Source organism: Bradyrhizobium sp. LA6.8, assembly GCF_040547935.1.
GTDB lineage: Bacteria > Pseudomonadota > Alphaproteobacteria > Rhizobiales > Xanthobacteraceae > Bradyrhizobium > Bradyrhizobium barranii.
Genome location: NZ_JBEPQQ010000009.1, coordinates 279,499 through 336,467, shown reverse-complemented (window position 1 = coordinate 336,467; position 56,969 = coordinate 279,499). Strand labels below are relative to the sequence as shown.

General features: G+C 63.3%; 52 protein-coding genes (2 of these 52 only partly in view). 27 read left to right on the top strand and 25 right to left on the bottom strand.

The window, feature by feature from the left end; genetic code table 11:
- The 3 genes in view from tagF to ABIA90_RS35715 are tightly spaced (at most 6 nt apart) and all read left to right on the top strand, a layout consistent with a single transcriptional unit that may run on beyond the window.
- A protein-coding gene (gene tagF / locus ABIA90_RS35725) for a type VI secretion system-associated protein TagF (RefSeq protein WP_354120290.1) crosses the window boundary here: on the top strand, positions 1-166 show its end. Its footprint begins 536 nt before the window's first position; 166 of the gene's 702 nt are visible here — the last part of the coding sequence; its start codon lies beyond the left edge, outside the window; its stop codon occupies positions 164-166.
- Positions 167-172: 6 nt separating this feature from the next.
- A complete protein-coding gene (locus tag ABIA90_RS35720) occupies positions 173-949 on the top strand; it encodes a PP2C family protein-serine/threonine phosphatase (RefSeq protein ID WP_354120291.1) in 777 nt (258 codons plus the stop codon).
- The gene (locus tag ABIA90_RS35715) at positions 946-2,754 is read left to right on the top strand and encodes a serine/threonine-protein kinase (protein ID WP_354120292.1); all 1,809 of its coding nucleotides are present in this window, start codon (positions 946-948) and stop codon (positions 2,752-2,754) included. The genes ABIA90_RS35720 and ABIA90_RS35715 overlap by 4 nt, the downstream gene beginning before the upstream one ends.
- Positions 2,755-2,763: 9 nt before the next feature.
- On the opposite strand, the gene ABIA90_RS35710 is transcribed toward ABIA90_RS35715, so the two are convergent.
- Positions 2,764-3,747 carry a DUF4424 domain-containing protein gene (locus tag ABIA90_RS35710; protein WP_354120491.1) on the bottom strand — a complete coding sequence of 328 codons (984 nt, stop codon included), beginning with the start codon at positions 3,745-3,747 and terminating at the stop codon, positions 2,764-2,766.
- 98 nt (positions 3,748-3,845) lie between these two features.
- A complete protein-coding gene (locus ABIA90_RS35705; RefSeq protein WP_166343409.1) occupies positions 3,846-4,127 on the bottom strand; it encodes a hypothetical protein in 282 nt (93 codons plus the stop codon).
- 157 nt (positions 4,128-4,284) lie between these two features.
- On the opposite strand from ABIA90_RS35705, the gene ABIA90_RS35700 reads away from it, so the two are divergent.
- The 3 genes from ABIA90_RS35700 to ABIA90_RS35690 are packed head-to-tail and all read left to right on the top strand — an operon-like array spanning position 4,285 to position 8,511.
- The gene (locus tag ABIA90_RS35700; RefSeq protein WP_354120293.1) at positions 4,285-6,009 is read left to right on the top strand and encodes an NHL repeat-containing protein; all 1,725 of its coding nucleotides are present in this window, start codon (positions 4,285-4,287) and stop codon (positions 6,007-6,009) included.
- A gap of 57 nt (positions 6,010-6,066) precedes the next feature.
- Entirely contained in the window at positions 6,067-7,845 is a 1,779-nt protein-coding gene (locus ABIA90_RS35695) for a caspase family protein (protein WP_354120294.1), read from the top strand.
- Positions 7,846-7,863: 18 nt separating this feature from the next.
- Positions 7,864-8,511: a DUF4384 domain-containing protein gene (locus tag ABIA90_RS35690; RefSeq protein ID WP_259256498.1), complete on the top strand. Its 648-nt coding sequence runs from the start codon at positions 7,864-7,866 to the stop codon at positions 8,509-8,511.
- Positions 8,512-8,528: 17 nt separating this feature from the next.
- Here ABIA90_RS35690 and ABIA90_RS35685 read toward each other — a convergent pair whose 3' ends face one another.
- The 3 genes from ABIA90_RS35685 to ABIA90_RS35675 all read right to left on the bottom strand — a co-directional run bounded on the left by ABIA90_RS35685 (position 8,529) and on the right by ABIA90_RS35675 (position 12,686).
- The gene (locus tag ABIA90_RS35685) at positions 8,529-9,515 is read right to left on the bottom strand and encodes an alpha/beta hydrolase family protein (protein WP_259256499.1); all 987 of its coding nucleotides are present in this window, start codon (positions 9,513-9,515) and stop codon (positions 8,529-8,531) included.
- A 140-nt stretch (positions 9,516-9,655) separates the two neighbouring features.
- A complete protein-coding gene (locus ABIA90_RS35680) occupies positions 9,656-11,527 on the bottom strand; it encodes a caspase family protein (RefSeq protein ID WP_354120492.1) in 1,872 nt (623 codons plus the stop codon).
- Between the two features lie 388 nt (positions 11,528-11,915).
- On the bottom strand, positions 11,916-12,686 hold the full coding sequence (locus ABIA90_RS35675; protein WP_259256500.1) for a methyltransferase family protein: 771 nt from the start codon (positions 12,684-12,686) through the stop codon (positions 11,916-11,918).
- A 211-nt stretch (positions 12,687-12,897) separates the two neighbouring features.
- Between ABIA90_RS35675 and ABIA90_RS35670 the strand changes: the two genes are divergently transcribed.
- From ABIA90_RS35670 to ABIA90_RS35655, 4 genes are all read left to right on the top strand, one after another.
- Entirely contained in the window at positions 12,898-14,691 is a 1,794-nt protein-coding gene (locus ABIA90_RS35670) for a caspase family protein (RefSeq protein WP_354120295.1), read from the top strand.
- A 296-nt stretch (positions 14,692-14,987) separates the two neighbouring features.
- A complete protein-coding gene (locus ABIA90_RS35665; protein ID WP_354120296.1) occupies positions 14,988-15,548 on the top strand; it encodes a hypothetical protein in 561 nt (186 codons plus the stop codon).
- A 295-nt stretch (positions 15,549-15,843) separates the two neighbouring features.
- Positions 15,844-16,419 (top strand): hypothetical protein, encoded by a 576-nt coding sequence (locus ABIA90_RS35660; RefSeq protein ID WP_247344846.1) that lies wholly within the window; start codon positions 15,844-15,846, stop codon positions 16,417-16,419.
- Between the two features lie 212 nt (positions 16,420-16,631).
- Positions 16,632-17,414, top strand: coding sequence for a response regulator transcription factor (locus ABIA90_RS35655; protein WP_354120297.1), 783 nt, complete (start codon positions 16,632-16,634; stop codon positions 17,412-17,414).
- Positions 17,415-17,469: 55 nt separating this feature from the next.
- Here ABIA90_RS35655 and ABIA90_RS35650 read toward each other — a convergent pair whose 3' ends face one another.
- Entirely contained in the window at positions 17,470-18,699 is a 1,230-nt protein-coding gene (locus ABIA90_RS35650) for an HlyD family type I secretion periplasmic adaptor subunit (RefSeq protein ID WP_236846053.1), read from the bottom strand.
- Between ABIA90_RS35650 and ABIA90_RS45640 the strand changes: the two genes are divergently transcribed.
- Positions 18,581-18,961 carry a hypothetical protein gene (locus ABIA90_RS45640; protein WP_502916664.1) on the top strand — a complete coding sequence of 127 codons (381 nt, stop codon included), beginning with the start codon at positions 18,581-18,583 and terminating at the stop codon, positions 18,959-18,961. The two genes, ABIA90_RS35650 and ABIA90_RS45640, sit on opposite strands and share 119 nt — an antisense overlap.
- Here ABIA90_RS45640 and ABIA90_RS35645 read toward each other — a convergent pair.
- The 3 genes from ABIA90_RS35645 to ABIA90_RS35635 all read right to left on the bottom strand — a co-directional run bounded on the left by ABIA90_RS35645 (position 18,939) and on the right by ABIA90_RS35635 (position 22,962).
- Positions 18,939-20,675 carry a type I secretion system permease/ATPase gene (locus ABIA90_RS35645; protein ID WP_354120494.1) on the bottom strand — a complete coding sequence of 579 codons (1,737 nt, stop codon included), beginning with the start codon at positions 20,673-20,675 and terminating at the stop codon, positions 18,939-18,941. The two genes, ABIA90_RS45640 and ABIA90_RS35645, sit on opposite strands and share 23 nt — an antisense overlap.
- 141 nt (positions 20,676-20,816) lie before the next feature.
- Positions 20,817-21,275 carry a hypothetical protein gene (locus tag ABIA90_RS35640; RefSeq protein ID WP_028150787.1) on the bottom strand — a complete coding sequence of 153 codons (459 nt, stop codon included), beginning with the start codon at positions 21,273-21,275 and terminating at the stop codon, positions 20,817-20,819.
- Between the two features lie 250 nt (positions 21,276-21,525).
- Positions 21,526-22,962, bottom strand: coding sequence for a hypothetical protein (locus ABIA90_RS35635; RefSeq protein ID WP_354120298.1), 1,437 nt, complete (start codon positions 22,960-22,962; stop codon positions 21,526-21,528).
- A 348-nt stretch (positions 22,963-23,310) separates the two neighbouring features.
- On the opposite strand from ABIA90_RS35635, the gene ABIA90_RS35630 reads away from it, so the two are divergent.
- Positions 23,311-24,189 (top strand): hypothetical protein, encoded by an 879-nt coding sequence (locus tag ABIA90_RS35630; RefSeq protein ID WP_354120299.1) that lies wholly within the window; start codon positions 23,311-23,313, stop codon positions 24,187-24,189.
- An 85-nt stretch (positions 24,190-24,274) separates the two neighbouring features.
- On the opposite strand, the gene ABIA90_RS35625 is transcribed toward ABIA90_RS35630, so the two are convergent.
- From ABIA90_RS35625 to mdcA, 7 genes are read right to left on the bottom strand one after another with little or no spacing between them, the layout of a single operon-like run.
- Complete coding sequence (locus tag ABIA90_RS35625) at positions 24,275-25,195, bottom strand: acyltransferase domain-containing protein (protein WP_084795019.1); 921 nt, start codon at positions 25,193-25,195, stop codon at positions 24,275-24,277.
- Positions 25,195-26,058, bottom strand: a complete 864-nt coding sequence (mdcB, locus tag ABIA90_RS35620; RefSeq protein ID WP_283017303.1) for a triphosphoribosyl-dephospho-CoA synthase MdcB — start codon at positions 26,056-26,058, stop codon at positions 25,195-25,197. The genes ABIA90_RS35625 and mdcB overlap by 1 nt, the downstream gene beginning before the upstream one ends.
- Positions 26,055-26,702: a malonate decarboxylase holo-[acyl-carrier-protein] synthase gene (gene mdcG, locus ABIA90_RS35615; RefSeq protein ID WP_354120300.1), complete on the bottom strand. Its 648-nt coding sequence runs from the start codon at positions 26,700-26,702 to the stop codon at positions 26,055-26,057. Before mdcG ends, mdcB begins: the two co-directional genes overlap by 4 nt.
- A complete protein-coding gene (gene mdcE, locus ABIA90_RS35610) occupies positions 26,695-27,435 on the bottom strand; it encodes a biotin-independent malonate decarboxylase subunit gamma (protein WP_354120301.1) in 741 nt (246 codons plus the stop codon). Before mdcE ends, mdcG begins: the two co-directional genes overlap by 8 nt.
- Positions 27,422-28,336: a biotin-independent malonate decarboxylase subunit beta gene (locus ABIA90_RS35605; protein ID WP_354120302.1), complete on the bottom strand. Its 915-nt coding sequence runs from the start codon at positions 28,334-28,336 to the stop codon at positions 27,422-27,424. Before ABIA90_RS35605 ends, mdcE begins: the two co-directional genes overlap by 14 nt.
- Positions 28,333-28,650, bottom strand: coding sequence for a malonate decarboxylase acyl carrier protein (mdcC, locus tag ABIA90_RS35600; RefSeq protein WP_354120303.1), 318 nt, complete (start codon positions 28,648-28,650; stop codon positions 28,333-28,335). The genes ABIA90_RS35605 and mdcC overlap by 4 nt, the downstream gene beginning before the upstream one ends.
- Before the next feature lie 10 nt (positions 28,651-28,660).
- Positions 28,661-30,307, bottom strand: coding sequence for a malonate decarboxylase subunit alpha (gene mdcA, locus ABIA90_RS35595; protein WP_354120304.1), 1,647 nt, complete (start codon positions 30,305-30,307; stop codon positions 28,661-28,663).
- Between the two features lie 193 nt (positions 30,308-30,500).
- Here mdcA and madL point away from each other — a divergent pair, with 193 nt between their 5' ends.
- The 4 genes from madL to ABIA90_RS35575 all read left to right on the top strand — a co-directional run bounded on the left by madL (position 30,501) and on the right by ABIA90_RS35575 (position 34,002).
- Entirely contained in the window at positions 30,501-30,941 is a 441-nt protein-coding gene (gene madL / locus ABIA90_RS35590; protein WP_028149209.1) for a malonate transporter subunit MadL, read from the top strand.
- Positions 30,938-31,702 carry a malonate transporter subunit MadM gene (gene madM / locus ABIA90_RS35585; RefSeq protein WP_354120305.1) on the top strand — a complete coding sequence of 255 codons (765 nt, stop codon included), beginning with the start codon at positions 30,938-30,940 and terminating at the stop codon, positions 31,700-31,702. The genes madL and madM overlap by 4 nt, the downstream gene beginning before the upstream one ends.
- Positions 31,703-32,389, top strand: coding sequence for a GntR family transcriptional regulator (locus ABIA90_RS35580; RefSeq protein WP_085402438.1), 687 nt, complete (start codon positions 31,703-31,705; stop codon positions 32,387-32,389).
- 464 nt (positions 32,390-32,853) lie between these two features.
- Positions 32,854-34,002, top strand: a complete 1,149-nt coding sequence (locus ABIA90_RS35575) for an ABC transporter substrate-binding protein (protein WP_354120306.1) — start codon at positions 32,854-32,856, stop codon at positions 34,000-34,002.
- A gap of 92 nt (positions 34,003-34,094) precedes the next feature.
- Here ABIA90_RS35575 and ABIA90_RS35570 read toward each other — a convergent pair whose 3' ends face one another.
- From ABIA90_RS35570 to ABIA90_RS35550, 5 genes are read right to left on the bottom strand one after another with little or no spacing between them, the layout of a single operon-like run.
- On the bottom strand, positions 34,095-35,324 hold the full coding sequence (locus ABIA90_RS35570) for a Gfo/Idh/MocA family protein (RefSeq protein ID WP_354120307.1): 1,230 nt from the start codon (positions 35,322-35,324) through the stop codon (positions 34,095-34,097).
- Positions 35,325-35,357: 33 nt separating this feature from the next.
- Complete coding sequence (locus ABIA90_RS35565) at positions 35,358-36,983, bottom strand: ABC transporter ATP-binding protein (RefSeq protein ID WP_354120308.1); 1,626 nt, start codon at positions 36,981-36,983, stop codon at positions 35,358-35,360.
- 36 nt (positions 36,984-37,019) lie between these two features.
- Positions 37,020-38,615, bottom strand: a complete 1,596-nt coding sequence (gene ggt / locus ABIA90_RS35560; protein WP_354120309.1) for a gamma-glutamyltransferase — start codon at positions 38,613-38,615, stop codon at positions 37,020-37,022.
- The gene (nagB, locus tag ABIA90_RS35555) at positions 38,612-39,388 is read right to left on the bottom strand and encodes a glucosamine-6-phosphate deaminase (RefSeq protein WP_354120310.1); all 777 of its coding nucleotides are present in this window, start codon (positions 39,386-39,388) and stop codon (positions 38,612-38,614) included. Before nagB ends, ggt begins: the two co-directional genes overlap by 4 nt.
- A complete protein-coding gene (locus ABIA90_RS35550) occupies positions 39,385-40,593 on the bottom strand; it encodes an ROK family transcriptional regulator (RefSeq protein WP_071911424.1) in 1,209 nt (402 codons plus the stop codon). Before ABIA90_RS35550 ends, nagB begins: the two co-directional genes overlap by 4 nt.
- Before the next feature lie 221 nt (positions 40,594-40,814).
- Here ABIA90_RS35550 and ABIA90_RS35545 point away from each other — a divergent pair, with 221 nt between their 5' ends.
- The 6 genes from ABIA90_RS35545 to ABIA90_RS35520 all read left to right on the top strand — a co-directional run bounded on the left by ABIA90_RS35545 (position 40,815) and on the right by ABIA90_RS35520 (position 47,298).
- Positions 40,815-42,326 carry an ABC transporter substrate-binding protein gene (locus tag ABIA90_RS35545; protein WP_354120311.1) on the top strand — a complete coding sequence of 504 codons (1,512 nt, stop codon included), beginning with the start codon at positions 40,815-40,817 and terminating at the stop codon, positions 42,324-42,326.
- 57 nt (positions 42,327-42,383) lie between these two features.
- Positions 42,384-43,325 carry an ABC transporter permease gene (locus ABIA90_RS35540; protein WP_028149199.1) on the top strand — a complete coding sequence of 314 codons (942 nt, stop codon included), beginning with the start codon at positions 42,384-42,386 and terminating at the stop codon, positions 43,323-43,325.
- Positions 43,322-44,194: an ABC transporter permease gene (locus ABIA90_RS35535; protein ID WP_354120312.1), complete on the top strand. Its 873-nt coding sequence runs from the start codon at positions 43,322-43,324 to the stop codon at positions 44,192-44,194. Before ABIA90_RS35540 ends, ABIA90_RS35535 begins: the two co-directional genes overlap by 4 nt.
- A 251-nt stretch (positions 44,195-44,445) precedes the next feature.
- Positions 44,446-45,534 carry an AI-2E family transporter gene (locus ABIA90_RS35530; RefSeq protein WP_354120313.1) on the top strand — a complete coding sequence of 363 codons (1,089 nt, stop codon included), beginning with the start codon at positions 44,446-44,448 and terminating at the stop codon, positions 45,532-45,534.
- A 170-nt stretch (positions 45,535-45,704) separates the two neighbouring features.
- On the top strand, positions 45,705-46,814 hold the full coding sequence (locus ABIA90_RS35525; RefSeq protein ID WP_166343365.1) for an acetate kinase: 1,110 nt from the start codon (positions 45,705-45,707) through the stop codon (positions 46,812-46,814).
- 40 nt (positions 46,815-46,854) lie between these two features.
- A complete protein-coding gene (locus tag ABIA90_RS35520; RefSeq protein ID WP_063981851.1) occupies positions 46,855-47,298 on the top strand; it encodes a potassium channel family protein in 444 nt (147 codons plus the stop codon).
- Positions 47,299-47,493: 195 nt separating this feature from the next.
- Here ABIA90_RS35520 and ABIA90_RS35515 read toward each other — a convergent pair whose 3' ends face one another.
- A complete protein-coding gene (locus ABIA90_RS35515; protein ID WP_166100662.1) occupies positions 47,494-48,177 on the bottom strand; it encodes a helix-turn-helix domain-containing protein in 684 nt (227 codons plus the stop codon).
- 221 nt (positions 48,178-48,398) lie between these two features.
- Here ABIA90_RS35515 and ABIA90_RS35510 point away from each other — a divergent pair, with 221 nt between their 5' ends.
- Positions 48,399-49,022 (top strand): response regulator transcription factor, encoded by a 624-nt coding sequence (locus ABIA90_RS35510; RefSeq protein ID WP_247303629.1) that lies wholly within the window; start codon positions 48,399-48,401, stop codon positions 49,020-49,022.
- Positions 49,023-49,209: 187 nt separating this feature from the next.
- Positions 49,210-49,578 (top strand): response regulator transcription factor, encoded by a 369-nt coding sequence (locus ABIA90_RS35505; protein ID WP_166343361.1) that lies wholly within the window; start codon positions 49,210-49,212, stop codon positions 49,576-49,578.
- Between the two features lie 14 nt (positions 49,579-49,592).
- Here ABIA90_RS35505 and ABIA90_RS35500 read toward each other — a convergent pair whose 3' ends face one another.
- From ABIA90_RS35500 to ABIA90_RS35490, 3 genes are read right to left on the bottom strand one after another with little or no spacing between them, the layout of a single operon-like run.
- A complete protein-coding gene (locus ABIA90_RS35500; RefSeq protein ID WP_166343359.1) occupies positions 49,593-50,177 on the bottom strand; it encodes an invasion associated locus B family protein in 585 nt (194 codons plus the stop codon).
- Between the two features lie 22 nt (positions 50,178-50,199).
- On the bottom strand, positions 50,200-51,087 hold the full coding sequence (locus ABIA90_RS35495; RefSeq protein ID WP_166343357.1) for an alpha/beta hydrolase family protein: 888 nt from the start codon (positions 51,085-51,087) through the stop codon (positions 50,200-50,202).
- An 11-nt stretch (positions 51,088-51,098) separates the two neighbouring features.
- Positions 51,099-52,787, bottom strand: coding sequence for an aspartate:alanine exchanger family transporter (locus tag ABIA90_RS35490; RefSeq protein WP_354120314.1), 1,689 nt, complete (start codon positions 52,785-52,787; stop codon positions 51,099-51,101).
- 136 nt (positions 52,788-52,923) lie between these two features.
- Between ABIA90_RS35490 and ABIA90_RS35485 the strand changes: the two genes are divergently transcribed.
- The 3 genes from ABIA90_RS35485 to ABIA90_RS35475 all read left to right on the top strand — a co-directional run.
- On the top strand, positions 52,924-53,604 hold the full coding sequence (locus ABIA90_RS35485; protein ID WP_354120315.1) for a YoaK family protein: 681 nt from the start codon (positions 52,924-52,926) through the stop codon (positions 53,602-53,604).
- Entirely contained in the window at positions 53,601-55,304 is a 1,704-nt protein-coding gene (locus ABIA90_RS35480; protein WP_354120316.1) for a SulP family inorganic anion transporter, read from the top strand. Before ABIA90_RS35485 ends, ABIA90_RS35480 begins: the two co-directional genes overlap by 4 nt.
- A 141-nt stretch (positions 55,305-55,445) precedes the next feature.
- Positions 55,446-56,969, top strand: the 5' portion of a protein-coding gene (locus ABIA90_RS35475) for a decarboxylase (protein ID WP_354120317.1). The gene runs 1,230 nt beyond the window's last position; the window shows 1,524 of its 2,754 coding nt (coding positions 1-1,524); it begins with the start codon at positions 55,446-55,448; its stop codon lies off the right edge, out of view.

The window sequence follows — 56,969 nt, the reverse complement described above, 5'->3', positions numbered from 1 at the left end:
TTGCGCCGCCAACCCACAGGTCTACGCCGCGGCTAGCTTCTGGTGGACCGCCGGAGGGGAAGGCTTTCCGCCAATGGCGCTGAGTTGCCGCGGATTACCAGATCCGTTTCACTACATCACGCTGCTGACCGGTGATCTCGGCCACGCGGCATCCGGGAATGGATAACACGCGATGGTGCATATTCCATCCTTGTTCGATGTTGGTAGCGTCACCCATGCTGGACGGGTGCGGGAGCGGAACGAGGATTCATGTTTGGTACGAACCGACGTCGGCCTTTGGGCGGTCGCCGACGGTATGGGTGGTCACGAAGCCGGCGATCTCGCCAGTCGCATTGTCGTGCAGTCGCTTGACGCGATCGGCACGCCAGAATCAGCCGCAGACCTGCTGGCGGAATGCGAGGAGCGGCTGTTCAGCGCAAACCAGCAGATACTGGCGCTAAGTCATGAGCGACAGGGTGCCACCGTCGGGACCACAGCGGCGGTTCTGCTCGTTCGCGATAGCTACTATGCCTGTATATGGGCGGGTGACAGCCGGGTCTACCTGATCAGTCGTGGCGCAATTAGCCAAGTGTCGCATGATCACAGCGAACTGGAGGAACTGATCGCCGAAGGTGCACTGTCGCGCGAAGACGTGAATGATTGGCCGAGCAATGCCATTACTCGTGCCGTCGGTGTCGCCGATGATCCGGAATTTGAGGTGGTGACAGGCCCGGCCGAGCCGGAGGATATCTTCGTGATCTGCAGCGACGGCCTGACCAGGCACGTGCAGGACGACGAGATCCTGCAGCACGCGGCTACGCGACGCGCCCAGGCGGCTTGCGATGATATGCTCGCGCTGGCTCTTGATCGTGGCGGACTTGACAACGTGACGATTGTGATCGTGCGACTGCTGACGTCACGATCTCAGGAGGCGACAAGATCTCCGCTCAATCGGGAGCCGCAACCATGACCCCGAACGATCCGTTCCGATCGTCCTATCACGGCGTGCCGCCCGGCACGCGTCTCAACGGCATTTACGAGATCGAAGCGGTGATCGGCGCGGGCGGCATGGGTGAGGTCTACAAATGCCGTGAGATCCAGACTGGATCGCCTGTTGCGGTGAAAATGCTGCTGCCCGACATGGTTGAAAACGAGGCGGCGCTCGCGCTGTTCCGTCGAGAGGCCGCGGCACTCCACAATCTTCCGCATGACGCGATCGTTCGCTACTTCCTGTTTACCGTGGAGCCGGTGCTGCAGCGACCTTATCTCGCGATGGAATTCGTGAATGGCCGCTCGCTCTCGAACATGCTCGATGATGGGCCGTTGACCTTCGAGGCGCTGATCAGGCTGATGCAGCGCGTCGCATCGGGACTGGAGGCCGCCCATGAGCACGGCATCATCCATCGTGACGTTTCTCCGGACAACATCATCGTTCCGCTCGACGACGTCAGGCGGGCCAAGATCATCGACTTCGGCATCGCGCGGTCGACCCAGATGGGTGACAAGACCATCATCGGCTCGGGCTTCGCCGGCAAGGACAATTACGCATCGCCGGAACAGGTTGGGTTGTACGGCAATGACGTGACTGCGAAATCCGATGTCTACAGCTTCGGTCTTGTGCTGTTCCATGCGCTGACCGGACAGAAGCTCGACATGGGCGGCAGCCAGTTTCAACTGGTGGAGAAGCGCCGGCGTGTGCCCGATCTCGGTGCGGTTGATATGCGAATCCGGCCTTTGCTGGAGCGGATGCTGCAGCCTGATCCGGCATTGCGCCCGACCATGGGGGAGGTCGCCAACTGGACGCCAACCGGTTCGGCCCAGACACCGGCCGCGCCGTTATATGGCTTCGATCCGCTACGGCGGCCGGAAAGCGCGGCGCCGGCGTCGCAGGACAGGATGCCGTCGACCGCGCGGAGCGCGCGCGGCCTCTGGCTGGGGGCGGGCGTGGCGGCATTTTTGCTGCTGGTCGGCGGTGGTGGATATGCCTTCTACAAGCTGGTCTGGTCAGCGCCCGGCACTGCGGTCTTGCCGCCACCTCCGAAACTCGCTGGAACAATGGTGCCGCCGAAGGTCGAGCCCGCTGGACCACAGCCCGGACGCCAAGAGACAGAGAAGTTGTCCACGCAGCCGACGGCAACGCCGTCTCCGGCACTCGATGGGCCGGGGCGAGCTGAGCGCATCCGCAAATACGTGGCCCAATATCCTGGCGGTGACTGCTTCTTTGTCTTGCCGATTGCTGTGAGCCCAAATGCGGCTGTCATCGAAGGGTTCGGTGCCTCGACCGCCCCATTCGACACTTTCGACAAAGCGTTTCGGCGTGAGCAGGGTTTCGAAGCTTCGGTCGGCGTCAGGCAAGTGACCCAGGCGCAATGCCCAGCCGTCAAGTTCTTGAGTCAGGTCGGGAGCGATCAGGCGCGAATGCCACGCATCACCCTGTCAGCGACAGAGCTGAAGGGCGGTGAAACCCTCAATGGGACCATTGAGAACTTTGCCAACCGCGTGGTGGAGCTGCTCATGGTGTCGGATCGCGGCGAAGTCCAGAGCCTCTCTTACCTTCTGAAACCGGGCATCGACTCACTTTCGTTTACGCTCCCGACAGCGCGCGCGAGCGGTCCGCAATTGCTGTTGGTCGTGGCGGTTCCGCAGGTTCTGGACTCATTGCGCCAGCCGCGACCGATGGCTGCCGACACGTTCTTTCTGCAGGCGCTAAGCGAGGCTCAGCGCAACAAGGTGACTGTCATCGCGGCCGCGCGCTACGTGCTGCTCACCAATTGACCGGCACGCTCAGAATGTTCCGATCACCAGGATTTTCAGGTCGGCATCCGGCTTGAAGTCGCTTGCCGTATATTCAAGCATGTTTCCAGTAGCAGACGATGCCTTTAGCCGCCCAGGACAGAAGCTCACCAAACGGTCGCTGCCGCCTGGGTCGATAGTCAGTTTGAACGAGCGGATCGGCCCGGCCCAATTCGCGCCGGTCTTGAGCACATACGATATGCGCCGCTCCTGCAGCTTCGCGCTGTTGGTCTGGTTACTGCCCGCGCGCTTGTCGAGTTCGGCGAGGAACGTGTCCTGGACGCAGTACTCTTTCCGGTAACGGGCGACTTCCTGAGCGAGTGCGCCGCTGCGGCGCAGGCTCGAGCGCAGGATGGTGTCGGGACTGGAGCCGACGCTCGGCCGGTACTGGTGTTCGACCAAGACGGTGCGCATGGACGGAAACACCTGCTGGCGCACAGCCGAGGTCTTGATAACCCAACTTGGCGCGTACTGCTGCCGACCGTTGTCGCTCATTCCGGCAGGCATCAGAAGTCCGTCGTCCACGAGCCGGGCCCGGGTCGCCTCGGGCAGGTCCGTCACCCGGATCTCGCGGCTACCAATCGGCAGCAGCGGCAACTTGAGTTCGCGGAGCAGGGCACTGACATCCCTGTTGCCGACCATGGCGCGCTGATCGACGGTCAGCGGCGCCGGGCTGCCATCGACCTTGGTCTCGAAGTCGACGAAGTTGATCGGATCATTTGACGGCAGTGCGATGTTCTCAGCCTCCGACAGGTCGATGTCGGGCAGCGGGAAGGCAACGGTAAGCGTGACCGGCTTGGCGGTGACGTTGGCGAATTGGTAGCGAACGCTAATCCTGTCGAGCGCGATACGAAGGTTCTCGCTCTCCATGGCCACGTCATTGGTGCGTACGAACTGGAGCCCGCCGATCGACAATTCCGCAGCCGAGTCGTTGGCGCGTGCCGGCCAGCCCGTCGCAGCCAGCAGCGCGACCATCAAGGCCCGTATCCAGAACGATGGTCGGGGGGAGGGTCCGTTCGGCAAGCTCGTCTCGATGCGGCGTCGCAGCATATGCTGGTTCCATCCGATGCGGGTCATTCGATCGGCTGATAAAGATCGCCCCACTCGGACTTCCAGACCCCGTCTGGATCGCACACTACGAGCGCGAGCTTTACGTCGTTTGCCAGCCGGATCGCGCCGCGAAAAGCATCCTGAGCCGGCAACTGCGCGCTGACCTGGTCGGTGGTCAGCCGTCCCCCGCTCGCGGCGGCCGGCAGCACGATCGATCCGGAGATACCGTCATTGTCGCGTTTCAGGACAAGCGTGATCGCGTCGGGCTGGACTTCGCTCACCTGCTCAAATCTATTCCGGGCCATGTTTTGCACCGCAAGCTGAAGACATTCGGACTATCACCGTCCAGTGATAGATTGAACGTGATTGAGATTGCTCACCACTAATTGACGCGCCGCATCAACGGCATCTCGGATTAGTCGATCCGACGCGGCGATCGGTTCGGGGTACATTGAGGCGAACATGCTTCGTCCAAATCATTGGATCTGGGTCTTCATCGTTGGCGCTGGCATTCTTGGAACCAAGGCGTACGCCGACGATACCGTCGTACGCAGCTTTGCCGGCGGTTCGGCTGCTTCCATGGTCGGCATCGTCCCGGCCAGCGAGGACGTGGAACTCGCGGGACCGCAAGCACTCAGCGCCGACGGGCAGGGCAACCTGTTTGTGCTCGATCAGATCAACGGTCGCATCCTCCAATTTGATCCGAAACAGCCGAGCTCAGATCCTGACGTCCTCAACATGCCGAAAGACGTCCAGCCGACGGATCTTGTCGTCCACAACGACGACATCATGGTTTGGGACGGCGGCGTACGGACGCTGAAGGCGGCGCCGGGGCAATCCACGCGCGGCCTCGGTGGTGATGTGATCCAGCTTGAAGAGGTATCGAGCCGCGGCACGGACGACCAGGTCACCGTCTCGGCTTTTGCCCAGATGGGATCACAGGCGCCAGGCAGCGCGACCGACCTGCTCGACCAGAACACCCGCGCGGCCATCATCAAGACAACGCGGCAGCCCGACCGGCAATACGTTGCTACTCGAAGCAAGGGCTCGGTGATCGCCGACATCATTCCGGACAAGGGCAATGCCAGCGTACGGGTCGAAATCCAGACCATGGTCACCAACGAGACGATCGGCCAGCTCGGCCTGCGGGTGCGCAACCAGCTCGGCACGGTAGAGTTTCTCGAAATTGACAACAGTGACCGCTTCTATGTGTTGGCGGAGGACGTTCCGCCATCGGGAAAGAATGCCTCCACGTTCGTCGCACGCTATGCCGCGAACGGGCGTCTCGAAGGAATCTATGAGCTTCCTTTGGAAAACACGCCGCTGACCCGGCGGTTCGTCACGGTTTCGGGCGATGGCGATGTCTATTTCCTGCGGACCAAGCCGGACGGTATTGAAGTGGTCGGCGTGGGCTTCAGGCCTCTGACCAACGCTTCGATTATCGACGTGCGGCCGTCGCGAACGGCAGCCGCGCCAGCACCGCAATCCGGCGTCAAATTCGACGCGTCGGCCGCCGTGAGACCGTCCAATCGCCAGCAGGCGATCGAGACAGCGTTTGCGTTCGAGGGCATCCAGTGGAAGCTGACGCAGGCGAATTACGGCAACGATCCCGACAGCCAATGCAGCGGCTTCAGCCGTGTTCGTCGGCCGTGGTATCTGCAGGGAAAGGTGAACCAGGAGGTCCGCGGCGTACCCTATTGCTGGGGCTGCCACGGTTCGCTCGCGAACTTCCGGCAGCGGATCGAGAGCGGAACGCTGGCTGGCAATGTGTGCACTCGCAATGCGCCACGGCCGGATGTGGCTGGCGTCGACTGTTCGGCCTTCGTCAGCGCCGCGTGGGGGCTGTCCGTCCACTACACGACCGCCGCTATCCCGGCGATCGCAGCCCCCGTGGCAAATCCCTGGGACCTGAGGCCCGGCGATGCGCTGAACAAGCCGGGCTCGCACGTGATGTTGTTCCTGCGATTCACGCCGGATCGCAAGGCCGAGGTGATGGAATCCTCGACCGGTGGCTGCAACGGCCGCGTCTGCCGCAACGTCTATCCGTTGGCGAGCCTGCTTTCGCGCGGCTACGTTCCGGTCCGCTTTCGAGCCTTCGCGGACGATCAGACGGCAGTTTCAGCGAGCGCCTATCAGGAGACCGAACAATCGCCGGCGGGCCGCAAAACGGCAAGCAAAAGGCGCTGAACCCGGTGTGTCGCCAGAGCTACAAAATGGGTAGGCATGATGTCGAGGTGGATCACGATGCGGATGCCCAGAGGATTTGATTGCAGGATCAGGCGGCTATGCGCCACCATCGGGCTCGCCGCGCTGATCGGGCTGATAGCCCCTCACGCATATGCGGCAGGAGGACTGTCGATCAGCAATCCGGACGGTGCGGCGGTGCGCGCGCTCGTGATCGGGATCGATGATTATCAGCACGTGCGGAAATTGAAGGGCGCGGTCGCTGACGCCACTGACATCGTGACCAGCTTGAAAAACATGGGGGTTGGCGACGTCGTCGTACTGACGAACGCCCAGGCCGACAGGGCAAGCGTCCTGCGCGAGATCAGTGCACTGGTGGAGCGGACCAAGAACAACGACCTCATCTTTCTGTCGATCGCCGGTCATGGCACCCAGGAACCGGAGCGCGTCAAGGGCTCGGAGCCGGACGGAATGGAAAACGTGTTCCTGCTGCCAGGCTTTGAAACTACGCCAACCGGGTCGGTTGAACGTGTTCTGGGCAGTGAGTTCAACCATTTCATCCGGCAGTTCGAGCTGCGCGGGGCGAGGGTGATCTTCGTGGCTGATACCTGCCACGGCGGCGGTATGGTGCGCGATATCGATCCGCGTGCCGCTGAGATGAGCTTCCGGCAGGTCCCGCGCTACACGTTGCTGGTCGACGAACTGAAGCCGGTGTCGGACAGCAACGATCCGAAGTCAGAACTCGATCTTGACCACACGGCGTTCCTGGCTGCGGTGGACCGCTACACCAAGGCGCCGGAAGTCCGCATCCCTGGCATCGATGGCCTGCGCGGGGCTCTCAGCTATGCGGTCGCGCGGGCGGTGGAAGGGAGCGCAGACATCAATCACGATGGGAAGGTGACGCTCAAGGAGCTCTTCAGCAATGTTCGACAGGTGGTCTATCAGCTCTCGGACCAGCGCCAGAACATCGTGACCGTATCATCGCCGCCTCAGACGCCGGATACCGACGTCGCCTTCGAATTGACGCGCGGTGTCGTGCTGATTCAGGGGCCGGCCGCGAGAGCGGCCTCTGGGCCGGCCGGATCCGGGGCCATCGAGGGACAGGCGCCCGCGCCGCCGTCTGTCACGGCCAAGGCACCAACCATTCCGACCCTTGCCGCGGCGGCAACCAAGGAACTTCCGGCCGGCGACGCGCCGGGGCCTCTCCGCCTCGCTGCACCAATCCGGCTGGCGGCGCTCGACGGCAAGACGAGCTATTTTGCAAGCGTGAAGCCAAAAGATGTTCCCGTGCAGGCGGTCCAACCGACGGACAATCCCGACCTGATCTGGGATCCCGTGTCGCACGACGTGATCGCGTGGGGCGACGTGGTCGCCTACGGGATCGACGTTGCAAACCTGCCGACGGTAGTCGACCGGACAGCGGCAATTCGTGAACTGAAACGCATTGCGACCCGGTCGCCGCAGATCATGCGCATCTGGCCAGACGATCGCCAACAGCGTGCTGGCCAGACCGTCGAAGTTGACCTGTCTGATGTGGCGTCAAGGGCGGTGCTGCTGTTCAATGTGTCTGGCGATGGCACCATCCAATTGTTGTATCCGGTGGGTTCTGATGCGGCGCTGGCCCGATCGGCGAGTTTGCGCCTACCGCTCAGGGTCGGCGAGCCGTTCGGTGCGGAACAGATCGTTGCGGTGACCTCGCAGCAACGCATGGTAGATCTTGAGACAGCCCTAATGCAGTTCAACCGGCGTCGCGCCTCGGGGCAAGTGATCAAGAGTCTCGAGCGTTACTTGCCCGCAGACGCGCGAATCGCCTCGATCGGCTTCTTCAGTGCTCCCTGAGTCTTAGGGGAGCAGGCCATGCCGTCATCGCAGCCGATCCGCCAGGCGCGACCATGGCTCGCATTCCTGCTGCTACTGGCGGGTAGCGGAGCCGCGCCCGCAGCACCATTGCCGACGGCGTCGTTGCATGTCGGCACGACGTACGCAGTTTGGCTTTGGCCTGTACAAGCGGTGCGCGGGCAGACCAATACCGCGAGTGTGTCCCTTCAGATCCTGCCGAGCCAGACCGTCAACGTCGGCGGCAAGGTCTCGTTCGGCGTCACCGCCAGGAAGACCGGATATCTCATTTTGGTCGACGTCGACGCGGAAGGGCGGATGTCCCAGATCTTTCCGACCCCCGAGCTATTGGCGCAGTCGAACGAACGCGACATCAATCTCGTCAAGCCGGGTGTCGAATTTGTCGTTCCTGCCCCGACGGCGCGACAGCGTGGTTTTGAATATATCGTCGCACCGCCGACGGGGTCCGCAGTGATGATCGCCATCCTGAGCGAGCGACGCGTGCAATTGCTCGATTTGCCTGATATGCCCCGCAAGCTGGAAGGTCAGGCCGACGCGTTGAGCTATCTATCGGCCTGGACCAGCGAGCTGCGCGTGCCGGACAACAGCAGCGGAAAGCTGGTGACGAACAATTGGTCGTTCGACGTCAAATCTTATTCCATCAAGTGAGTCCTGTGAAGCTTGGGTTATAGCTTGCTCAGTCGGCTGAAAAAGCCACCCCGGGCGATCATGTAATGAATGTCCTTTGGAAAGGGAAAAGCGCTGCGAACGTTGGAAATTGCGTGCTGGAGGAATTCCCCGCGCTGCGGCGCTGGCTTATGCCGCGGCTGGTCCGCGACCTGCGGTATCATGAAGCGATCCACGAAAGCCGGGTCAAGATCGTTGACCCTGACCATCTGGCCAAATGCCGGGAATAGATCGTGATGACCCAAGCTTACGCTGAGGTTCTTGAGGGCAGTGCGCTGAGGCTGAGTTTGATTGCCATCGGTCGTCGCCAGCCCACGCCCGATCAGGTCCAGCTTCACCGATTGCGGCAGAGTTGATGGACCATACACGATCTCGAGCGCCCGGCCGCTCTGTCCGGACAGCCATTGGTACCAGAAGGTCGCATCATCGGGCCGCGCATTGGCACCATAGAGGCAGTCAAATCCCCAACAGGCCGTCAGCTTGCCCTGATACTTTCCAAGGCTCCCGACGAGATTGCGCATGCCGTTACCGCCGCCGGAGTGGCATGCGATGATGAGCTTGCCGATCTGGAGCTGAGGAATGGACGTCGAGGAGAGACCCAGGAACCTGGCAAGAGCTCCAAGGATCTCCTCGATATAGCGTTCGCCCCAGTTCGCGGTTGCCAGGTCAGACACGCTGTAGTTTCCGGCAAAGGTGTCGCCAACGGCATATTCGTAGCCCAGGAACGGCGCGATGAGCACGACGTCCTTGCCGGAATCCCGGACCTGTTCGCGCAGGCGCGCTGGATCGCTGTGGAAGAGGAATTCATGGTTTTTGACATAGAAGCCGTGAAGCCAGATCACGACATCGAACTTGGTGGCAGATGTTGGGTGCTTTGGCGGAAGATAAACCGCCGTCGGCTTCATGCCGGGGGCCTGCCGCTTCGTGAAGAGCGTCACCCCGGGAAAGGCGTTGGCGTCCTTTTGCTCAAGCTCACACGCAACCACGCAGGTCGCTCCGCTTCGGCCAATCCAGGCACGGACCTGGATGACCCAGTGTTAAGCTCTGCCGCCCGTCACACCTTCTCGACACCAAGATCCGCGCGGCCTCCTGGCCTTCCATGACGCCGTGGCAGCCTTGCGCGTTGCTAGTTGCAGGACTCGACATTACCCACGTTGCCCCCGGGGCCGCCGCCGCCACGGTATTCGAGGTGGCAGCCACTACGGACCTGACGGCACAGAGATTGATCGCAAACGACCTGACCACCGCCGCCGCCGGACCTCGCAGTTGCTTGTCGCCGCGGAACGTCGGCTGCCGGCGCCGGCCTCTCGCGTGCCGAACGATCCGCACGTGACGGACGCTCGTCGGTGTTGCGCTTTGCAACCGGCTTCTTCCCGGGTCGCTTCTCGCATTCATTGTCGTCGTTGAGGAACGAACCCTCGGCACAGGTGATCCTGCTGCACTGGTCACCGTCAGCCTTGTAGCCATGATCACAGATCAGGGGACAGACCCGGGACGGCTTGAGCTTGATTGCGTCAAGCGCGTCGAGACTTGCGAGCTTGGCGTCGAATTTGGTTCCCGCGTGCTGGTTGAAGAGAGCCAACGAGCGCTGTGAGGCCGCATTCCATTGGCCATTGACGGCGCCGGTGAAGCAGCCGACGCGGCTCAATTCGCCTTGTACAGACTTGGCGATATCTACGGACTTGGAGAGATCGGCCTTTGCGATATCGGTCTGGCGCGGCTCGTCGCTCAGCGCGGCAAGCTTGGGCGTCTTGCTGTCCTCAGCGGGCGTAGCGGCCGCTGGGTTATCCGCGACGGTACTCTCAACAGCCGGCTTATTCCCGGAGAGTGCAGCGACGATTGTAGATTCGGATGCAGTACGTTTCCGTTCCGCCTCGGCGGCCTGCTCCTGCGCCGCTTGCTTCGTCTTCTCGGCCGCAATCCGGGCCTCTTCCGCAGCCTTCAGATCCGCGGCCGCCTTCTCCTGGTCGGCACGCTGGGCGCCCTGGGACATCAGGCGAGCTCGCTGCTGCTCGGCCTCCTGCGCTTTCGCCGTGGCCGCGACGCGTGCGTCCTCGGCGTCGAGCTGATTGAGCTGCAGCTTGGCCAGATTTGAGTAGTATCCGTCCGGATGTTGGGTCAGGAACGCGTTCAGAGCAGGCTTGTTGCGGAGCTGCAAGGCCAATTCGTAATCACGTCGAATTTCCGACTGGGGGTTGGCCGCCTGTACCGGCTCCTCGGCCTTGGTAGCCGGAACAAGCGCAACGTCTTCGCCGCCGAGCGAGCCGTAGACATAGGGCTCCTGTCGGTTGCCCGTGGCTTGCAAGACATCGTCGCGGACGAAGCCGAAAGCCCTTCGCAAGTCGAGCCCCGGCTTTGCGATGTACTTCACGAGAGCCGTCGCGTACGGACTATTCTGGCTGTTGCCATCGAGTGCGGTTAGTCCCGCTTTCGCGGCAAACGCGATCAGCGTGTTGGAGACGGTGGGCTCGACCCTGGCCAGCCCGCGGCTGATCGATCGCGAGGCAACTGTACGTTTCATCGAATCGGCAAACGGATTGTTGCGGCACGCGTCGACGATCACCACGCGTAGTTGCCTCGCAGGCTCAATCGCCAGCAGGACGCGGTCGAGCGAGAATGCTTCGTCGTAGATGTCCGTGTCTCGTTCGAGTCTGGCGTCGGTCGGGATCAGATAGTTTGTCCCGTCGATCTCGATACCGTGGCCGGCGTAGTACACCAGAGCTATGTCGGCATTGCGGGCCTGATCGGCGAATTCTCTCAAGGCCCGCCGCATATCGGTCGCGGCGAGGTTAAGTCTTGAGTCAACCACATCGAAACCTGCTCCCTTCAAGGTCGCGGTGATAGCCGCAGCGTCGTTGGCCGGGTTTGGGAGCAGAGGGGCGTTTTGATAGTTGGAATTGCCGACCACCAAAGCCACGCGCTTTGTCGCCCAGGCTGGCTGAGAGGCCAGGAAAAGCGAAGCGGCGAGAAGAAGCAAAACTCGAAGGTGCCTGTACATTCTCATGGCGAACACCCAACCTATGCCCGTAGAATGGTGACGTCGCGAAGATGGCCGCATAAGAAATGACTTTTGAATTCGTACGCTACCGGCGGCTGCCTATCTGCATACAGTACCAAACTCGAGCCCGATCCATTCCTATGTGTTGTTGCGAAATGCGGACGCGTTCAAAAGGTATGGAAGATATTGCGCCGGGCGCTGTCCGCCGTTTCATGTGGATGATAGGCGCCCGCCAGTGCTCTGCTGAGGGCGCGATCACAATATAAGATATTGATATAAAACGGTTATTTTTCTGGGGGCTGCTCGTGACAGCGCGGTACAAGGCCTCCGGCGTGGTTCAAACTCGAGTTCCGCTGAGCCGCACATCGAGGAGACGTGAAGCGCGGTGTCAGGCGTGCGGATCGATCGCCTTGGTCGAGAGCTCCGGTCCGGCCTGATGAGTTCGCCGCCCGAGTCTCGCGGGGATCAGACCTGCAGGGATCAGAAAAGGCGTTGCCGCGGCATAGACGTCATATTCAGGGAAGGCCAGTCTTAGAATCCGCTCTTCGTTGATCATTCGTCGGCACTGAATCATCGCAACCACGATGGCGATGAGCACGGCAAGTGGTGAAAGGACCTGAAGTGTGACACCGACCAACGCAATCCCCTCACATAGGTAGAGGGGATGCCGGACGACTCGATAAGGCCCTTCCGTCACAAGGCGCCTCGCCTCCGGTAGAATGCTGAAGGATTTGCCCAACCAGCGGAGTACCACGATAGAAAGCGAGATCCCCACCAGGATCAACGTCGTGGACAGAGCCGACCAGATCGGGCCGAGCTCTGCCTTCGGAAGAAAAGCGAGTGCGACGGTCGGAAATGCGCCCAGCAAGGCCGAGACCCGCATCTCAACGCCCTTCGACTTCATTGTCGGGACCAGGCGGGTGATGGTTGTCAGTGCAACGAGTCCAAGGAACAGGACGTTGGCAATACTGGCTGCGATCATCAGCAAGTTGTCCACGCTGCCCAACGGAAGGCGATGGATGCTGGCGGCGCCAATGAGAGCAGACCCGCCATAGACGATCACGATGGCCACCCTGGAGGTCCAGTCCAGCCAGGGATTGACGCCGCCGGCGATCCGGTTCCTCGCTGTCCCCTCCTGGCCGACCTTCGCGTCAGTCACAGCAGTGATCTCGCTCGCTCAAAATCTGCCTCACTAGACGCCAGGCCTCCGGAGAGGTCAATTGGCTGGCCACATCTCCGAGCGCGGCCACACCAGCCAGTCCCATGCGGTTCCACATTCCGCGGACCTTCCGGATCGTCGAGTTGTCATTGAACCGAACCTGTCGTGGCGACACGAATGATAAAGCGCATAATTAAACAGTAGTACTGCCATGGGTTTGCACGGATTCGTGAATTTGCGCCGAATCTTGTTCCTTCTTCCTGTGCTGCTGCTCTTCTTCTGTCAGCCGGCATGGGCGGGGAATCGCGTCGCACTTGTCATTGGCAATTCTGCCTACAAAAACGCGGCGCCACTTTCGAATCCCGTCAATGACGCTGCGATTGTCGAGGCGACACTAAAGAACGCAGGTTTTGACGTTGTGCAAACCCGCCAGGATCTTCAGGCGATCGAGATGCGGCGCACGCTGCGCGATTTTGCCGATCAGGCTCGCGACGCAGATGTGGCCGTCATCTACTACGCTGGTCATGGTATGGAGATCGAAGGTACGAACTACCTGATCCCGGTCGACGCCACCCTTGAGCGCGATACGGATGTGTACGATGAGGCGTTTTCGCTCGATCGCGTCATGCTGGCCATTGAACCGGCAAGGCAGCTGCGACTTGTGATCCTCGACGCTTGCCGCAACAATCCTTTCTCCGAAAAGATGAAACGGACGGTCGGCTCGCGGTCCATCAGCCGGGGCCTTGCCCGAATTGAGCCGGCGACGGCGAATACTCTGGTTGCCTTCGCCGCCAAGGCTGGCTCGACAGCGTCGGACGGCAACAGCAAGAACAGTCCCTACGCTGCCGCATTGGTCAAATATATCGGGACTCCGGGTCTGGATTTGCGCAGAGTGTTCGGCTTCGTTCGCGACGACGTCATGAAAGCGACGGGCAATCGGCAGGAGCCCTATGTTTACGGCACGCTTGGCGGCGACGACGTGCCGCTGGTGCCCGCCAAGGAAACAGCCAAGGAAACAGCCAAGGGGCCAACCAGGGAACCAGCCGGAGAACCAGCCAAGGAGGCCGCGAAGGAAGCCGCCCCATCGCCAACGCTGCGATCCGAAATACGGCGCGACTACGAGCTCGCGCTGCAGGTTGGCAACAAGGATGCACTGAACTTCTTCATCGTCCAGTATCCGGATGGTTACTACGCAAGTCTCGCAAAGCTTCAGCTCGCCAAAATCGATGCGGAGGAGAAGCGCGTTGCTGCGGCCGAAAAGGCGCGTCAGGCCGAGCAGGAGCAGGCGCGGCTCGTGAACGAGGGCGCACAACAGATGCAACTTGCCAAGGCTGAGTCGGATCTGAAGGCAGCGCAGGAAGCTCGGGCCGCCGCCGAGGCCGCCAAGGAAACCGCGCAGCATCAGGCTGCTCAAGCCGAACAAAGGCGTGTCGCGGCTGAAACGGCACCTGCCGCGAAGAACGCTGCACCATCAGCAACAGGGCAGCCGCAAGAGGCGAAGGCAAACACGGACACAAAAGTGGCAGCGCTCCCCAATCCACAGGCTCCCGTGCCGCCACCTTCGCCAGCCGAGCTGGCAAAATCGGTGCAAACCGAATTGCGCCGGGTCGGCTGCCTCACGGGATCGGCCAGTGGGGAGTGGGATGCGGCGTCGCGGCGCTCGCTTGAGCTGTTCAATCAAAGCGCCGGCACCAAGTTCGATACCAAGACCGCGAGCGCCGATGCGCTCGATGCGATCAAGCTCAAGCCGGCGCGGGTTTGTCCTTTGATTTGCGGATCCGGCCTCAAGCGCGATGGCGATCGCTGTGTCAAGATTGCCTGCGCTGCGGGTTACTTTCTGAATGGCGACGATGAATGTGAGAAGCGCAAGGTCCGTCAGGCCCCGTCCGCAAAACTTGAACGAAGGGAGAGGGAGGCTGCTCCTGCAAGACCCGCAAGACCCGAGGCCAGCGCAAGCAACAAGCCGGAAGGCGGCGGAATGCCATTCATGTTCTTCCTGCCCTGAAGATTTCAGCCGATATCGTGTAGCGCCGTGTTCAAGCATGCCGTTCGAGTCTGCATCGGCCATTCTGAACGTAAGCCCGGTCCTAGTCTTTCCTTGCGGAGACTTCCGGGTCTTCGCGACACATTTTCCAGCTGGATTGGCCGACCCGCGCACCAGGGGCACATGCTCGTCTGACCCGATTCACGTTCAGTCGACGAGGCGGGCGAAACGTGGCTCGTTAGTCGCCGTTGTGGATAACAAGGGTCAAACAAACCGCTCACGATCGCAATTTCGGACTTCGGACTTCGGAGAAGCTGATGCCCATTCCGTTGAGGATTTACATCACGCCATTTGCCGACAGGGGGGTCGTTGAGCCCGGGCAATGGAGCAGCGACACGGCCAAGAAGGCGCTCGACGTGGTCAATACGATCTGGTCAAAGGCCAAGATCGGGTTCGTGATCAGCGATTGCTTGATGGAGAAGCCGCTCGACATGGCAAAGAGCGCGCGCAGCAATGATCAGCGATTGCTGGGTGTTCTTGCCTCTCGGCACGATCCGGACAATGCCATCCACATCTACCTCGTCAATTCGATTGAAAATCTATCCGCCGGCGGAAGCTCATACCCCAATAGCGAACCCGAGCCGGCAAGCTTCGTCCAGTGGTATGGCAATGACCACGCCAATGGACGCGCCTGGGCTCACGAGCTTGGCCATCTGATGAGCCTCGATCATGTCGAGATCGACTATTCCAATGAGAAGCAGGCGGCGCAACGCGTCAAGAACCTCATGACGAAAGGATTGAGCGCCGGCTCCGACTTGACTGGCCAGCAGATCGATGCAGCCAAGGGCTCAAAGCTGATCAAGCGATTTGGCGGATAAGTCGTCGGCCGACCGCCGAAGTCGCCGTCGTCCTGCAGATCGCGTGTCCGAAGCGGGGGAACGTCCTCCTCGCGTGGCGATCTCCGCCGAATTCAGAAAAACGACTACATTGTGGCAATCGGCGCGGTCATTCGGCACGGGTCTAGAGCCCGATCTAATCCGCCCATCCAGGCATGGGCCGGACAACGGCGCGCGCTTAATGGGCGCTTAATGCTTTTGCGCAACAGATAGATCACCAGCGCGGAATTAGTCCTAGTTACGAGTGCGAGCCGAGCTCCCGGAGGAGGGGAATCGGATGGGACTGCTTTTTGTCGGAGTGCTGGCGGGAGTCCTGATCGGCTTTGGCTGGTTTGCGCCTTCCCGAGGGTATTTCCTCGGGTGCGCGTCACGACCCTGTTTCGCTGTCGCCCAACCCGCGCAGCCAATGCCGACGGCGTTGGCGCAAGAGCCTGCGGCTGTCAAATCGAATTCTGCAACGCCGGCAAGGTCCGGCAAAAAGCCATCTCCGAAGAAACGCGGATCGACCGACCTTGCCAAAGCGGCGTCCCCGCGGACGAGCATCAGCGTCCCGGCATCCGAACGGCCCGCGGAAATGCCGGACCCTGCTCTGGACAAGGCGAAGGTTGCGATCGCGACGCAGATGAGGGGGCCGGAAACGGTCGAACTCAGCGACGTGAAGCGCGCAATGCGAAAGAACATGTTTGGACGCCCCGTGGATACGATTTGCGGCCGCGTGAAAGGAAGAAGCGCGTCAGGCGGCGAGACTGGCGAGAGGCCGTTTCTGTATCTCGTGAAGGAGGATGAAGCATATGTCGTCGACGGCAAGTCAGGGTCGGCGGCGTCAACGGCGTATCGAAATATCTGCAATTAGGGATGCGTCGACTGCGCCACCGCGCGGTACACGCCCAGATGATTTGAGCGGAAAGAATTTCCCCCCAGGTGTCGAGTGATCCCGCAGTGGATACGGCACTAACGCGGCACTGCGCCGCTCTCGTGATGATGCATTCAGGATGAATGCAGCAGCAGGGGAGACGCAATACGGAATGGGAATATCGCGGAAGTTCTTTTCATCTCGAGGACATCATGCACGACATAACCAACGCTTCAAAACGGCTCAATGAATCGCTTCACTTGCCGGTTCTGGTGATCATCGAGCCGCTCCTGTTGCCTCGTACATGCATTCTGCACGTCCTCAGGCGGGAGTTGGACGAACTTGAGATCCTTGACATGGCATCGGTCCAAGGCCTGGACTGCACGTCAGCCCGCGATGTTCGTCTGGTGATGCTGAGTATCGCGGACAAGCCGATCGGCGATCCCTCGGTTGAGGACGATCTCGCCTTCGTTGCGGAGTGTTGTCCCAACGCCGCCACTGTGGTCCTGTCAAACCACGAGGACGAGCCGACCGTGCAGGCCGCGATGCAGCGGGGCGTGCGCGGCTTTCTTTCCACCTCGCTACCGATCGAGATCGCCATAGCCGGCCTGCGCCTTGTTCTTGTCGGCGGCGCCTACAGGCCGTTGCCCGTGGCCGGGATGAACAGGATACCGGATTTCGAGCCGCCGGATGCGCGCGGGCTCGCGCCCGCATATCTGATGAACGAGGGAGCCAGAGCGGCTATCGACAGGAGCGTGACCGATCTCACGCCTCGTGAGCAACAGGTTCTGGCGGAACTGGAGCTCGGCCTGCCCAACAAGCTGATCGCCGCCAAATTGGGCCTGTCGGAAAGCACGGTCAAAATGCACATTCAGCATATCATGAGGAAATGTGCCGCGCACAATCGCACGGAGGCCGTGCTCCGCTGGCGCGGCCGGTTGCCCGCGCCGAGTCGCGATCACGTCCCCGGCGTGGCTCTCATGCCGGAGACCTAATGCATGATCCGGACCCGGAAGGCGCGATGACGATTCACCCCAATCTCATCGCGCTTCAGTCCTCTCTGAATGCACCACGGAAGCTGTCGAGCAGGGGCCTGAGCGCGTAGAGAGCCACGGTGCCGCGCCCCGTCGTGATGAACACCTGAACCGGCATGCCGGGGACGATCTGGATGTCGTTCGCGACGATCTGTCCGTCGTCGATCCGGATCCTGGTCGCGTAGTATGGCTGGTCGGTACGCTTGTCGAGCAGCCGGTCTGCGGATACGTGCACGACGGTTCCCTTCAGGCGAGGCACGCGACGCTGATTGTACGGTACGAGTTGAACCTCGGCATTGAGGCCGGGATGAACCACATCGATGTCCTCGGGCCTCAGGCGCGCGGTCACGATGAGACGGTCTTGCCGGGGCACCAGGTCCATGAGCGGAGCGCCCGCTCCGATGACGCCGCCGGCCGTATGAATCCGCAGATCGGTTATCACGCCGTCCTCGGGCGCCTTGATCTCCGTTCGCGATAGCTGATCTCTGGCCGCAAGCAACCGCTCGCGGAGCTGGAATATCTGGTTCTGTGCTTCACGAAGCGACTGTGCGATCTCGTTCTGCCTCTCGCTCTCGAGCTTGAACAAGGTGGCCTGCTGTTCGCTGATGACCTGCCCGGCGCGGGCAATCTGCGCGGCGATCTCGCCGCGGCGGCCCTCGACGTCGGCCAGCTCCCGCTGCAGGTTCAGAAGCCGCGGCCGCCGTTCGAGTCCCTTGTTGACGAGGGTCGCGACCATATCCAGTTCCTCCCGAACGATGTCGACCCGCTGCCCGGTGGCGGTTTCCTGAGCCTTGAGACCTTCGATCTCCTTCTCGACCTGACGCCTTCGTTCGCGAATGACCGCAAGCTGCGACTCGTGAACCTGGAGGCGTGCCTGAAAAATGAATTGCTGCGCCGACACCGCGGCGGCCGCCACCTCGCTCTGCCTGCTGTCCTGTTCCAGCGCGTCCGGAATTGCGATCCTCTCGAATCTCTGCTGCTCGGCTTGAAGCCGTGCGGCACGAGCAGCGGCATCCCAGAATTGGCCTTGGAGGCTTTGCATCTCCGAGCCGGCCCGGGTGTCGTCCAGCTCGATCAGCGTTTGGCCGCTGCGCACGATATCGCCATCCGAAACCAGGATCTTCCTGATGATACCGCCTTCCAGATGCTGGATCGTCTTGCGGCTCGATTCCGATTCCACGACGCCGGACGCGATCGCGGCGCTCTCGAGAGGCGCGAGGCTCGCCCATGTCCCAAGCCCCAGCATGAAGCAGAGCACCAGCAGATTGCCCGCGACGGTGATGCCGCGAAGCCTTCCGCGCGGAGAGGTCGGCGTGGGCGTCGAACACCATGGAAATTCCAGAGGCTCGAAATCGTCGATTGCGGTCACCACGACGCCAGATCGCCGGGCGGGCGGGGGGCTCGCCGGCGCTCGCATGAGCTGGTCCCAGATCATGGGAAGTCTCGATACGGCGGGATGCGTCCATATGGTGAGAGAGTTCCAGATCATGGCGCAATCTGCGAAGTGACCTGGGGGCGGCTCAGGTGCCGTTCAAAGATGTCCTCGCTGTCGCCGAACGCGGCGACCGCACCGCCCTCCATGATGGCAATCTTGTCCGTGGCGGCGAGGAGACCCATCCGGTGAGTGACGACGACAAGGATGACGCCCGCGAGCTTCATGCGCTCGATGGCATCCAGGAGCATTCGCTCGCCCCCATAGTCGAGGCTGGCGTTGGGTTCGTCGAGAACGACGAGGCGTGGACTGCCGAAAAAGGCGCGGGCGAGACCGAGGCGCTGCCGATACCCGCGCGAGAAGGTTGCTTCGCTCTGAACCACCGTGTCGTACCCCAGCGGCAGGCCCATGATCGCCCCATGGATACCGACGAGCTTGGCCGCTTCGATGACTTTCCGTCGGTCGGCATCTTCAAGGCGTGCGATGATGTCGTTGATCGTGTCGCCGAGCAGGTTGATGTCCTGGGGGAGATATCCGAGGCGGTCGCCGCTTCGGCCCTCGCGAAGCAGCGAGACGTCGGTATTGTCGAGGAGGATACGGCCATGCGTTGGCATCGACAGCCCGGCGATCACCTGGCCGAGCAAGGACTTGCCTGACCCGGACGGACCGATGATGCCAAGGCATTCTCCGGGCATGAGGCTGAACGAGACACCGTTCAGCAGAAGATGGTTGGTCCCCGCAAGCCTCACGCCGACATTGTCGACGACGAGGCCGCTTGGCGCCTGCAGCGGAGAAACCTCCGCGCTCTGCTGCCGGGCGACGGGGAACGCGGCGAGAAGTGCGCCGAGCCGCTGACAGGCGCTCACGGCCGTCACGAGTGATTTCCAGCCTGCGACCGCACTTTCGACCGGCGCGAGCGCCCGGCTGAACATCAGCGTGGCAGCAAAGATGATGGCCGGACTCTTCCCGTGATCGAGGACGAGCCACGCGGCAGCCCCCATGATCAAGACCTGCGACAGCGCGCGAACCGGCTTGGTGGCCAGCGAGACGATCTCGCCTCGCCGGAGTGCCACATCGTGCTCTCTGCGGGCGTGCTGCGCGTCACGGTGGATCATGCGCGCAGCGCTATCGAACATTCCCATGGCGCGGATCATGTGGATGTTGCTCGCTGCAGTCTGGAGGCGGCCGCAGCTTCTGGACAGCGCGGCGCCGGATCTGAGCAGAACGTCTTCGGTGACCAGCTCTCCGGCAACCGTGAGCGCGAACAGGAAGGCGACGCAACAGGCGCCCACCACGCCGAGCAGGGGATGGATCAGAAAGAGGACAAGGAGAAACAGGGGCGCCCAGAGCGCGTCGAACAGCATCGGACATGCGCCGGACTCGACGAACTGGCGCAGCACCGTGAGATCCCGATATGCGCCCGACGCTTGCGTCCAATCGCTGCGAAGCGCCGATTCGAGGCCGGCCGAAAGCACGCAAGGACGAAGGCGATCGTCGAGCCAGGCGCCAAGGCGTCCCAGGACGGCGCGCCGCAATGCATCGAACACGCCGCCGACGACCACCGTGATCGCGACAATGAGCGTGAGCAGGAGCAAGGTGTCGCCACTCCGGCTCGACAACACCCGGTCGTAGATCTGAAGAAGATAGATCGAGGGCGCAAACAGGAGCAGGTTGTAGCTGCAGCTATACGCGAATACGAGACCGAGCGGTCCCGCGCAGGACCGGAGGGCCGCGTGCAGTGGCGTCCCTATCTGCGGCAGGATAGGCAACCGAATGGGCGGCATCAGCATGATCGTCACCGCCTGAAATCGAGGTCCGGCGCACTTGACCGATGGCCAACGCAATCCGGCAACGGCATCGGTAGATCATTGGCGTGAAATCCGGGACCGGCGGCCGCGGCCGCCGGTCCCGCCAGTCGGACGAGCGGCTGGTTAGAGCGTATCGAGATGGAAGGTCACTCCGCCACCCCATGCGAAGTTGCCGTCTCCGCCATCGCCGCCGATGCCGGCCACAACTTCCTGGTGCTGGTCCACCATGACCTTGTTGATCTGGGTGGCATCCGTATTGGCGTAGACCTTGGAGGTATCGTAGCCGCTGTAGGATTTTTGGCTTCCGTTCGACTCGGCGTCTCCGCCATGGGCCTTCGAAAAATACGAGGCCTTGGCGTTTGCGCCGCCGGCATCCCAATCCGCCGTCTGTTTGACGTGATCGCCGGTGTTCACGTGCACGTCGGCACCTTCCGCCTTGTTGGTCGGATCGTAGTTGACAGTCGGCTTGCTGATGATGGCTCCCTTGAAAGTACCGTCGCCGCCATTTCCGGCACTTTGACCACCGGTGTCGATCGATTTGACTTTGATCGTATCCGAGATGTTGATTGCCTTTGGCATCATTTGAGGCCTCCGTCGGTTTGTTGGCTGTCGTGCAACATCCATCCCGATCAGGCGGACGCGCGCGGCAAGTCTGGTCCGCCCACGCGCGATGGCGATAGATGTCAAATCGGACACGATCCGGTTTGGTGGGCCTACGTACGAAAGTACGACATTTCGTCAGGAGAGGCGCCTCTGCGCGGGCTTTGCATGCGAAGAGTGGCGACGGCGCGTGCCGCGATGCGATCGGCTATGCGAGCGATGCGACGTTTCGCTATGCCACCAGGTGAAGATCCGACAAGAGATGCGCGGCATCGCCACCCAGTGCGAGATTGCCGTGGCCGCCGTCCCCGCCAACGCCGGCGATCTGGACCGCACTCTGGTCGATGTGCACGTTGTTGACCTGATCGGCTACGGCCGTCGAATGGGGACCTGCGATTGCGATGTTGATGGGTGCATAGATCGCGACGCTGACGTCGATCAGACTGCCGGCAAAATAGCCGTTGCCGCCATTGCCTGCGCTGTTCGAACCGGTCGCGATCGTATCGGAGCCGCCCCACAGATTATGGGAGAGAAGGCTTGCATGGCCGCCCGCTGCGGCGTTGTCGTTGCCGCCGTGCCCGCCAATGCCAGCGATCTGAACCGCGGATTGATCCACGGAGACATCATTTATCTGGACCGCGTAAGTGCTGGAGCCATAGCCCGCGATTGCGATGTTGATCGGGTTGTACACTACAAACGAGGTATGGACGAGTTCACCGTAGAACACGCCGTCACCGCCATTGCCGGCCTGGCTTCCGCCCGTTTGAACGCCAAAGACGCCGCCTCCGTTGCTTGATCCCCAGCTGGGGTCGAGCGTCATGACGCTGCCGCCGGCGGCCAAATTGCCATGTCCGCCACTTCCGCCGACGCCCGCGATCTGAGTGGCCGATTGATCGATATCCACCGTGTTCGATTGACTTGCATGCGCAGTGCCGCCCGAGGCCGCCACCGCAATATTGATCGGATGATAGATCACCACGGGAGCGTCCACGATCGCACCCGAGAAATAGCCGCCGCCGCCGTTTCCGGCGCCGTTGTCACCGCTCGCGATCACGCCGGCGCCTAAGGACGTACTGACGCTGCCTCCCGATGCAATGTTGTCATTGCCGCCATGGCCGCCGACGCCGGCCATCTGAAAGGCGGACTGATCGACATTCAAATTGTTGGACTGGTTGGCCAGGGCGACCGAGCCGTATCCCAAGCTCACCGAGATGTTGATCGGTTGATAGATCAACAGGGACGCGTGAATGATGCTTCCGTAGAAGTAGCCATCTCCGCCGTTTCCGGCCGTGTTGGCTCCGCTCTCGACCGCAGCAATGCCCATCCCGGGATGTGATGCGCCGGAAGCGGGCGTGGTGGACGAAGCATCCAGGCCCGCCGCAGCGTGGTTGCCGACGTGGCCGCCCGTGTCGCCCACCGACGTGGGATGTTTGGATTGAATCGGGTCGGAGTCATTGTGCTGGGTGTTCGCGCTCGCGGGGTGCGCTCCAGAATCTGCAAATTGACCTGCAAACGGGCGGGGACCGTGGACTAGGGCGCCACCGCCAACCGCGTCAGTCAGGAACGGTGCGCTCGGTGCCGGACCCGCTTCGTCGTCACCATCGTACCCATCGTGGCGATGGGAGGCGTGATGCAGCCGGATTCCATCCGACATCCGCGAAAAATCCATCGTAGCCTCCCTCATCGCAATCGCTCCGCGCGATCGGACGGGTTCTGCACTCCGGACAGACTGTCATCCCGGGAAGGTCGAATGCCCAGTCGTCAGTTCGGATATAGCGCTTCGTCTGGCACCCGTAACATCGGCTACATCCGTTCGGGTAAACAGCCTTTGCAACTTTGCGTGGGCCGATGCTTGAAAGTGCGACCTTGAGGGGATGGCGAAAATGGACAATCGAGCTGACGGCCAGATCGCCTGCGGCCAAAATGAATCCACGGCGTTGCCGGATTTAAGTCGCATTGCGACCTAGGTCACGGCCAACGCTCCCGTCCGGGCAGGGGCGCAACACCGGGGTTTTCCATGTCCGGTCATTTGCGAGTTTATTGCGCCGCTTTTACGCTTATTGCAGGTCTCTCGACATCATCCGCGTTTTCGACGCCTCTTTCCGAACTCTTCAATGCCGGTCCCGCCACAGCCCCTGCGCCCGCTTCCGCGGAAGCAGAGTGCTTGACGCGGCCCGGCAAGTCGACCGCCGATGGCCAGCACTGGGTCTATCGGGTGGAAGGCCAGCGCAGATGCTGGTTCCAGATCGCCGAAGGAACTGAGAGGGCGAAGAAGCTGGTTCAGCAACGCGCCACCAAACATCGTGTCGCCGCGGCCGAAGAGAACCAGACCGCGGCGCGCAAGCGGAAGACGGTGGTGGATGCGCGCGCGGAGCTGCCGCGCTCCGCACCTGCGGATACGTCCCGGCCGAGCCCGTCCGTGCCCGCGCAGGTGGTTGATGCCAGTCCCGTCCTCGCCACCGGGATCGCAACCCGCGCGTCGCCGGCCCCCCTTTCCAAACGCGACCGGCTCACGGCCGACGAGATCACGCCGCGCCAGGTCGACGTGGAGGCACTCCTTGCGGCGGCGCCAGCCGCCAGTGACGTGGTTGCCGCCTCGGCGGCGCCGCTCGCCTTTTCCGCCGCAGAGGCGGGCGATGACGGACGGGTTTGGACCTGGCTTGGCATGCTGCTGATGGCTTTGGGGCTTGTCTCCGTCTTGAGCGCGAGTCTAACCATTCGGTGGGCCGCGCTGCTGCCCCAGCTATTATTCGCTTGCCAGCGGCGAGTTGACGCCAGCAGGCAGAATGGGCCTCGAGCTCCCTGGCGGCGCGGCTCCCTGTTTGGGTCCAACAGGGCTTATGGGGCAATGCCTGGCGTCGCTCAACACCACAGCTTTCAGCACCGATCGCGGTGAGTATCTGGAGGCTTCTCTTGTCGAGGGCGAGTTCTCTCGAGAAATTTCATGCGTTCGCTCAATCGCGAGCCGCCGGGCGCCCTGCCTATTCGGAAACAACCCAGTTTCGCAGACCATCGATCGTGCGAAATCCGTCGGCGGCGTAGCAGCGGATCGATGGATGGAAGCCTTGCGTCATCTCGGCAAGCGCGTGTCCTGGACCGAGGTCCAGGACTTGATCGACCCCGAGCTCTACGAGAGCCTCCAGCGTCGCCGCCCAGTCGATCGGGCGCGCGATCTGGCATGCGAGCTTTGCTGTCGCATCGGTCACGGAGAAGATGCGCTCGCCGCCATCCCCTGCGAGGAGGGTTCGTTGGTCTGCGACAGGAGCGCGTCTGCTGGTCGCAAGCGCTTGCTGCAAGGGCGTGCAGGCCGGTTCGAGACGCGTCGTATGCGAGGCGATTTTGACGGCGAGAAGACCGGCGCGGGCGGCGCCCTGTGTCGTCGCCTCCTGACAGAGGGCGATGACATCGCACTCCGCGCCTCCAACCACGACAAGAAGGCCGGGATTCCTGATTGCGATCTCGCAGCGGTGCGTCTCGAGCAGGTGTTCGAGCGTGGCTCGTTCGAGCCCGCGGACATAGCCGAGCCGCCCATCCGGCCCCGCCACGCCGTCCATCAATCGGGCGCGGATATCGGTCAGTCGCAACGCTTCGGCGGCGGTCCATATTCCCGCAACGCTCCAGGCCGCCATCTCGCCGACGCTGTAGCCCGTGACAGCGGTTCCCTCAGTCAGCAAGTCCGCGATACAGGCGTGGATCGCGAGCGCCGATGTGACGGTCAGGATCTGGCTGGCATGGTTGGCGGACAGCTCGTCCGCGCGGCGCGTCCTTATGAACTTCCGCGGATCTTCGCCGAGACAAGCGGTCGCAGCGGCGAAGACCGATTCCGCAGCAGGCCGATCGGCGACGAGATCGAAGATATTGTCCGACAGGGTGCCTTGTCCGCCGCAGAGCAGTGCAAGCATCAGGGGGCCAGCCGGTCGACGAAGAGAGCGTCCACGAACAGAGCCATGGCGAGCAGATCTGCCGATCCGCCCGGACTGAGATTGCGCGCGACAAACGCCTGGTGAATGCCGTCGGCGTGTTTGCGCCAGCCTGGGCAACCGATTCCGCCCGCGGCAAGGAATGCGGATGCGCTGGCCTGCGCGAAGCGCAATCCGTCAACTCCGCCCCTGTGCAACAGATTGGTGTCGGCAACATCTGCGATCAGCGCCATGCAGGTCTGAACCCGAACCGCCTCCTCATCCCGAGGCGCGATCGTCCGCGCCGCATGCAGCGCGGGAAGGGCGATGTCATAGACGGAGGGGAAGCCACAAGCCGCTTCTGCCCTGGCGCCGCCGGCGCCGTAGCGACGTGACGCCACGGCGCCGTGGCTGCGTAGGGATATCGGGCCTGCGTAGATGGCGTCGCCCCAACGTTGCGACACCAATTCGCCGAGCGGCTTGCGAATGCCGAGAGCGCCGCGATACCCGGCCGCGGCGCAGAGCAGACCCAGTCCGAAGATCGCGCCGCGATGCGTGTTCACACCTGAGGTCGCCGCCAACATCGCGCGCTCCGCCGCAACCCCGATCGCGCGCAACCGGTCCATGCCGGCGCCCTCGGCGCCCGCGGCTGCGAGGTCGTGGAAGAACGGAGCCAGCGTGTCGGCACTTCGGCACAGGAGCCCGGCGTCCATATCGCGATGCGCGCCGTTGTCGACGTGGCTGACGAGCCCCGGCTTCGGATAGGTCTCGACTTCGAGCTTCAGGCACAGCGATGCGAGATGACCGAGCTGCTCCGCGCGGAGCGCGCGTTGCGGCGGCGCTTGCCATCTCAGCGCGACATTCATGACGCGCCACCCGCGAGAAACGCCGCACGCGTGGTGACATGAACGCCGGCCGCGCCCTTGACGAGGACTTCGTCCTCGTCAGCGCCGGTCAGCTCGCGCCATTGCACACCGCCGGCGTGATAGACGATCTCGCCGTCGAGCCGCATCGGTGCCGTCTCTGCGATCCGCGCGATGTCGGACGGCAGGGTGTTCGCGTGCCTCGCCGACGACAGCGGCCAGAGCAGGTCGAGGTCAGATCCATCGGACAGATAGGGCAGGCCGGTGAGATGCTGCCAGGCCAGACTGCCGTACGTGCGCGTCTCAGGCAGAAGGCGGACGAGCAGGTCGATGGTCTGGCGCCACGACGCCGGCGCGGCTGCTGCCGTATCCGCCAGCAATGGCGGCGGAGCATGCGCGATGAGTTCGCCGGGGGCGAGCGCGACCGCGATACGCCGCTTGCCGTGGCTCGGCGGCAGCGGCAGGCCGAGCGGAATCATGCCTGCGGGGTCGTTGCAGGCCGGCCGGCGAACCACGAGCGGGCGGCCGGTGCGCGCCCAGCCCTCGATGATCGGCTCGCTGGTAAGCGCGGGATTTCGGCTCATCGCGGCCGCCCATCCGGTGGCCGAGGCCGTCACCATCGTATGGCGCTGGAGGGCTTCAGCCACGTGGCGCCCCCTGATGCGCGGCTGCCGCGAGCGTGACAACCCGATCGGCGATCTCGGCCGCCTTCCGCCGGCCGCCACGCTCGGCGCCGAGCCGGGCGCGATCGTCCTGTCCCTGCGGCCGTTGCAGCACGGCCGCAAGCTGCGGCGCCAAAGGCGCATTTTCATCCCAGACGGCGTGAATGCCGCCGGTCTGCACCATGTTGTCGAGGCCAGGCGCGAACACCGGCGTCGCTTCCGCCTTGGCCTTCAGCACATCGATCGGCAGCTTGGTGACCCGCGCCATCGACGGCAGATCCATCACGGCGGGATGCGCTCCGGGCAGCGCCACCAGCGTAGCCGTGGCGAGCGCGGTGGCGATGAACGCACCGGCCGCGCTGCCGCCATAGAGCAGGCCGACGGTGCGGTGTCCTTCGGCTTCGGCCAGCAGCAGGGTCTTGGCGAGATGCGACAGATACTCGCTGAGGCCGAGCAACTCGTCGCGCTTGCTCATGCGCTGGCTGGCGGAATCCACCAGGACCAGGATCGGCGCGCGATCGCCGGATTTGACGATCTCAATCACGCGCCCTGCGAGCACGATCGCCTCGTCGACGCCGAGCGGCTGACCCTGCGTGATGCCCAGCACGTGGACGGGACCTCCACCGGGAAGGATCGCCTGTCCCGCGATCATCGCGCCCGTGGTTGCGATCTTGCTGCCGTTTGGAAAGAGACTGGCCAGGATGTCATCGAGCGTCATCGGCGTTCTCCCTGTTGTCTGCCGCGCGAAGAAATGCGCCGGTCGGAAGCGCGGGAATCTCCGTCGGCTTGTCGATGCCGAGTGCCTGCCAGATCTCGACGGCGTCCGCGGCCTCGCCGAAACGCTGCAGCCGCCGCTCAAGGCGGTTCTGCTCGGCCTCGAGAGTTGCAGCGTTACAGCCTCGCTCGATCCCGAGCGCGTCGATCGCCGCCCCGCGAAACGCCTGCGCCTCGTCGTCGACGAACGCATCAGCGCCGCCGATCAGATAGCGGTGCTTGCCGCCCATGGTGCGCCACACCAGCGCGCGATCGCGCGAGTCGAATTCCTCGATACCCCTGTTGGTCTCGATGACCTCGGGGCCGCTGACACTGAGCCGGCCTTGTTCCGAGATAATCAGGTGCGAACAGGTGCCGGCGATCAGGCTTCCGCCGCCATAGCATCCGGCGCGCCCGCCGATCAGCCCGACGACGTTGATGCCGGCGCGCCGTGCCTCGATGATCGCGCGCATGATCTCGGCGATGGCGAGCTCGCCCGCATTGGCTTCCTGAAGCCGCACGCCGCCGGTGTCGAACAGGATCAGTACGTCCTGATGAAGCGCACGCGCGGCGCGCAAGAGGCCCGTGAGCTTGGCGCCATGGACCTCGCCGAAGGCACCGCCCATGAAGCGTCCCTCCTGCGCCGCGACGAGCACGGGCGCGCCGTCCAGGCGGCCGCGCCCGACGACGATGCCGTCGTCGAACTGCTCCGGCAGGTCGAAGATCGCCAGATGCGGGCTCATCTCGCGCAGCTCGGGGCCGATGAGTTCGGTAAAGCTGCTGGCGTCGACGAGCGCGTCGATACGCTGGCGGGCGCTGGCCTCGTACCAGCTCAGCGAAACATTGTCGGCTGTGGCCGCTGTCATCGTTCCGGCTCCTCGATCTTACGGACGCCTTGCGCAAGGCGCAGCGCCACTGTGTCGGGCCTGGCTCCGCCGTCATTGATGGAAATGCGCAAGCCCCCGGCGGAGCGGCGGGCGACGAAGTCGCGGACCACGGCGTCCCAGACCATGCCGAAGCCATGAGCGGCCGTTGCGATGTCGATCGTGCAGACATCTGCTGGCGAGACGCGTTCCAGCAGCACCTCGAGATTGCCGGAGGCGACGACGCCGACGATCGCCTGGGTGCGGGTGCCGCCGGCGCATCTCCGGGCAGTCAGTCTGAAGCTGAGCTTTTCCATGCAAAACTCCTCACCAATTGCGAAAGCGGCTGGGCGGGCGGTAGAGACCGCCGGAGGCCAGCATGAGGTCCTTGATCGAGCGGGCCGCCAGCAGGCGCCGGTCGGCGTCGAGCGGATCGATGCCGAGATCCTCGGGGCGCTGGATCACGCCGCGCTGCCTGAGCTGTTCGACCAGTTTCGCATCACGCGCGCGTCCGATGTCGGTGTAGCCGGCAACGCCGCGGATCGCCTGCTCGCGCTCGTCCTTGCTACGGCACATCAGCAGGTTGGCAATGCCTTCCTCGGTGACGATGTGGGTGACGTCGTCCGAGTAGACCATGACGGGCGCGAGACCGAGCTTGAGCTCGCGCGCCAGATCGAGCGCATCGAGCCGCTCGACGAACAGCGGGGCATTGCGCTCGCCGAAGGTTTCGCCGATCTGCACCACCAGCTTGCGGCCGCGGCGCAGCGCCGCGTTGGAGTCGGGATCGGCTTCGGCGCCGGCCTTGAGCCAGGGTTCGCTCGGGTGGCGCCGGCCGCGCGGGTCGGAGCCCATGTTAGGCGCACCGCCGAAGCCGGCGATGCGGCTGGTCGTCACCGTCGAGCTGTGGCCCTCGAGGTCGATCTGGAGCGTCGATCCGATGAACATGTCGCAGGCATAGAGGCCCGCTGTCTGGCAGAAGGCGCGGTTCGATCGCAGCGAGCCGTCGGGACCCGTGAAGAAGACATCGGAACGCGCCGCGACGTAATCCTCCATGCCGACTTCCGAGCCGAAACAGTGGATCTGGTCGACCCAGCCGGATTCGATCGCCGGAATGATCGTGGGATGCGGATTGAGCGCGAAATGGGTGCAGATCTTGCCCTTGAGGCCGAGCCTTTCGCCATAAGTCGGCAGCAGCAGCTCGATCGCGGCGGTGTTGAAGCCGATGCCATGGTTGAGCCGGCGCACGCCGTAGGGCGCGTAGATGCCCTTGATCGCGAGCATTGCCGTCAGGATCTGGGTCTCGGTGATCGCGGCCGGGTCGCGGGTGAAGAGCGGCTCGACATAGAAGGGGCGGCCGGCCTCGACCACGAAATGCACGAGGTCGCCGGGAATATCGACGCGCGGCACCTTGTCGACGATTTCGGTGACCTGCGCCACGACGAGACCGTTCTTGTAGCTCGTCGCCTCGACCACCGTCGGCGTGTCTTCGGTGTTCGGCCCCGTATAGAGATTGCCGTCCTTGTCGGCGCTCACCGCCGCGATGAGTGCGACGTTCGGCGTGAGATCGATGAAATACCGGGCGAACAGCTCGAGGTATGTGTGCACGGCCCCGAGCTCGATCTTGCGGCCGAACAGCATGCGCGCGATGCGGGCCGCTTGCGGCCCCGAATAGGAGAAGTCGAGCCGTCGCGCGATTCCCTTGTCGAAGATGTCGAGGTGGGCGGGCAGGACCACCCCCGACTGCACCATGTGCAGGTCATGGACATCCTGGGGGTCGAGGTTCGCGAGCGCCGAGGCGAGGATGTCGGCCTGCTTCTGATTATCGCCCTCCAGGCACACCCGGTCCCCTGACCGGATCACCGCCCTCAGGAATGCAGGCAGGTTCGCAATGGGCACCATCTTGCCCTTCGCGTGCTGGCCGCCGGCCGCCAGGCGCTCCGCCAGGGCGGCCTTTTGCATACCCCAATCGCTCATTTCGGCTCCTTGGCATGCGGGGTTGGCTTTCGAGGGCCTTAATGTATGCGTATTGCCCTCCAATGTCAATTAGTGTATACACAAACTCATAAGCGATGGATATTCGCATACACAGGAGGGAATTTACGATGCGAATGCATGCAGATAGTCCAAGTCCTGGGGGTCGTGCCTTGCTCGCCGAGGGGAGGCGCCCGTGACCATTTCCGGCGTAGCGCTGCTCGCGATCTGCACCCTCTTAGGGGGCCTGCTGGGGGACCTGCTCGGCGTCGCCCTCGGTGTGAAGGCCAATGTTGGCGGCGTGGGCATCGCCATGATGTTCTTGATCGCGGCCCGGCTCTGGCTGGTGCGGCACGGCATACTCAGCCACGGGCTCAAGACCGGCGTCGAGTTCTGGGGCAGCTTCTACATTCCGATCGTGGTCGCCATGGCCGCGCAGCAGAACGTGGTCGCCGCGGCAAAAGGCGGTCCGATCGTCGTCATTGCGGGGATCGGCGCGGTCGCGGTGTGTTTCGCGATGGTGGCCCTGATCGGGCGGTTCAGCGGTCGTGTCGAGACCATGGACGAGATCGAGGCGCGAGAGGCCGAGGCGCTCGCTGCACCTGTGCCCCACTTCAAGTCCGGGAGGATCGGATGACCATGACGTCTCACATTCTCGCCGCCAATGCGCTGATCACCGCGTTCGCGGCCGTCGGAATCCTGATGTGGATCTCCGGGGCGATCTCGAAATATCTCACCTTCGGGCGCATTCACGCCTCGGCGATTGCGATCATGCTGGGCCTCGCGCTGGCCTTTTGGGGAGGCATCTCCACCGGCGGCGAGAAGGGCGTGGCCGACCTGCCGGCCCTGGCCGGGATCGGCCTGATGGGCGGAGCGATGCTGCGCGATTTCGCCATCGTCGCCACCGCCTTCGAGGTCGATGTCGTCCATGCGCGCAAGGCCGGGGTGATCGGTGCGGTCGCACTCGGACTGGGAACGGTGGTGCCGTTCATTCTCGGCGTGTTCGTCGCCGCGGCGTTTGGCTACACTGACGCGGAATCGCTGACGACGATCGGCGCCGGAGCGGTCACCTACATCGTGGGCCCGGTCACGGGCGCGGCGATCGGTGCATCCTCACCGGTTATTGCGCTCTCGATCGCGACCGGTGTATTCAAGGCGGTGATCGTCATGATCGGCACGCCCTTTGTGGCGAAGATGATCGGCCTGAACAATCCGCGTAGCGCGATGGTGTTTGGCGGCTTGATGGGAACGGTCAGCGGCGTGTCTGGAGGGTTGGCGGCGACGGACCGGCGTCTGGTGCCCTACGGTGCGCTGACGGCGACATTCCACACCGGGCTCGGATGCCTGGTCGCACCCTCGATCCTTTACTTCGCGGTGCGCGCGATCACGGGAGGCTGAATGGCAGAAGTATTGAAGGTCGCAGTCGACGCGGAGGACGATGGCGGGCTGCTCTCCGATCGCATCCGGAACGCGCTCACGGACGAGATTGCCTCGGGTGCACTTGTCGCCGGTTCGGCCCTGGAAGAGCAGCAGCTTGCCGATCGTTTTGGAGCTTCCCGCACGCCGGTGCGGGAGGCGCTTCGCCAGCTCGTGGTCAGCGGCCTCGTCGAGGTGCGCGGCCGCCGCGGCCTCGTCGTTGCGCGGATGACGCCGGAGCGCATCATGGACATGTTCGAGACCAGCGCCGAGGTGGAAGCCATGTGCGTCAGGCTCGCGACCTACCGCATGACGCCACTCGAGCGCAGCCATCTGATCGAGCTCCATGACGCTTCGCTCAAGATGGTCGAGGCGAACGATGTCGACGCCTATGACGCGTTCAACCGGGAATTCCACGAATGCATCTACCGCGCAACGCACAACTCGTTTCTCGCCGAGCAGGCGCAGGACGTGCGTTCGCGGCTCAGCGCCTTCCGCCGCACCCAATTGCGGCAGGGCGATCGCATTCGCAAGTCCCGCGACGAGCATGACGCCATCATGCAGGCGATCGCGGAAGGTGACGGAGAGACCGCCGCGCGCCGAATGCGTGCGCACATGCTGAATGCCGCGTCCGCGCTCAGGCGCTACATCGATGATCGCCTCGGCTGAGTAGCCCGATCGCACGTCGGGCCGATAGCTTGACCGCATCCGGCGGCCGCAGGCATGGACCATTGGTAAGGTCGCGTACCCATTCTGCCTGATCGAGGCACGCCGCGCTCGTATCGCGCCGAGCGGCTTGAGCGCGGCGTCAAATATTTCTACATCCACTCAGATCCGTTCCTGCGTGCCGGTTTGACAGGTATCAGGAAGCTGTTAGGCCAATAGTCCGAAGCAAAACATACGCAACGAACCGTACTCCTGCGGCTTGGGCCGGCGCCTGGCTTGAGACGCTGGTCCTTGTCCCTAGGCATAGGGACAGACACGGCCCTGCGATCCGCTTAGGGTCGCTCGCCTGGTTGCTCGTAAGCCCGGGACAGGGCCTGAACATCGGACGATCTCCTCCGGGTCCTTGATGCCGCCCGCGGGGGCCGATGCAACCGGCCGAAGCACTGGGGCGGACAGGGAGGAGCTGCATGACGATCGGTTTCACGCGAGTTTGTCTTGTTGTGGCCTGTGCACTTTATGGATACGCGGCGCGCGCGGAAATCAAAGTCGGAATTGTGATTTCGGCCACCGGCCCGGGATCTGCGCTGGGGCAACCCCAGCTCAAGACTGTCGCGGCTCTGCCAAAAGAGATCGGCGGAGAGAAGGTGACCTACATCATCCTGGACGACGAGTCTGACTCCACCAAAGGGATCCAGAACGCGCGCCGGCTCGTGATCCAGGACAAGGTCGACGTGCTGGTCGGGTCTTCTCTGACGCCGGTGACCATGCCGATGCTCGACGTCGCGCTGGAGTCGAAGACGCCGCTGCTATCGCTTGCGGCCGCCACCGCCATCGTTCAGCCGCTGGACGACAAACGGGCGTGGGCCTTCAAGGTCGTCCCCAACGATGACCTGATGGCGAGCGCCATTCTCAAATACATCGCGAAATCCGGCGCGAAGACGCTTGGCTTTATCGGTGTTTCGGATGGGTATGGCGAAGGTTACTATAAAGAGGTGAGCCGCCTTGCGCCGACCCTGGGCCTGACGGTGACGACACATGAAGTCTACGCGCGTGCGGACACCAGCGTCACCGGCCAGGCGTTGAAGGTGATGTCAACGAATCCTGACGCCGTCTTCATTGCTTCCGCAGGCACCCCGGCGGTCCTGCCGCAACAGGCGCTCCGTGAGCGCGGATACACCGGAAAGATCTTTCAGACGCATGGCGTAGCCAGCGAGGAGTTCATCAAGCTCGGAGGCGCGACCGTCGAAGGCGCTATTTTCGCCGGCGAGGCCTTTACCGTTGCGGCCGATCTTCCGGCGGGAGATCCGTTCCGTCACGCGACGGAGCAGTTCGTGACCGCCTATGAGGCGGTGAACGGTCAGAAGCCCAATATGTTCGCGGCTCACCTCTGGGATGTCGTCGCGCTGATCGGGAAAGCTGCTCCGAACGCGCTGAAGACGACGAAGCCGGGTACGCCCGAGTTTCGTGCAGCTCTGCGGGACGAACTCGAGCGCGGGGAGAACGTCTATCTCAACAACGGGCTGTCGAACATGAGCAAGACCGACCACAACGGCTATGATGAACGCTCAGCCTTTTTGATCAAGGTCGAGGGCGGGAAGTTCCGCTTGGCGAAATAGCAGCGCGCCATCCTCGGGAAGACGCGATGTTGAAGCCGAGCTTCTCGTCGGTGATCTCGACTCGTCAGCCTGGAGGACAAGGCTTCACGCCGTCAGCGCGCCACGAGAGGAACATAGTGTTCGAGTTCGGGATCGGGGAAATGGATCGTTCGGCCAAGCTCCGCGGAGCGATAGAGCCCCATAAGCATTTCCATGACGCCGACCCCGTCATCGAAGGTTTCTGCCGGACTCATGCCTCGCCTGAATGCCTCCACCATATGGCGGTTCTCGTCGGTGTAGCCGTAGATGCCGGCTTCGTCCTCGACGACCGGCATCAGACCTTGCTCGGAATTCTGCTTCTCGACGAGGTCTTCGCCCTCTGATCCGCTGATCGCGCGGGAAAGGAAGACCTTGAGGCCAGTCGAGAGCGAGGAGAACTCCATCGAATATTCGGGACCAAGCAATTCAAGCTGGATGCGCAGGCCCGCGCCGACATACGCCCATGAGGTTGTCGCCTCGATCATCAATTGATACCCGTCGGTATCTTCCATCGTAAGTATCCCGCGCGCGAAATCTTCGACCGGACGTTTGGTGAAATCGACCCCCATTCGCCTCTTGAGGTCGGCAGCGTAGTGGGGGCGCGTCCATTTGAGATTGGCCGTCGTGGCGCTGGCACTGAGCAGCCGTAGGGAGTCGCGCTTTGCGCCTGGCGCGGTCAGCATGAAGCGTGCGACCTCGACTGAATGGCACATCATGTCGGAGAGCACGCCCCCTCCTTGTTTGTCGCCTTGCCAGAACCACGGCTCGTGCGGTCCTGAATGCTCCTCGGCGGCACGCGCGAGATAGGGGCGTCCACTTCCGGGTACGGCTCGGCGCCAGATGATGTCCTTGCCGCGCATCACCGCGGTCGAGAAAAGCTGGTTCTCCAGATAACCGTGAAGCAGGCCTGCATCTTCGACGAGCCTGCGCATCTCCCGTGCTTCGGCAAGCGTGCGGGCGAGTGGCTTTTCGCAGGCGATGGCGCGCAGGGGAGCCCCGGCCTTGGTCACGCGGTGGATCTCGCGCATGATGTCGAGACGGCTGTCGTTCGGCGTCAACAGCCAAAGCGCGTCGACCTCGCCGGACATTGCCATCGCCTCGATGCTGTCAAACACATGCGCCGGCCCAAGGCCAAGATTGCGCGCCTTGTCGGCGATGCGCGTCCGTCGCTCGGCGGAACGGCTGTAGACGCCGCCGACGCTGACGTTGCGCACGCCGAGCATGGACTGCAGATGGAACGCGGCGATGAAGCCGCTGCCGACAAGGCCGATGCGCAGCATTGGAAGTTCCGTGAGCTTCTGCATGTCAGAGACCTCCTTCAATGAAAATGTGGTGGTTCAGACCGACGTGGGCGTCCTGCGTTGCCTGCCCGGGATCGCGGCCAGCAGTGCCTGCGTGTAGGGATGCTCCGGCCGTGTCAGTAGATCTGCCGTCGGCCTGATCTCGACGATTTCTCCGAGGCGCATCACTGCGATCCTGTCGCAGACCTGGGCCGCGACGTTGAGATCGTGGGTGATGAACAGCACCGCCAGCCGCAGCCGCGCCTTCAACGTCTCGAGCAAGGTGAGCACCTGCGCCTGGACAGAGACGTCGAGTGCCGACACCGGTTCGTCGGCCACCAGCACCTCTGGGTCGAGCGCCAGCGCGCGCGCAATTCCGATCCGCTGGCGTTGCCCTCCGGAGAATTCATGCGGAAAGCGTCGCGCGGCGCTCGGGTCGAGTCCCACGAGTGCCAGCAGTTCCTCGGCACGTGCGAAGGCCTGCGCCGGCGGGACGCCGTGCGCGATCGGTCCGTCGGCGATAATTCGCCCGACGCGGCGACGCGGATTGAGCGAGGCGAAGGGATCCTGGAACACCATTTGGACGTGCTTGCGGGCGGCCCGCAGGCCGGCACCGCGAGCCTCGGAGAAATCCAGTTCGCCGATACGGACCACACCGGCATCGGCGTCGGTGAGACGCATCACCAGCCGACCGATCGTGCTCTTGCCCGAGCCGGACTCTCCAACGAGGCCGAGCGTCTCGCCGCGCCGGATTTCGAAGGTCACATTCTTTACGGCTGCGACCTCGGTCTGCGAGCTGAACCAGTCGCTGCCACGATAGATCTTCGCAAGTCCGGTCGCGGCGCAGGCGATCGGTTCGTCCTCGACCCGGACCCGGACCGGCGGGGTCCCGCCGGGCACCGCGGCGAGCAGCCGACGCGTATAGGGATGCTGCGGGCGTTCGAGCACGTCCTCCACGGACCCCTGTTCGACGACGCGACCCTTCTCCATGACCGCGACGCGGTCCGCGATGTCGGCGACGACGCCGAAATCATGGGTGATGAACAGCACCGCCATGCCGCGCCGCTGCTGAATGTCCCGGATCAACCGAAGGATCTGCGCCTGTGTCGTGACGTCGAGTGCCGTGGTTGGTTCGTCCGCGACCAGGATCGATGGTTCGAGCGCAAGGGCCATTGCGATCATGGCACGCTGACGCTGGCCACCCGACAACTGATGCGGGTAGCTATGGATGATCCGCTCGAGGTCGCGCATGCCTACCTCTTCGAGGAGGGCGCGCAAGTGGGTTTGCCGCTCAGTTGGCGTGAATTGTCCGTGCGCCTCGAACGCTTCCATGATCTGGTCGCCGATCCTGATCACAGGATTGAGCGCTGTCATCGGTTCCTGGAAGATCATCGCAATGCGTCGCCCGCGCAACGTCCGCCATTCTGCTGCGGGGAGGTTCAGCAAATCGCGTCCCTCAAAGTGTATGGCCCCTGCAACCGGGCGAATGGCCCTGGGCAGCAGGCCCATGACAGCAGAGGCGCAGACCGATTTACCGGAGCCGGATTCACCGACGACGCAGAGAATTTGTCGCGGATGCAGAGCAAGCGAAACATCCTCGACGGCAGATGCGCGATCCCCGCCGGCGGGCAGCGCCAGCGTCAGCCGTTCGATCGACAGGATCGCCTCTGTTGTCTCGCTCATGCTGCCCGATCCGACATCACGTCATTCTCATCCTGGTCACGCCGCCAGTGCAATGCCGTCCTTGCGATGGTCCGACGCGCCGAGAATGACGCCCCTGGAATGATCGACGTGCACGGCCTGACAACCTCCGAGCGGTTCGTCCGCCCAGATCACGCGATGACCGCGCGCAATCAATTCGTCGGCGACGGAGCCGGGAATCGTGGGTTCGAGGCTCAGCGTGCCATCAAACGCAAAGCTGCGCGGCGCATCCGAGGACTGCTGAATGTCGAGCCCACGATCGAGCACGCCGCTCAGGATCTGCATATGTCCCGCCGCCTGGTATTGTCCACCCATCACGCCAAAGGCCATGATCGGCTTGCCATGCTTCGCCAGCAGACCCGGAATGATGGTGTGAAAGGGACGTTTTCGCGGCGCAATCGCATTGGGATGTCCTTCGAGAAGGGAGAATCCCGAACCCCGGTTCTGCAATAGCACGCCAGCGCGAGGAGCGTAGATGCCGCTGCCGAACGCGAAGAAAAGCGAATTGATGAAAGATACCATGTTGCCGTCGCGATCGGCGACTGCAACGTAAGCCGTGTCACGATGAACAGGCATGTCAAAATCTGCTGATGCGCTGGCACGCTTCAGGTCGATGGAGGAGCGCAATGCCGCGACTGATGCCTCCGAGAGTAGCGAGTCGACATCGAGCGGACGGAATGCCGGATCAGCGACCAGCGCGTCACGCTGCCGGTAGGCCGCCTTGGTTGCCTCGGCAAGGAGGTGAATGCGATCCACCTCGCCGAGCGCCGGATTGGCCATGTCGAAGCCGGCAAGGATGCGGGCGATCAGCAGCGCCGCGACGCCCTGTCCGTTAGGTGGACATTGCAGGATTTGATGATCGCGGTAGTCGGCGCTGATCGGCTCGACGTACTCCGATCGGGCACTTGCGAGATCTTCAAGCTGCATCAATCCGCCCAGCGCCTTCAATGTCGCGACGATTTCTTCGGCGACGGCACCTTCGTAAAACGCGGCGCGGCCCTCGCGTGCGATCCGGCGCAGCGTCGCGCCAAGTGCGGGATGATTGAGCTTGCTGCCGACGACGGGCGCGGCGCCACCGGGCAGATAGACCGGTACGCCAGTCTGATGTCGTTCGATGCGATCGGCGTAGCGTGCCCAATCCAGCGCGGCGCGGGGCGTCACCACAAAGCCGGTCTCGGCCGCGCGGATCGCCGGCGCCAGAACCTCGTCAAGGCCTTTTGAACCATAGTCGCCAGAGAGGCGGCACCAGGCATCGACCGCACCCGGAACTGTGACTGCATGGGGTGAATCGTCCGGGATCGACGCCAGCCCGCGTTGCCGAAACCAGCCGGGTTCCGCCTTCGCCGGCGCTCGGCCCGAGCCGTTGACAGCGACGGGTTTGCCGGAGGCAGGAGCATAGATCGCAAAGCAGTCGCCGCCGATGCCGGTCATATGCGGATCAATGACACCCTGAAGGGCGATCGCGGCAATGGCGGCATCGACTGCATTGCCGCCACTGCGCAGGATCTCGACCGCAGCGAGCGTGACAGCCGGATGAGAGGTCGCGGCCATGCCCCGGTCGCCGACCGCCAGCGAGCGCCCCGGCACCATGAAATCGCGCTGTCCCCAGCTCATGCCCTTCTCCGATTGTTGTTATGGGGCCGCGTGGCGAGGGCTGCGGCAGCCGGTTCATCGCAAAGGATATCGACGTTGCCGTGCAGGCGGAGCGCCGAGGCCGGACAAGCTGCTGCGATCGGACCCTCGATCGCGGCTGCGACCGCGGCTGCTTTCTCCGGCCCCCTGGCGATCAGGAGGATGCTCCGAGCCTCCAGGATTGTTGCTATGCCCATTGTGATCGCACGTTCGGGAACCGACGCCGGATCGGGAAAATTGATGGCATTGGCGATGCGGGTTGCTTCGTCGAGTCTGACCTCGCGGGTACGTGAGGCGAAATCCGAACCTGGCTCATTGAAGCCGATATGGCCGTTGGCGCCGATGCCGAGGAGCAGGAGGTCGATGCCCCCGGCAGCCGCAATCTGCGCCTCATAGCGCGCGGCCTCGGCGGCGACGTCGTCGGCCGTGCCATCGGGGATCCTTGCCCGACCGGCTTCCATATCCACATGCCCGAACAAATGCTGCTGCATGTAGGCATGGAAGCTTCCGGGCGATTGGGGGGCGACGCCCACATATTCATCGAGGTTGAAACTCGACACCGTTCGGAATGAGATGAGGCCGGCGCGGGTCGCGGCGACAAGGCGGGCATAGAGCGGCGCCATTGTCGCTCCGGTCGCAAGACCGAGGGTAACCGGCCGCCGATCGTGCAGCCGCGCGATGACGAGCGCGGCTGCGCGTTCCGCGACGGCGGCGGCATTACCGACAACTTCGATTCTCGGCGCCTGCTCCTTCATGCCGCGACATCTGCTGCCGTGAAAGGAAGAGCCAGCGGGCCCGCATCCTTGCCGATGCCAAACAACGAGCGATGCACGAGGTCGATCGCGCTTCCGATCGCGCCGATCAGCGTAGCGCGATTGCCGAGCGCGCTGAGCTCGATACGAACAGGCTCGCGCATGCAGCGTCCCAGATGTTCATCGATCCGGACCTTCAACTCGGGCCGCGCGCCGATGCTGCCGCCCATGATGATGATTTCCGAATCGAGGATGCTGTGCACCGCCAGGATCGCGGTCGTGAGGATCCGGCCAACCTCGTCGATCGTCACTCGTGCCGCCTCCTCGACCGCGAGCCGATCGAAGACATCGCGCACGGTACTGCCGGGCGCGCCGCCGAGCGCGATGTAGCGTTCGACAATGCCGGCGCTGCCGATCGCGGTTTCCAGGGTGCCGAACCGAAGGCCACGCGCATCGTAGGGATCGCCCCCAAGCGGCAGGTAGGCAATCTCGCCGGCCGCCCCGCGTGCACCACGCACGAGATAACCGTCCGAAAAGATGCCCATGCCAATGCCGGTGCCGACTGCGATGAAGGCGAAACTGCGCGCCTTGCGGCTGTTGCCGCGCCAATGCTCCCCGATTGCGGCGAGATTGACGTCATTTTCGATGGCGACGTCGATTCCGAGCCGTTCGCGCAGCGCGGCCCTCACGTCCAGGCTATCCAGTCCGGGGATATTGGGCGCGATGACGATGCTGCCCGACGCTGGGTCGACCATTCCCGGACTTCCCATCACGCCGCCGCGCAAACGTTGCGCCGATACGGACGCACGCTGAAGCAGGGCATCCTTCATGCGATCGATCTGTGCGACCACGGCAGCGCCGCCGTCGCAGGATGTCGGTTCGATGCTCTCGGCGACGATCTCACCGTGCAGATCGGCAAGTGCGACGTGCAGTTTCGTGCCGCCGAGGTCGATACCCAACACGAAGGCGGCGTCCGGCCGGAGCGCATAGGTGACGGCGCTTCGCCCCACGCTGCCCTGGATTTGACCGTCCTCATGGACCCAGCCGTCGCGCTCGAGATCACGCATCACTTCGGAGATGGTCTGCTTGGACAGGCCCGTGCTGCGGGCGATTTCGGCGCGCGATACCGAGCGATCGCGCAGCAGGCGCTCGACCACAAGGCGCACGGATTGCTGTCGCGCAACGGGCGATGAGGGGGCGTCTGGCATGGGCCTCAATCCAATTAGTCAATATACCGAACTAATACTTCGCTTGATCTGTCGTCAAGGGGTGCGGAGCGAGGATTTTGCGCTCTCGAAAGCGATGTATTGTAATTTAGTTCCATGATTTGTTCGAGACATTTACAAATAGGTTCAGTCGTGCTTGTCTTGACCTTCAACAGCAGAGCCTTGGAAGCCTTGGGATAGGCGTGCGACGAAAGGAATTCCGTATGAAGCGGACGGGCACGGCGTTGGCGGCAATTCTGATGATCGCATCGGGCCTGGTCTCGGCGAGTGCCGCGACATTGCGAGTCGGCATTCAGGACGATCCCGATGCGCTCGACCCGGCACTCAGCGGCACTTACTCCGGTCGCTTCGTGTTTGCGGCGCTGTGCGACAAGCTTGTCGATATCTCCCCCGACCTCAAGATCGTGCCGCAGCTGGCGGAGGCATGGGAGTGGTCCGCGGACGGCAAGTCGATCACCTTTACGCTGCGCCAGAACGTCACGTTCCACGATGGCACCGCGTTCGATGCAGCGGCAGTCAAGTTCAATATCGAGCGCATGAAGACGATGCCGGATTCCAAGCGCAAGGCCGAGCTGGCGCCGGTCGCGAGCGTCGAAGCGCTTGCCGCGGACAAGGTGAAGTTCAACCTGTCGGAGCCGTTCGTGCCGCTGCTTGCCAATCTCAGCGATCGTGCCGGCATGATGGTCTCGCCCAAGGCCGCCACGGAGAAAGCTGGGGAATTTGCAGCCGCGCCGGTCTGTGCCGGTCCGTATCAATTTGCCGAGCGCAAGTCGCGCGACCTCATTCGCGTCAAGAAATATCCCGGCTACTGGAACGCTGCACGGGTCGGCTATGACGAGGTCGTCTACTACTATGTTCCCGACTCGACCGTGCGGTTGTCGCGTGTCCGGGCGGGCGATCTCGATCTCGCGGAGCGTATCGCGCCGACCGATCTCAAGACGGTACGCGACGATCCCAACCTCGCCCTGCATTCCGGCCAGGGACTTGCCGTCTCGCATCTGATGTTCAATGTCGGTGCGGGCGCGAAGGCCGATACGCCACTCGGCAAGAACTCGGCGCTGCGTCAGGCCTTTGAGCTGGCGATCGATCGCAATGTCATCAACCGCGTTGCCTTCAACGGCGAGTTCCTGGCGGATAACCAGATGATCCCGCCGTCGTCTCCGTTCTACGATAGCGCGCGCAAGGCGCCGGCTCGCGATGTTGCCAAGGCCAAGGCAATGATTGCCGCCGCCGGGATGACTCGCGTGCCGGTCGAGATCCAGTACGAGAATACGGCCGGCGATTCCCGGGTCGCACAGATCATACAGTCGATGGCGGGCGAGGCCGGTTTCGACGTCAAGCTGCTGCCCATGGAAACGACCACGGCCATCGAGCGCTACATGAACGGCAATTTCGAAGCCTATATCGGCAACTGGAGCGGCCGCGCTGACCCGGACCCGACGCTGGTCGCCTTTTTCAGTTGCGCGGGCTCCCAGAACGTCAACAAGTACTGCAACAAGGATCTCGATGCGATCCTGAACCAGGCCCGGGGCGAGGCTGACGAAGCCAAGCGCAAGGCACTCTACGCCAAAGCGACGGACATTTACCTGACGGCGCTCTCGTCGATTCCCCTCCATCACCCGAACTGGTTCTTTGCGGCCCGCAAATCGGTCAGCGGCATCGTCATGGTGCCGGACGGTCTGTTGCGTCTGGTCGGTGTCAGGCCTGTGAATTGATGCGCAACGCCTCGCGCCCGCCGATGCGCTCGCCCTGGTGAGGACCAGTCTGCCCCGATGAAGAGCTTGCTTCTGCGCCGGCTTGCCGTCCTGCTGCCGACCCTGTTGCTGGTGTCGATGATGGTGTTCGGTCTGCAGAAACTGCTGCCCGGCGATCCTGCGCTGGCGCTCGCCGGAGAAGAGCGTAATCCCGAAGTCGTTGAATATCTTCGGCAGAAGTATCGCTTCAATGATCCGATCCCGGTGCAATACGCCGTCTGGCTGAAAGCCCTGGTGCACGGTGACTTCGGCACGTCGGTACGCACCCGATTGCCGATCGGCACCATGCTGGCGGAAAAATTGCCGGTGACCGCTGAGCTCGCGATGCTGTCGATGCTGGTCGCGCTGCTCGTCGGGTTGCCGATCGGGATCTTCGCGGCGCTGGGGCGCGGGACGCCCTTCGACTACGGCGCTAGTCTGTTCGGGCTTGCCGGACTGTCGATCCCGCATTTCTGGCTGGGGATCATGCTGATCCTTCTGTTCTCGGTGAATCTCGGCTGGCTTCCGGCCGGAGGTTTCGTTCCGCCGTCCGAGAGCGTGGGAGGCAACCTGCTTTCGATGCTGATGCCCGCTTTGGTGCTCGGCACGGGCACCGCTGCGATCATGATGCGCCATGTCCGCGGCGCGATGATCGAGGCGATGAAGCAGGACTACGTGCGCACCGCCCGCGCGAAGGGCGTCCGCGAAAGCACCATCGTGCTGCGTCATGCGCTGCCGAACGCGCTGATTCCCGTGGTCACGCTGGGCACACTGCAATTTGGCGAACTGCTGGCCGGCGCGGTGTTGACGGAGCAGGTCTTTTCCATCCCAGGGTTCGGCAAGATGGTCGTCGACGGCGTGTTCAGCCGCGATTATGCCGTGGTTCAGGCGGTCGTGCTCTGCACAGCAGCCGTATTCCTCCTGATGAGCCTGATTGCCGACGTGGCGTATGTGCTGCTCAATCCGAGGCTCAGATCATGAGCTCGATTGAGACGGTGCCGGTCGCAAGTCAGGCACGCGCCGCCGCTCCTTCGGAAATTCGTCGCCTGTTGCGCGAACCATCCGCCGTCATCGGGGCGACAATCATCCTGTTCTTCGTCGTGCTGGCGGTGTTTGCCTCGTGGATTGCGCCGTACGATCCAAACTCGCCGGACTGGATGGCGATTCGCGCGGCACCCGGTGCGGCACATTGGTTCGGCACCGACGATCTCGGTCGGGACGTGCTGTCGCGCGTGATCTTCGGCACGCAAGCCTCGCTTTCCGCCGGCATCGTCTCCGTGACGGTCGCGGTGCTGATCGGCCTTCCGTTTGGTCTCATGGCCGGCTATTTCGGCGGCCTCACCGACATGGTGATCTCGCGCTTCGCCGATGCGCTGCTCGCTTGCCCCTTTCTGGTGCTGGCGATTGCGCTCGCCGCGTTCCTGGGCCCCAGCCTGCAAAATGCGATGATTGCCATCGGCATTTCCGCCGTGCCGGTGTTCGTTCGTGTTGTGCGTGCCGAGACGCTGGTTGTCTGCACCGAGGATTACATCGCCGCGGCCCGGTCCCAGGGCCTCGGCCATCTCGCCATCCTGACCGGACAGGTGCTGCCGAACGTGCTTGCGCCGACGATTGTGCAGGCGACGCTGACCATGGCGATCGCAGTTCTCGCCGAGGCGAGCCTGGCCTTTCTGGGGCTTGGCCAGCTTCCTCCGGCCCCCTCATGGGGCGCCATGCTTGACGTTGCCAGGCAATTTCTCGGCGAGGCGCCATGGATGGCCTTCTGGCCCGGCCTCGCGATCATTGCGCTCGTCATCGGCTTCAACCTGATGGGTGACGGCTTGAATGATGCCCTCAATCCCAGGCACTAGATGGAAGACGAGCCTGTTCCGCTGGGGGACTCCGCGGCGTGGCCTAGGGCTGTTTGATTTCAGGCGGCAGACCAAAGCCTATCTCGTCCGAGCGCTGCAGCGCGCAGATCCGATGACACAGGTCGATGACGTGCTCGTCGTAGACTAGCGTGTATTGGCGCGAGCATTGGGCGCGCCATTGATCTGTATCAAGCCCGCCGTGGGATAGGGGCCGCTAGGCTTCCAGCAGGAGCGCTGCCCGGACACAGGCCTTGAACACTCTTCGCCAGCATCGGTCCATCGACGGAGTCATCCAGCTCGTGATCCGGCTCGGATTGCTGGCGCTGCTGATCCTGTGGACTTTCCTGATCATCCGCCCCTTCGTGCCAATCCTGGCCTGGAGTGCGGTGCTCGCGGTGGCGTTCTATCCAGTCTTCGGCTGGCTCGCCAAACGCCTCGGGGGCCGCCCGCGCACCGCCGCTTTCATTCTTACGCTGGTTACGCTGGGCATCGTCATTGGTCCTGCGGCTTGGCTCGGCATGAGCGCAGTCGACGGCATCAAGGATCTCGCGGGCCAGATCAGCAGCGGCGATCTCACGCTTACGGAGGCGCCCGAACAGATCAAGAGCTGGCCGCTGATCGGCCCCCAGCTCTACGATGTCTGGACCCAGGCCAACAGCAATATTCGCGCGGTGCTGAGCGAGGTGATGCCGTATCTGAAACCGCTAGCCGGGATGATGCTGTCGCTCGCCGGTGATGCCGGTGTCGGCACGCTCCAGTTCCTGCTGTCGGTATTCGTCGCCGGCTTCCTCTTTCCCTACGGTCCGCAGCTCGTCGACGCGGTGCGCGGCTTCCTGTTCCGGGTCGTACCGGAGCAGAGCGAGCATTTTCTGGAACTCGCCGGCGCGACCATCCGCGCGGTGTCGCAGGGCATCATCGGTGTCGCAATCGTGCAGTCGCTACTGGCCGGCATCGGCTTCAAGCTCGCAGGCGTCCCGAGTGCCGGCCTGCTGGCATTCCTCGTCCTGTTGCTGTCGATCGTTCAGATCGGCCCCTTCCTCGTTCTCTTCCCCGTGGTTATCTGGATCTGGATGGACAAGGACGTGACCACCGCGGTGCTCCTGACCGTCTTCCTCGGCGCCGTCGGCATCCTCGACAACATCCTGAAACCCATCGTCATGGGGCGCGGCCTGACCACGCCGACGATCGTGATCCTGATCGGGGTGATCGGCGGAACGCTCGCGCACGGAATCATCGGCCTCTTCATCGGGCCGATCATCCTGTCGGTCGCCTGGGAACTCGCGGCGGCCTGGATCCGGAACGACCGCGCCGCTGCGCCGAAAAGGCCGGAAGAGACCTGAATCTCCGCACGCATCACCTTTGACCTAAGTCAATCCTCTCGACTCCCGATGCGCCCTGATTGGGCGTAGGCAGATCTGACCTCAGGCATGTCGATGGCCCATCAAACGTCGCAGCGGGATTGCGCATTCGGGCAAACGTCCCCGGCGATGACGGCTGTCGACTGACCGCCATGGATGCGATCCTTGCCATCGATGCGAATGCAGGAAGCGTGAACTTCCAGCTCTTCTCCGTACGAGGCGAGGGGAGGCTGGAACGGCAAATCAAGGGACGGCTTGACGGGCTCGGCCGCCATCCGCGCCTCAGGGCGAGCAGAGCGAACGGCGATCCGTTGGCGCACCGCACCTATCAGAACGACGACGTCGATGACATCCCGGCGGCATGCGCGGTTGTCGATAGCTGGCTGCGGGACGAATTGGGAATCCAGCCGCTGGCCGTGGGACATCGCGTCGCTCAGGGAGGACCGGATGACGCCCGACCGGCCCTGATCGATGATGTCGTGATGGCGCGTCTGGAACGGCTGATTGCACTCGCGCCGCTGCTTCAACCGTATAATCTTGCGCCAATCCGTATCATGCAGGCCAATCATCCGGCGCTACCGCAAGTCGCCTGCTTCGATACTGCATTCCATCTTGGCAAGGTGGTGGAGAGCGGCGGCTATCCTATTGCTCATCAACTCTGCGCAGGTGACGCAAGGCGTTACGGGGCTCACGGTCTTTGCTACGAGTCGATCGCACGAGCTCTGACGCTTGAGGCCCCCGAGATTGCCGCGCGCCGCGTGATCGTTGCGTGCCTCGACGACACCAGCTCGATGTGCGCGCTGAAGGAAGGCCGCAGCGTCGAAAGCACGAATGGATTCTATGCTTTTGGCGCATCGCCATCGGACTATTCCGCAGGCGAAATCGATCCCGGCGACGCATTTCTGTTCACCAATCCGGGTGATGACGGTGCGGCTGCTCGTTTTCTGCGAGCAGAACAGGCCGTCGAGCACCTCGCCTACTGCGCCGGCCTCAACGCCGGCCTGCTTGCGGCCGCGCTGGAGGGGCTCGACGCCTTCGTTTTCACCGGCGCGATCGGCCAAGGCTCGACGGCGATCCGTGCGCGCATCGCCGAAAGGCTGAGCTGGCTCGGTGCTATCCTGGATGCGAAGGCCAACGCCCATAACGCACGGCTGATCTCGCGCCGCGATAGTCGTATCCCTCTCTACGTGCTCCCGTCCGACGATGAATTGACCATCGCGCGGCACACGTTGGCGCTCTTGTTGAACGGGCCGTCGCGTTGAGGCAGCTTCCCGGAAAGCTGAAAAGGATTGGCGGCGCGCGATGCTTCTTCAATTCCTCGTCGGTACGCTGGTCAGCGTGATCAATATCGGAATCCATGCGCTGGTGACCATCGTCGCCGTCGGGATCGCCCGCGGCGCGGGCTTGCGGCAAACCAGGAGACCGAGAGCGCACCTGATGGGTGTCATGGTCGCGACAGCCGTGGTGTTGCAGGTCGCGCATACGCTGGAGGTTCTGGTGTGGGCTCTGATGTATGAAGTCGTTCAGGCCGCCGCACCGGGCAGTGATGCGCTCTATTTCGCCTTCGTCAACTACACCACGCTCGGCTACGGCGATATCACGCCGGTGCGCGAATGGCGCCTCATCGGCCCGTTGACGGCTATGAATGGTGTCCTGCTGTTCGGCTGGTCGGCCGCCATCCTGTTCGAGGTCTTGCGCAAGACTCTCGAGCACCTCGGCGTAACCCAGGCGCCTGGCCTTAAATGATCCTGATACCGATGGCGGCTTCGGCCAGAGCCGGGCTCACCCCAGGAAAAGGATCATGGCCGTGAACGCCACCGGCAGCGTCCCGAACAAAACGACTGCGATCCGAAATGCGGTCTCGTTCCACATCGGAAGAGGCTAGCATCGGACGGTACCGGTGTGATGTGCAGTTTGTGCCATTCGCCGGTGTCGGCCCGCTCAAGGCTGCAGGTCGAGGCTTGCAAGCTGGTGCCGATCCAGCAGCACGATCTGACGCTGGGTGTTACCGACGAAGCCGAGGGCGCCGAGCTCATGGAGCCGTGACAGCGCGCGGGATACGGTCTCCAGCGTCAGGCCGAGGTAATCGGCGATATCGCGCCGCGACATCGGCAGCGCCATGACGCCGGACGCCGTCAACCGCCCGTCCATCTCGAGCAGGAACGCCGCGACCCGCTCCAGCGAGGTCTTGCGTCCCAGCAACAGCATGTGGTCCTCCGCATGCTGGAGGTTGTTCGTGGTCATGCTGAGGAGGTTTCTGGCCACCATCGCATCGCTTTCGGCCACCATTTCGAGGCTTTGCCGCCTGACCAGGCGCACCGTGGTGTCGACGATCGCTTCCGTGGTGAAGCGGTGCTCGTTGCCGTTCTCCAGGCCGAAAATGTCGCCGGCGAGGTGAAAGGCGCCAATCTGCCTGCGGCCGTCCGACAGCAGCTTGTAGCTTCGCACCGCACCAGACGTCACTTGGTAGACATATTCGGCGGGCTCTCTCTCCCCATAGATTTCGCTGCCCTTTTTATAGGTAAATTGGCTTAAACTGACGAGCGCATTTGAATCGCTGGTCATGCCGAGGTCACGAAGGGAGTTGGGACGCGGCGTCGAATCCGCTGTGATGCGAACGAACATGGGCCAACTCCTCAGCTCATCGCCGAATTGGTCTGTCGGACGAAAACTCTCGCCGCCGGGAATGCGCCGCGCCGTCCCACTCCCGCTGAAGTTGATTTACGACTAAGGCGGCATTCTCATCCATTGTCCCAAGGTTCATTGTACCAAGGGACAGCGTGAACGGCCGTTGGGAGTTTGTTGCGCGGATTGAGAAGTTGTCGGAATTCAGCAAGAGGTGATGCGTGCCCGGCCTTGTTCACGTGGTGGACGACGACGATTCCTTCCGGACGGCGATCGCGCGCCGATTGAAGCTCGCTGGCTACGACGTTGCGACCTACGCGTCGGCGCAGGATTTGCTGGATGCGGCGCCTGACGACGCGCAGCCGGGATGCATCCTGCTCGACGTGTGGATACCGGGGCTGAGCGGCCCCGACTTGCAGACCCGCTTGGTCGCGTCGGGCTCGACGCTGCCAATCATATTCCTGACCGGACACGCCGACACGCCAACCACGGTGCAGGCTATCAAGGCCGGCGCGGAGGATTTCCTGACCAAGCCGGTGTCCTCCGAGCAGTTGATCGCTGCGATCGAGCGCGCGATGGTGCGCCAGCACACCGCGCAGGCGCATCGCGGGAGGCTCGAGACCTTCCGCATTCACCTCGCCGCATTAACGCATCGCGAGCGTCAGGTGTTCGATCTCATCGTCCGCGGCAGGATCAACAAGCAGATCGCGCATGAGCTTGGAACCACCGAGCGCACCGTGAAGGCGCACCGCCACCAGGTGATGGAGAAGATGCAGGTTCGTTCGCTCGCGGAGCTCGTTTCGATCGCGGAACGGCTTGGAATGCTCGATACGAGCGACGATTAGCTGATTTGTCGTCACGGCACAGTTTCCGCCGTGTGACTTCCCCAAGAGACAATATGAAATTCGTTGGTGCGGTGCTGCCATGCAGGGCAGCGGATGCGGCGGTTCGCCTGACACGTAAGTAGACCAGGCAAATTCAATATGGCGCCAGCGCTGCCGTGATCAGTCATTCGTCTCGAAGGGGACCTCCTTGCCAGAGCGGGACTCTGTTTTTGTCGTCGATGACGATGAGTCCATCCGGACCAGCGTGAACAGGCTGCTCCGCGAGTATGGCTTTGCCGCGACGCTCTTCGATTCCGCAGGAGCCTTGCTCCATCACGGCAGCTTCGACAAGGCGATCTGCATCGTCCTCGATATCGACCTGAACGGAAGGTCCGGCATCGACCTGCGCCGGCAACTGGCAGAGGAGGGCGTCACCGCGCCGGTAATCTACATCACGGGAAATGACAGCTCGGCGAACCGCGCCGCCGCGGTCGCCTCCGGATGCATTGCCTATCTGGTCAAGCCGTTCACGGCGGAGTCCCTGATCGAGTCGGTGGCGCGTGCGTCGGCTGCGTAACGCAGCATGGCCGCTCATTCGTCGACATATTGCTCCAGCGTCCTGGCCGGTGCGCCCTTGTGGACGGACGCGAACTGCGCCAGCGGCACCGAGGTCGTCAATGCCAGAAGGTTTGAATCGATGACCTCGAGGGCAAGTGTCTTCCCTGACTCCATCTCCTTGATGATCGCGGGAGGCGCGACGTCGGCCGCAATGCAGGCGTTGGTCAGGCACCAGCTGTAGGGGATGCGGAGGGGGCTGCCCTGGTCGACGGTCAGCTTCGCCGGCTGTTGCAGGTACATGCCGACGGGCACGAAGAGCTGCAGCCTTGCCGAGGGAGTGCCTTCGCGCTCGATCAGGTCCACGCGCACAGCCGTCTGGCCGGTTGGAAACTTGCCGGTGATCGAGGTTCGGCACAGCGTCGGCGCACCGCCTGCCTTGAAGCAGAGCTTCTGCCAGTCACCGTAGACGATGTCCTTTGCCTCGCGCTGGCCGCGTGTCGCGACCTCGGCGGGTTTGTCGGCCTGCGCGGATTTCGGCGCGGCGATGCCGGCACATGTCGCGCTTCCGGCGACCGCGACGACCAGCAGGCCAGAGAGACAATTGCGGGGACTTGGCATGATGTGCCTCCGAACCTGAACTCTATTTCTGCGCGTCGAGGAACTTCGCCACCAGCGGCGACCACAGCGGGATCGCGTCCGGCGAGCCGATGAAGAAATGGCCCTCGCCGCCGAACGGCGGCATCAGATGATATTCGGCGCGGCCGCCTGCCGCCGTGAATGCTGCATGCATGCGCTTCGACAGATCGGGGCCGAAAAACGTGTCGTTCTCGATGTAGATCCACAGCATCGGCACCCGCGACGTGCTGCCGAAATCCGCGGTCGCCTCGACCAGCTTGTCGGGTGCGCAATTGTTATTCGGCTTGCCGCCGACCCGCCCGCCGCGGCCGGCGGCGAAGGTGATGATGGCCTTCACCTGTGGTGGATTCACGCTGGACAAAGCGATGGAAGCCCAACCTCCGGCGGACTGGCCGACCACGATCACGTCCTTTGGAATGATCCGTTTCTCGGCGGCCATGTAGTCGATGATCCAGAGATCGACCTTGGCGACTGCGAGGCCCGCGTCATGGAAGTTGGGGTTCGTGCACTTTCCGACCTTGGAAAAGAATGGCCCATAGAGCGCGCGCTCGGGAATGTCGATGGCTGCGGCGCCATAGCCGCTGCCGACCGGTGCGACCACGAGATAGCCGCGCTTGGCGAACCACTTTGCAGCGTCGCGGAATTCCACTAGCGGGAAGAAGCTCCGGTCGGTTGGATTGAGAGAGACGCCGTGGTTCATGATCACCAGAGGGAAAGGGCCGTCGCCGACCGGGCGCACCAGATAGGCGAACATCGGCAGCGGCAGCGGCAAGGCCCAGATCTCCTCTTGGAGTCGGACCTCGTCCTCAGCCCGCGTTGGGGCAGAGAACGAGGCCAGAACGAGCAGGGTGGTCGCCAGGGATCGGAGCGTTACAGCCAGAAGCGAGCGCATCGCGATCTCCTTCAACCCGTATACGTAGCGGCAACGACGATCGGGCCCAGCACCGTCAGCAACACGTTGCCGACCGCGTAGGGCACCGCGACACCGAGCACCGGCGTCTTGCTCTCGGCGACGTCGCACGCGCCTGTCACGGCGGCGTCGACCGTCATGGCACCGGCGAGCGCGCCGCAGGTCACGACCGGGTTCATGCGGAGTACGTAGCGGGCGAACAGGGTCCCGGCCGTCAGCGGGATCAGCGTGACGACGATGCCCATGCCGACCAGCAGGAGCCCATGCGCCTGAATGGCTGTCCAGGCGGCGAGGCCGTTGCCGAGCCCAATCGCCGCGATGAAGCCGCCAAGCCCCAGATCGCTCAGCGTCTGTTGCGCCGCCGGTGGCAGCGCGCCCATGGTCGGGTTTCGCGACCGCAGCCAGCCGCAGACGAGGCCGGAGATCAGCGCGCCACCTCCGCCGCCGAGCGTCAGCGCGACGGCACCGACTTTGAAACTTGCAAGGCCGGCCAACAGACCGACGGCAATGCCTGCGGTGAGGAAAGCAATATCGGTCCGGTCGGACGCGTTGAGGGCGTGTCCGACCTGCGTCGTCGCCCGCGCAATATTGCCGGTGCTGCCGACCAGCGTCATGACGTCGCCGATATAGACGCGCGTGTCGGGGCCGAGCGGCACCTCGCGGCCCATGCGGGTCAGAGAGCGCAGGAACACGCCGCGCGCATCTTCGCCGAGCCGCTCGGCGATGTCGCGGATCGAACGGCCGTGCAGCTTGCGGTTTTCCACGAGGACCTCGGTCACGTTGCCGGGCAGGTTGCGCAGGAGTTCGCCCGCGTCGATTTCGACGCCGAGGAGGGGCTTGGCCGCCACGATTGCCGTGGTGGGGCCGGCAATCACGACATCGTCGCCGGCTTCGAGCCTGATGTCATGCTGCGGCTTGATGTCTGCCCCGGCGCGGACGATCCGCTCCACGACAGTGCGGCTGCCGATCTCGGCTTCGATAGCCGCGATCGTGGAGCCCGCGCCGGTCGAGACGCGATAGGCGCGCGCCTGGAATTTGCGATAGGACAGGTTTTCGGTCTTCGGTGGCGCGCCGCCGGCCAGCTCGGCTTCGAGCTTCGCCGCCTCCGCCTTGAGATCGACCCGCATCAGGATGGGTGCGACGAACGGGACGAACAACAGCGTCAGGATGTAGCCGAGCACGTAGGTCACGGCATAGCCGGCCGCGATATTGGCCTCCTGCTGCTCCAGCGCCGCCTTCGGCAGGCCGAGTTGCGCCAGCGCGCCCGACGCGGTGCCGATCACCGAGGACTGGGTCAGCGCGCCGGCGGTCAGCCCCGCCGCAGTTCCGGTATCGAGCTTGAAGACATGAGCGAAGACGAGCACGATGACGAGGCCGGTGGCTCCGATCACCAGCGCCAGGACAACCTGCGCCAGGGTCCGAAAGCTCAAGGAAGCAAAGAATTCCGGGCCGGAGCGGTAGCCTATGGTGAACACGAAGAGGCTGAACAGGATGGCCCTGAGGATCGGCGGAAAAGCAAAGCTTCCGAGTTGTCCGATCAGGACGGCGACGATCAGCACACAGGCGGTCGTTCCGATCGAGAAGCCGCGAATCTTGATCCGGCCGAGGAGGGAGCCGATTGCAATGGCCAGCAGCAGGAAGATTTCCGGAGCGGTGGAGATGATCCACCTGACGGTTTCCATGGTCGCTATTTCCCCCGGTGCTTTGGTCGATTTGATTTGCGGGGAAGGGAGAATGCTTGATCCAGATCAAGCCTTGCCGGCGGCAGGGCGCCGCCTATGCGCGCATGCAGAACCTGCGACGGCCCGCTTTGTCAGCATGAGCACTCTGGATGTCGTAGCCGATGCGGTGCGCCGCGATGAGACGGTCGAGATCGTCCTGCTGCTCGCCTTCGCTGGCGGCTATATCGATGCCTATACCTGGATCATCCACGGCGTGATGGCCAATGCCCAGACCGCCAACCTGATCTTTCTCTGGGTCTATGCGACCGCCGGCAACTGGGCGATGGCGTTTCACTTCGTGCCGCCGATGCTGGCTTTTGCGGTCGGCATCGTGATCGCCGCCTGGCTGCGCCGCGCTGCCGGCGAACGGGCCAGCGCGATCAGCACGCTGATCGAGATTCTGCTCCTGATCGCGATCGGCATTCTGCACAATCGGCTGCCGGATATCGCCGGTACGCTCGGCATTTCGCTCGTTGCCGCGATGCAGACCGCGATCTTCACAAAGGTCGAGGGTGTGGTCTGTAGCACGGTGATGATCACCGGCAACATGCGCCAGGCGGTCGAAAACATTTTTGCGGTTGCGTCCGGAGGCGCGCCGCGGGGAACGCTGCGCCGTTCGGGCATCTTCGTCGGCCTGTGCGCGGTGTTCGGCCTTGGCGCCGCTGTCGGGGCCTTTGCCACCAAAGGCATCCCGGATCTCGCGCTCGGCGTTCCCGTGATCGTGCTGCTGATCGTGCTGTTGCGGTGCGAGGTGCCGCATCACGAGGTGGTGCGGTGAGCGCGCCGTCCGAACCCGGATGGACCCGGTTCTTTCCTCCGGCCTCCTGGCTTGCCGGCTACCGGCGCGAATGGTTGCCCTTCGACGCCGTCGCCGGTGTGACGCTCGCCGCTTACGCCATCCCGGTCTCGCTGGCTTATGCGGCGCTCGCCGGTCTCGCGCCGCAGGTAGGTGTCTACGGCTATATGCTCGGCGGCATCGGCTACGCTCTGCTCGGGTCGTCACGCCAGCTCGCGATCGGCCCGACTTCGGCGATCTCGCTGATGATCGCCGGTACCGTCGGCGCGCTGGCCGGCGGGGATGCGGTGCGCTATGCGCAGATCGCAAGCCTGGCGGCCTTCGCGGTGGCGGTGCTGTGCTTCATCGCCTGGCTGTTCAAGCTCAGCGTGCTCGTCCGCCTTGTCAGCGACAGCATTCTGGTTGGCTTCAAGGCTGGTGCCGGGCTCACCATCATCATGAGCCAGTTGCCGAGCCTGTTCGGCGTCGCCGGCGGCGGCCACAACTTTTTCGACCGCGCGATCAAGCTGGCAGGGCAACTTGGGCATGTCGATGTCCTCGTGCTGGGGATCGGCGCAGTTGCGCTGCTGCTGCTCCTGCTTGGCGAGCGGTTTCTGCCGGGCAAACCGGTAGGCATCACGATCGTGGCGCTTGCGATCGTGGTGGCGACGCTGTTCGGCCTTCCGGCCCTCGGTGTGCCCGTCACCGGGAAGATACCGGAAGGGTTGCCGACACCGGGGTTGCCGACATTCGGGCTGCTGGAGTTCGACGATCTCTTCCCGCTCGCCGCCGGATGCGTGCTGCTCGCCTACATCGAAGGGGTTTCGGCCGCCCGCAGCTTTGCCGCGAGGCACGGCTATCCCCTCGACGTGCGGCAGGAGTTTTTGGGTCTCGGCGCCGCGAACCTCGCGGCCGCCTTTGGCCATGGCTATCCCGTCGCTGGCGGCCTGTCGCAATCGGCCGTCAACGACAGCGCCGGCGCACGGACGCCGCTGGCGCTGGTGATTTGCTCCGTGACGCTCGGGCTGTGCCTTCTGTTCTTTACCGGTCTCTTGACCAACCTGCCCAAGGCCGTGCTCGCAGCCATAGTCTTTGCCGCGGTCTATAAGCTCGTGGACGTGCGTGCGCTGCTGCGGATGTGGCGGGTCAGCCGGATCGACTTCTACGCGGCGGCGATTGCCTTGGGATCGGTGCTGCTGCTCGGCATTCTCCAGGGCGTCCTGCTGGCAGCGATTGCGTCGATCTTCCTGCTGCTGGCGCGCGCCTCGCGGCCGAATGTCGCGTTCCTTGGCCGATTGCCCGGCAGCGGCCGCTATTCCGACAGCGCCAGGCATGAGGACGTCGAGCCACTGGCTGGTGTCATCGCATTTCGCCCCGAAGCATCGCTGCTCTACATCAATGCCGAGACGATCCTGGAGACGGTCCTGATCGCGCTCCGGAGGTCGCCAGGCATCCGGCTGGTGGCCTGCGATCTTTCGGCCTCGCCTTATATCGATCTGGCCGGCGCGCGCATGCTGCACGAGCTCTACGATGAACTCGCCTCCCGCGAAGTCATCTTTTGCATCGTCGGCGCGCATGCGCAGCTGCGCGACCTGCTGCGCGCCGAAGGGCTGGCGGAAAAAACCGACAGCGGCCAGTGGCTGCGGTCGCTCGACAGCGTCCTGGGCGACGATCCAGCCAATACCGCGCAACGAACGGTCTGACGCCCCTTATTGCGATGCCGAGGGCATCGTCCTGTCCGTCCGCCCGATCAGAATGCGCGACCGTTGACTTGGATCAATGGAGCGACCGGCCCCGCACTCACGATCCTGCATCACCTTTGCCTATGGGATCGGGAGAGCCGTATGTCCAAAGAAGCCAAGCCCGCGCAAAAGCGCATCGATCAGTTCTTCTCCGGGCCCGGCGGACGGGCGGACAACTGGCGCGATCTGGTGGAGGCCGCAAAGGCGTGGGTGCGTGGCGGGGATCGCGCGAAATATGACGCTGCGCTGGCCGATCTCTCCATAACGGAGGAATTTCACGGCTATCCCGGCCTTCACCTCATGGCGGTCCTGCGGGACGCGGCCGCGGCCGGCGATGCGGCGGGCTCACTCGCCCTTGCGACACGGATGATGCAGGCCTTGACGACGAGGTCGTTTCGCCAACATGCCGGCGACGGGAGCGCCAATGACGAGGGCAACGGCGACGCTCCCGATCTCGTGCCGCAAATGTCCGGGCAGTATGGTGCGCGCCGTCCCTATTTCGAGACATTGATCGTCACCGGCCTCTCGTCCGGCAATTGGCCCGCGCTCGCCAACGAATGGCGCAAGCTGCGGCGGCCGGTCGATCCATTCGTCTATGAGCCGGTCATCGTCGGCAGCCTCGAAGACGCCTTCTGCGCCGCCATCCTGAATCCCAATCTCGCAGCCGTCGTCATCAACGAGGGCTTTGCGCTGCGCTCACGCCATGACGCGCCGGTGCTCCGTACGATGACCTCGTCGGCCGGGTTGAACGACGAGTCCGATGCCTCGGCGCTGCGGCTTGCCCACGTCATCAAGCGGGTCCGTCCCGAGCTCGACCTCTATTTGATGTCCAATCGCGACGTGGAGGCGATGGCCGGAAATCCCGAGGCCGATGTCGTCCGCCGCATCTTCTATTCGGTCGAGGAACTGCTCGAACTGCATCTCTCGATCCTGGAAGGGGTGCAGGATCGCTACGATACGCCGTTCTTCGACAATCTGAAGAAATATGCACAGCGTCCGATCGGAACGTTCCATGCGCTGCCGATCGCGCGCGGCAAATCGGTCTTCAAGTCGGACTGGATCCGCGACATGGGCGAGTTCTACGGCCTGAACCTGTTCCTGGCCGAAAGCAGCGCGACCACCGGCGGCCTGGACAGCCTGCTGGAGCCGACCGGCAACATCAAGAAGGCGCAGGACAAGGCAGCGCGCGCGCTTGGCGCCGATCGCGTCTTCTTCGTCACCAACGGCACCTCGACCTCGAACAAGATGGCGGTGCAGGCGCTGCTCGCGCCGGGCGACATCGCGATCGTCGACCGCAATTGCCACAAGTCGCATCATTACGGCATGGTGCTGGCCGGCGCGCAACCGCTCTATGTCGAAGCCTTCCCGATGACGGAATATTCGATGTACGGCGCAGTGCCGCTGAAGACCATCAAGCAGGCCTTGCTGAACGCCAAGGCCGATGGCCGGCTCGACCGCGTCAAGCTGCTGGACCTGACCAACTGCACCTTCGACGGCCACATCTACAACACCCGTCGGGTCATGGAGGAATGCCTCGCCATCAAGCCCGACCTGATCTTCCTGTGGGACGAGGCCTGGTTCGGCTTTGCGCGCTTTTCACCGTTCCTGCGGCGGCGCACCGCGATG

Coding starts and splice junctions, on each gene's coding strand:
- ABIA90_RS35700 (WP_354120293.1), top strand. CDS start 4,285: ATGCTTCGTCCAAATCATTGGATCTGGGTCTTCATCGTTGGCGCTGGC.
- ABIA90_RS45640 (WP_502916664.1), top strand. CDS start 18,581: ATGATACCGCCTTCCAGATGCTGGATCGTCTTGCGGCTCGATTCCGAT.
- ABIA90_RS35485 (WP_354120315.1), top strand. CDS start 52,924: ATGAGCACTCTGGATGTCGTAGCCGATGCGGTGCGCCGCGATGAGACG.
- ABIA90_RS35565 (WP_354120308.1), bottom strand. CDS start 36,983: ATGAGCGAGACAACAGAGGCGATCCTGTCGATCGAACGGCTGACGCTG.
- ggt (WP_354120309.1), bottom strand. CDS start 38,615: ATGAGCTGGGGACAGCGCGATTTCATGGTGCCGGGGCGCTCGCTGGCG.
- ABIA90_RS35705 (WP_166343409.1), bottom strand. CDS start 4,127: ATGGCCCGGAATAGATTTGAGCAGGTGAGCGAAGTCCAGCCCGACGCG.
- ABIA90_RS35580 (WP_085402438.1), top strand. CDS start 31,703: ATGGCAGAAGTATTGAAGGTCGCAGTCGACGCGGAGGACGATGGCGGG.
- ABIA90_RS35715 (WP_354120292.1), top strand. CDS start 946: ATGACCCCGAACGATCCGTTCCGATCGTCCTATCACGGCGTGCCGCCC.
- ABIA90_RS35630 (WP_354120299.1), top strand. CDS start 23,311: ATGTCCGGTCATTTGCGAGTTTATTGCGCCGCTTTTACGCTTATTGCA.
- ABIA90_RS35495 (WP_166343357.1), bottom strand. CDS start 51,087: ATGCGCTCGCTTCTGGCTGTAACGCTCCGATCCCTGGCGACCACCCTG.
- mdcB (WP_283017303.1), bottom strand. CDS start 26,058: ATGAATGTCGCGCTGAGATGGCAAGCGCCGCCGCAACGCGCGCTCCGC.
- ABIA90_RS35520 (WP_063981851.1), top strand. CDS start 46,855: ATGCTTCTTCAATTCCTCGTCGGTACGCTGGTCAGCGTGATCAATATC.
- ABIA90_RS35500 (WP_166343359.1), bottom strand. CDS start 50,177: ATGCCAAGTCCCCGCAATTGTCTCTCTGGCCTGCTGGTCGTCGCGGTC.
- ABIA90_RS35540 (WP_028149199.1), top strand. CDS start 42,384: ATGAAGAGCTTGCTTCTGCGCCGGCTTGCCGTCCTGCTGCCGACCCTG.
- nagB (WP_354120310.1), bottom strand. CDS start 39,388: ATGAAGGAGCAGGCGCCGAGAATCGAAGTTGTCGGTAATGCCGCCGCC.
- ABIA90_RS35635 (WP_354120298.1), bottom strand. CDS start 22,962: ATGGATTTTTCGCGGATGTCGGATGGAATCCGGCTGCATCACGCCTCC.
- ABIA90_RS35670 (WP_354120295.1), top strand. CDS start 12,898: ATGGGTTTGCACGGATTCGTGAATTTGCGCCGAATCTTGTTCCTTCTT.
- ABIA90_RS35660 (WP_247344846.1), top strand. CDS start 15,844: ATGGGACTGCTTTTTGTCGGAGTGCTGGCGGGAGTCCTGATCGGCTTT.
- ABIA90_RS35490 (WP_354120314.1), bottom strand. CDS start 52,787: ATGGAAACCGTCAGGTGGATCATCTCCACCGCTCCGGAAATCTTCCTG.
- ABIA90_RS35570 (WP_354120307.1), bottom strand. CDS start 35,324: ATGCAGAAGCTCACGGAACTTCCAATGCTGCGCATCGGCCTTGTCGGC.
- ABIA90_RS35625 (WP_084795019.1), bottom strand. CDS start 25,195: ATGCTTGCACTGCTCTGCGGCGGACAAGGCACCCTGTCGGACAATATC.
- ABIA90_RS35655 (WP_354120297.1), top strand. CDS start 16,632: ATGCACGACATAACCAACGCTTCAAAACGGCTCAATGAATCGCTTCAC.
- ABIA90_RS35690 (WP_259256498.1), top strand. CDS start 7,864: ATGCCGTCATCGCAGCCGATCCGCCAGGCGCGACCATGGCTCGCATTC.
- ABIA90_RS35605 (WP_354120302.1), bottom strand. CDS start 28,336: ATGACAGCGGCCACAGCCGACAATGTTTCGCTGAGCTGGTACGAGGCC.
- ABIA90_RS35515 (WP_166100662.1), bottom strand. CDS start 48,177: ATGTTCGTTCGCATCACAGCGGATTCGACGCCGCGTCCCAACTCCCTT.
- ABIA90_RS35680 (WP_354120492.1), bottom strand. CDS start 11,527: ATGTACAGGCACCTTCGAGTTTTGCTTCTTCTCGCCGCTTCGCTTTTC.
- mdcE (WP_354120301.1), bottom strand. CDS start 27,435: ATGACGCTCGATGACATCCTGGCCAGTCTCTTTCCAAACGGCAGCAAG.
- madM (WP_354120305.1), top strand. CDS start 30,938: ATGACCATGACGTCTCACATTCTCGCCGCCAATGCGCTGATCACCGCG.
- ABIA90_RS35695 (WP_354120294.1), top strand. CDS start 6,067: ATGCGGATGCCCAGAGGATTTGATTGCAGGATCAGGCGGCTATGCGCC.
- mdcA (WP_354120304.1), bottom strand. CDS start 30,307: ATGAGCGATTGGGGTATGCAAAAGGCCGCCCTGGCGGAGCGCCTGGCG.
- ABIA90_RS35665 (WP_354120296.1), top strand. CDS start 14,988: ATGCCCATTCCGTTGAGGATTTACATCACGCCATTTGCCGACAGGGGG.
- ABIA90_RS35720 (WP_354120291.1), top strand. CDS start 173: ATGGTGCATATTCCATCCTTGTTCGATGTTGGTAGCGTCACCCATGCT.
- ABIA90_RS35545 (WP_354120311.1), top strand. CDS start 40,815: ATGAAGCGGACGGGCACGGCGTTGGCGGCAATTCTGATGATCGCATCG.
- ABIA90_RS35575 (WP_354120306.1), top strand. CDS start 32,854: ATGACGATCGGTTTCACGCGAGTTTGTCTTGTTGTGGCCTGTGCACTT.
- ABIA90_RS35640 (WP_028150787.1), bottom strand. CDS start 21,275: ATGATGCCAAAGGCAATCAACATCTCGGATACGATCAAAGTCAAATCG.
- ABIA90_RS35645 (WP_354120494.1), bottom strand. CDS start 20,675: ATGCTGATGCCGCCCATTCGGTTGCCTATCCTGCCGCAGATAGGGACG.
- ABIA90_RS35550 (WP_071911424.1), bottom strand. CDS start 40,593: ATGCCAGACGCCCCCTCATCGCCCGTTGCGCGACAGCAATCCGTGCGC.
- ABIA90_RS35710 (WP_354120491.1), bottom strand. CDS start 3,747: ATGGTCGCGCTGCTGGCTGCGACGGGCTGGCCGGCACGCGCCAACGAC.
- ABIA90_RS35535 (WP_354120312.1), top strand. CDS start 43,322: ATGAGCTCGATTGAGACGGTGCCGGTCGCAAGTCAGGCACGCGCCGCC.
- mdcC (WP_354120303.1), bottom strand. CDS start 28,650: ATGGAAAAGCTCAGCTTCAGACTGACTGCCCGGAGATGCGCCGGCGGC.
- ABIA90_RS35650 (WP_236846053.1), bottom strand. CDS start 18,699: ATGCTGGGGCTTGGGACATGGGCGAGCCTCGCGCCTCTCGAGAGCGCC.
- ABIA90_RS35525 (WP_166343365.1), top strand. CDS start 45,705: ATGGATGCGATCCTTGCCATCGATGCGAATGCAGGAAGCGTGAACTTC.